This window comes from Streptomyces sp. NPDC054975 (assembly GCF_053609105.1).
On the sequence record NZ_JBSGWV010000032.1, the window covers coordinates 1 to 55,310 of the forward strand.

Below are 55,310 nucleotides of genomic sequence, written 5' to 3' on the forward strand. Positions count from 1 at the left end.
CCCCCCCCCCCCCCCCCCCCGGGCCGCCCCCCCCCCCGGGGGGCGGGCGCGGTGGGGCCTGGGGCCGGCGCCCCCCGCGCCCCCCCCCCCCACACCACCGGGCCCACGGCTCCGCTACCGCGGGACCGGCTCGGCCGGGCGCTCCTGCTGGCCCCGGTCCGCGACGGTCAGCTTGCAGCTGCCGTCCTCGCAGGTGCGCCGCAGGCGCCCCCGCGAGACGGTCTGTATCAGGCCGATGGTCCAGCACATCGGGCAGCCGCGCAGTGCCAGCACACCGACCGGCAGGAGCAGCAGGCTGATCGGGCCGACGGCCGGGATCAGCGCGAACGCGCCGACCAGGCCGCCGAAGCCGATGGCGCCCCGCGCCAGGTGGCGGGGCAGGGACGAACTCGCGAAGTCAGGGCCGCTGGCCCGGGTTGTCGTCATGGGTGTCTCCCGGCGCAGATGCGGAGTCGGATGCGGAGGTGGCATGGAGGGACCGCTGAACCGCGGTGCGGGCGCGGTGCAGACGCGACTTCATCGCGGAGGTGCTGAGGCCGAGCGCGTCGGCGACCATGCGCCCGCTGTAGCCCTGGATGTCCCGCATGATGAGCACGCGGCGCTGCTCGGCCGGGAGGGCGGCGACGGCCGCCGCCACCTTGCCCGCCTCGATGCGTTCCAGCACCACGTCCTCGGCCGAGCGCACGGCGGCGTCCGGCAGAGGGCCGCGAGGCCGCATGGTCCGCGCCCGCCGCAGACACTCGTTGCGGACGATGCGGAACATCCACGACGCCAGAGCACCGGACGTCCGGAGCATCCCGATCTTTCGATAGAGGATGATCAGGGCTTCCTGTGCCGCGTCCTCGGCGTCCTCCGGAGTGGCGCAGAGGGAACGGGCGAAGCGGCGCACGTTCGGGTGCGAACCCGACACCAACGCCGTGATCGAATCGACGTCGCCGCGCTGGGCGGCGACAATCAGCTGTTCGCCGGGCCAGGACGGGTCAGCCACGGGCGTACTTCCACTTGCGGACGGCGACGTAGGTGCACGTGCAGAGCAGTACGGCTCCGACGGCGATGGCGATACCTGTGATCATGAAGTCCTCCTCGTCACGTGCCGACGTCTGTCGGCACGTGTATAGGAGGTCCGGTCCCGCCGAAAGGATTCGGGCCGCGCCCCGAAAAGTTGATCCGGCCGTTCGTCAACGGCCGGCCGGTGAGAGCGCCTCAAGGACACCCACGTGACCGGCACCGTCCCCGCCATGGCCCCTCACCACTCCCGCGCGGCGACCAGCTCCTCCACGTCGGCGTCCACGAAGCCGTACGCCGTGGCGACGAACCAGAAGTTCTCGGCGATCTCCTCCCGGGCGACGGTCTCGATCTCGCTCCCGGCCTCGTCGAAGTCCGCCTCCAGCGCGTTGAACTCCTCGGTGGCCACCTCCGTGAGCGCGTACAGCGCGGTCAGATCGGCCGGCCGCTCCGCCTCGATCCGCTCGCAGAGCCTCAGCAGGATCGCCCGCCCCTTGTCGACCACATGGTCCGGGTAGTACCCGTCCTCGTACAGCGCCTTGAGAAACGCGTACCCCGTCACCTGCTCGTTCGTGATCGGCATGCTGGTCCCTTCCCCCTGATGATCACCGGACGTGTCCCATCGTGCACCACGCCACTGACAACGCCCCTCAGGCCGGTCGACGGAGCGGCTCGGCGCGTTGCGGAGCGCGCGACCGGGTACGAGTCTCACCCTGGAGGGACGGCCCGACGACGAGGGGTGGCTCTTGAGCACCGATCCGATCCACCGGGAACTGGACCGGCTCGCGGAGAAGACGGCCGATCAGGTCGTCGCCTGGCGGCGGCATCTGCACCAGCACCCCGAGTTGTCCAACCGTGAGGCCGGGACGGCCCGTCTGATCGCCGATCACCTCCGGACCCTCGGCCTGGACGAGGTCCGTACCGGGATCGCCGGGCACGGTGTGGTGGGGGTGCTGCGCGGCGGCGCGCCGGGTGCGCGCGTGATGGCGCTGCGGGCGGACATCGACGCGCTGCCCGTGGAGGACCGGTGCGGTGAGGACTTCGCCTCGCGGGTCGTGGACGCCGACTACCCAGGTGGCCCATTCCCGGTCTCGCACGCGTGCGGCCACGACTGCCACACCGCCATGCTCATGGGGGCCGCCACTGTGCTCGCCGGGGTGCGCGAAAGGCTGCCGGGGCACGTGCTGTTCGTCTTCCAGCCCGCGGAGGAGGGACCTCCGGTCACCGAGCGGGGCGGGGCGCTGGCGATGCTCGACGAGGGCGCGTGCGCCGATCCGGTGCCGACGATGACGTTCGGGATGCATGTCACGCCGTACCCCAAGGGGTACGTGGGCTACCGGGTGGGCAATCAGTACGGCGCGTCCACCCTGGTGCGGATCGTCGTCACCGGCAAGCAGACGCACGGCTCCACGCCGTGGCAGGGCGTCGACCCGATGCCCGCCGTCGGCGCGGTGCTGACCGGCGTCGGGCAGCTGTACCGCCAGGTCTCCGCGTTCGACCCGGTCACGGTCTCCATCGGCCACATCGAGGACGTCGGACGCTTCAACATCATCGGGCAGACCGTCACCCTGTGGGGCACGGTCCGCTGCGCGGTCGAGTCGGACATGACCGAGGTCCAGCGCCGCCTGACCACGCTCGTCGAGCACTCGGCTGCGGCGTACAACGCCTCGGCCACGGTGGAGTACCTCCAGGCGGTCCCGCCCGTGCACAACAGCGCCGAGTGGGTCGCGGCCGGCCTGCCGACGATCCGGCGGGTGGTCGGCGAGGAGCGGACGGTGGAGAGCGGGGCGACGCTGGGGTACGACGACGTGTCCGAGTTCATCGCCCGTTTCGGCGGCCTGTACGTGATGCTGGGCGTCCAGGACGCCTCACTGGACGCGGACGGCAAGCCGGTCCCCGTGCCGGGAGGCCGGGGCCTGGTCACCAACCACAATCCGCACTTCTACGCGGACGACGCCACCCTCGTCACCGGCGTCCGGCTGCACGCGCACGTGGCGTACGACCATCTGACGGGTGCCCTGACCGTCTAGGGGTGTCCGCGTACCGCGCCCCGAGTTGCGGGCCGCGCGACAGGCGCGAGGCTGGGACTCACACCCGCGTTCCCCGCAGGGAGAGACGATGAAGGACCTCGCAGCCCTCGCCGACGAGCATCTGGCCGCGGCGCGCACCGCTCCGCACGGCCGCAGTGCCCAGGTGGTGATCCACGACGGGGTGCTCCGGCAGAGCGTGATCGCCCTGCTGTCCGGCACGGCGCTCGACGAGCACAACGCGCCGCCGGCGGCGAGCCTGATGGTGCTCAGGGGACGCGTGAAGCTCACGGCCGCGGGGTGGTCCGAGGAGCTGGCGACGGGAGAGCTGAGGATGATCCCCAAGGAGCGGCACGGGCTCCTCGCCCTGGAGGACTCGGCCGTCCTGCTGACCGCCGTCAACGACTGAGCCACGGGCGCCCGAGGGTTCATACGGTCGCGTCGAGGTCCTCGGCGTAGTGCTCGATGGCGGGCCGGTACCGCCGTACGTACGGGTCGTCGCTCGTCGCCGCGAGCAGGCGCAGGAGCAGTCGTGCCGACTCGTGGTGGTCGCCGGTGTTGAACAGCGCCATCGCCAGGAAGGTGCGCAGCGCGCCGTCGTCCGGGAACTCCTCGACCGCGCCGCGCAGGGTGGCGACGGCCTCCTCGTACCGGCCGAGGGTGCGGAAGGTGCTGCCGAGGCCGAGGAGCGCGCCCCGGCGGTCCTCCTCGGACAGGCCGGTAGCGGTCCCGGACGGGCCGCCCCTGACGGTCTCCTTGAGCGCCCGCTCGTAGTAGGGCACCGCTTCGGCCTCCAGGCCGAGGACGTCGTGCGCCCACGCGGTCTGGTAGGCCACCTCGGCGTCGTCGGGCCGAAGGGCGGCGAGTTCCAGCAGGCGGTCGCGCGCCTCCTCCTGTCGGCCCTGCTCGCGGAGGGCGACCGCCGCCGCCAGCAGGCCGTCCCGCTCGTCGTCACTCATGGGGGTGGTGTCCATGGGCCCATCGTCGCAGGTCCCTGTGGAGGGCGGTCCGGTGACTGCCAGATGACGGAACGCCATACTCCTGCCGCCCAGTTGTGGCGGCCGGGCCCATAGGTGGTCGCGTCGGCCCGCGCCTAGTCTCCCGGCCATCAATCCCCCATGCCCCCTGGCATGACCGAGCCGCCGGGAGATCCCATGCGTCCACTCCGTCCCCTCCGCCCGCGCGGGCCACGAGGGCCCCGCAGACTGACCGCACTGCTGCTGGTCGCCACCGCGGCCCTCTTCCCCATGGCGACACCCTCGGCGGCCGCGCCCACGGCCCCCGCCCCGTCGGCCGCCGCACCGTCCGCGGCCGCACCCGCGCCCGTACCCGGCCAGCTGCGGCCGTACAACGTCGACGCCGTGTACAGCGCCGGCATCTCGTCGGGCGGGTACATGGCCACCCAGCTCCACGTGGCGTACTCGGGTACGTTCAGCGGTTCGGCGGTCTTCGCCTCGGGCCCGTACAACTGCGCCCAGAACACGCTCTCCACCGCTCTCAACGCCTGTATGAACACTGTCCAGGACCTCCAGCTCGCGCAGCTGGAGCAGACGACGCGGAACTGGTCGGCGCAGGGGCTCGTCGACCCGCTCGCGAACCTCGCGGGCGATCCGGTGTACGTCTTCAGCGGCTCGAACGACTCGACCGTCAAGCGGCCCGTGGCGGACGCGCTCGCCGACTACTACGGGCGGTTCGGCGCGCGCGTGACGTACAACCGCGGCACGGCAGCCGGCCATGCCTGGATCAGCCCGCTGGGCCCCAACTCCTGCACTGTCACCCAGAGTCCGTACATCAACAACTGTGGCGTCGACGCCGAGCGGGACCTCCTCGGCCATCTGCGGAGTTCCGTCGCAGCGCCGAGCGCGACGCCCGGCGGCACGCTGATCCGCTTCGACCAGAACGCCTACGCCCCGGGCGGCGCGGCCGCGCCGCTGTCGCTGGGCGCCGACGGATTCGTCTACGTGCCGAAGTCCTGCTCCGACGGAGCGACCTGCTCCTTGATGGTGGCGCTGCACGGCTGCAAGCAGGGGTACGGGTACCAGGGCTTCGGGACCCAGTTCGTCGACCGGGCGTATCTCAACGAGTACGCCGACACCAACGACATGATCGTGCTGTACCCGCAGGCGGCGGCGACCGGCACCCTGGAGAACCCCAACGGCTGCTGGAACTGGTGGGGTTATCTCGGCGACTCCGCGTACGCCCGGCACGGCGGCAAGCAGATCGAGGCGATCATGGGGATGGTGCGGGCGCTGCGCGGCTCCACTCCCCCGCCCGCGGCCGACCGGGTGACGCTGTCGAGCGTGGACGCGCAGGACGGCTATGTGAAGGCCGCGGCCGACGGTACGGGTGCGACGGTGGGCCCGCTGGAGGACACGTACGGCCTTGCGCTCGGCCGGGGCACGGACGGCAAGGTGAACCGGACGCTGCTCTCCTTCGACACGTCGAGGATTCCGGCGGGCAAGGAGATCACCCGTGCGTATCTGACGGTGGCGCGCAGCAGTGGTTCGGGCGATCCGTGGGCGTCCCCGGCGGGCAACCGGCTGCTGGTGGACGTGACGAGGGGTTGCTTCGGCGGGTGCGCGGTCGAGCCCTCGGACTGGTCGGCGGCGGCGACGGTGGCGGGCGGGGCGGCGATCGCCGCGTTCTCCGCGGGCTCGGCGGCCTCCACGGATCTGTCGGCGTCCGCCCTCGCGGCGCTCGACCGCAGCGGGACGACACAGGTACGGCTGCGCTTCGAGTCGGCCCCGTCCTCGACGGCGTACCTCTTCGTGAACAAGGACACCCCGGTGACGCTGACGGTGCAGTACCGACCGCTAACGCCCCACGCGCGTGGCCCCCTCACCCGATCGGCGGGGCCGACGCGGGGGACGTCTCGGTGGGCGGCGGTGGCTGAAGCCGTGCGCCGGGGCGGCGGGCCCCTGGCGGGGCCACGCTCCGTAGCCGGGGCCCGCCGGGTGGGGGCCGCCGGGTTCTGGTCCAGTGGAAGGAGTACTGCCCGGACGTCGACGCATCGGACGGCATCACATGACCATGTCCCCCTTCGGCTCCTTCGGTGGACCGGACCCGTTCAACGACCTGCTCAACCGTTTCTTCGGTATGTCGCCCGCCGCCTCTCCCCCGGCCGTGCAGCGCGTTCCGATCGGCCGGCTCCTGACGGACTCGGCACGGGAACTGATCGGCCGTGCCTCCGCTCGCGCCGTCGACGACGGCAGTGCCGACCTGGACACCGAGCATCTGCTCTGGGCCTGCACCCAGATCGAACCCTCCCGCACCCTGCTCGCCCAGGCGGGCGCCGATCCCGACAAGCTGGCCGCCTCGACCGCCGAGGCACTGCCTGGCGACAGCGGTGTCCCCTCGGCTCAGCCCGGGCTCACCCCGGCGGCCAAGCGCGTCCTGCTCCGGGCGTTCGAGCGCTCCCAGGAGTCGGGGGTCTCGTACATCGGACCCGAGCACATCCTGGGCGCCCTTCTCGACGACCCGAACTCGGCGGCGGCGAAGCTGCTGACGGCGTACGGGACGGACGTGGGCAGCCTGCGGTCCACCGCCGACCGGGCGGCGCGGGCGGACGGGACGCCGACGGCGAAGCCGGAGAGCAGGACGCCCACGCTCGACGAGTACGGCCGGGATCTGACCGAGGAGGCGAAGGCCGGGAAGCTCGACCCGGTGGTGGGACGGGCCGAGGAGATCGAGCAGACCGTCGAGATCCTCTCCCGCCGTGCGAAGAACAACCCGGTGCTCATCGGCGAGCCGGGCGTCGGCAAGACCGCGATCGTCGAGGGGCTCGCCCAGCGGATCGTGGCGGGCGACGTGCCCAAGACCCTGGAGGGCAAGCGGGTCATCGCCCTCGACCTGTCCGGGCTCGTCGCCGGGGCCCAGTACCGCGGCCAGTTCGAGGAGCGACTGAAGAACGTCATCGACGAGGTGAAGGCCGACGCGGAGTCGACCGTACTGTTCATCGACGAACTGCACACCGTGGTCGGTGCGGGCGCGACGGGCGAGGGCGCGATGGATGCCGGCAACATGCTCAAGCCCGCGCTCGCCCGTGGTGAGCTGCATGTGGTCGGCGCGACCACGATCGACGAGTACCGGCGGTACGTGGAGAAGGACGCCGCCCTGGAACGGCGCTTCCAGCCCGTGCTGATCCCCGAGCCCTCGGTGGCGGAGACCATCCAGATCCTGGAGGGGCTGCGGGACACCTACGAGGCCCACCACCAGGTCCGCTACAGCGACGCGGCACTCGTGGCCGCCGCCGAGCTCTCCGACCGCTACGTCTCCGACCGCTTCCTGCCCGACAAGGCGATCGACCTGATGGACCAGACGGGCGCCCGGGTACGGCTGCGCTCGCTGGGCAAGTCGACCGAGGTGGTCGATCGCGAGGACCGACTGGCGAAGCTGCACCGCGAGAAGGACGAGGCCGTCGCCGCCGAGGACTTCGAGAAGGCCAACGAGTTCAAGAAGGAGATCGCGCGGCTGGAGAGCGAGCTGGCGGGTGTGGTGGAAAGGCGCGAAGGCGTGATGGAGGTGACGGTCGACGACATCGCGGAGGTGCTGTCACGCCGTACCGGCATCCCCGTCGCGCAGATGACGCAGAGCGAGAAGGAGAAGCTCCTCAAACTGGAGGAGGCCCTGCACAGCCGGGTGGTCGGCCAGGACGAGGCGGTCACGGCCATCGCCCAGGCGGTGCGCCGTAACCGGGCCGGCATGGGCGACCCGAACCGTCCCGTGGGCTCCTTCCTCTTCCTCGGCCCGACGGGTGTCGGCAAGACCGAGCTGGCGAAGGCGCTGGCGGAGCTGCTGTTCGGCGACGAGTCACGGATGGTCCGCTTCGACATGGGCGAGTTCCAGGAGAAGCACACCGTCTCCCGGCTGGTGGGCGCCCCGCCCGGATACGTCGGTCACGAGGAGGCCGGGCAGCTCACCGAGAAGGTGCGCCGCCAGCCGTACAGCGTGTTGCTCTTCGACGAGGTGGAGAAGGCGCACCCGGACGTCTTCAACACCCTGCTCCAGGTCCTGGACGACGGCCGGCTGACGGACGCCCAGGGCCGGACGGTCGACTTCCGCCACTGCGTGGTGATCATGACGTCGAACATCGGCGCCCAGCGGATCCTGGAGCACCACGGTGACGTCTCGGCGATCCGCGACGACCTCAAGCAGGACCTGCGCGGCTACTTCACGCCGGAGTTCCTCAACCGCATCGACGAGACGATCATCTTCCACGGTCTCGGCGAGGACGACCTGGGCGACGTCCTCGATCTGCTGCTGCGACAGAGCGAACGCCGGGTCCATGCCCAGGGTCTGCACCTGGAGGTGACGGAAGCGGCGAAGAAGCTGCTCGTCGCCCACGGTCATCAGCCGGAGTTCGGTGCCCGGCCGCTGCGCCGTACGATCCAGACGGAGCTGGACAACCGGATCGCGGACCTGCTGCTGGGTGGTGAGGCCGATCCCGGCGACACGATCGTGGCGGACGTCCAGAACGACTCCCTGGTGTGCCGGGTGACGTCCCCACAGGCCGCTTCGGCATGACCGCAGGCGTCCCAGGTGACCACGGCACCTCCTTGGGCGCCTCCGTCCGACCGCAGGCCGTCTCGGTCTGCCCCTGAACGCCGCGGGGCCTGAAGGGTGGTGTCCTCCCCTTCAGGCCCCGCGGCCATGCCGGTGTCAGCTGGACTTGGTCCATTCGAGGGTGACCCGCAGGTTCGCCCGGCTGCTGCCCTTGACGATGAGCGCGGTCAGGCCGCCCGCGTCCAGGCCGAGTTCGCAGCCGAACTCCACGGTTGCCCGGTCGGGCGCCGCCTGGTGCAGCGCCTGGCCGAGCTGGCCGGCGAACGAGGACAGGGCGCGCGTGACCCCGGAGAGGTCCGGGACGCGGTCGCCCAGGCCCTCCAGGTCCGATTCGGGGCCGATCCGCTCCGCCTCCACGTAGAGAACGGCGTCTTCGACCTCGACCCTGGTGATGTCCCGCATCACGGATCCCTCCGGGAGTGGCTGGCGAGCAGAGCGCCAGTATCACCGAGGCGGGGTCGAGGGTCGGGCAGCGAGCCTCCCGGGGCGTGGCGGGCCCGACCCGCCCCCGCCCTGAGCGGGCCTCTCGGTCAGCGCGGGGTGTCGGCGGTGGGGGCGAAGGGCTCGCCCCGGTCCCTCTCGCTGCGGCTCCGGTCGGCTCAGCGCGGCGGTTCCGGCAGCTCCTCGCCGGTCTCCAGCAGCGACTTGAGGCTGGAGAGCAGGGACGGCCAGCCCTCGCCGATCATGCCGCGCATGGTGCCGTCGGGCTCCAGGTCGTCGTGCACGACGGTGAGCTTGACCGTGTCCCCGGCCGGTTCGATCTCGAAGGTCACCTTCGAGCGGCGCTCCTTGGCGAGCTTCGCGTACACCTCGTCACCGACGCCGACCGCCTCGGCCCACTCGGGCGTGAAGGTGTGCCAGGTGTAGGAGAGCCGACGGCCGGGCTCGGCCGCGAGGACGACCTGGTCGGGGTGGCTCGTCCGGCGGCCACCCTCGTTCCAGACCATCGGCGAGCCGGCGGTCCAGGTCGTCTCGAAGGCCACACCCCAGTAGCGCCGGGTGAAGGCGGGGTCGGTCAGGGCCTGCCAGAGCTCCTCGGGGGTGGTGCGGATGTACGTGGTGTAGACGAACGCGTTGCTGTCCATCGGGTTCTGCTCCAATGCTGACTTCAGGTCGGCGAGCGCGCTGACGCGCTCGCGGGCGTACCGACTGATCCAGCGGTCCCCGATGGCGTGGATCGGAGCGGCGTTCAGGTAGTGCAGCTTCTCCCGTCCCCGCCGCACCGTGACCACCAGCCCCGCCGCCTCCAGGAGCGCCAGGTGCTTGCTGACGGACTGCCGTGCCATGTCCAGCCCCGCGCAGAGTTCGCGCAGGGTCTGGCCGTTGCGGGCGTTCAGACTGTCGAGCAGCCGTCGCCGACTGGCATCGGCCAGCGCCTTGAACACCTCATCCATCGCCCCACCTCAACATGCAGCCTTTTAGCTGCATCTACGATAGGCAGCCGATCAGCTGCATGTCAACGACCTCCGTCTCGCCCGCACCCCGGGCGGGTCGCGGGGCCGCCACCACCAGGCCTTCCACCTCCTCCGCCGAGACACTCCCGCCCCGGGCCACCCGGTCGAGCACGAGCCCGTCGGAGGGCGTCCTCCAACCACGACATCCACAAGGCCCCCATCGTTGATTAGGTGCGAAACCACCTGATCAACGGTGCTGCTAGCGTGTCGGGATGTCCCTGAAGCACGCTGTCCTCGCGGCCCTCCTGGAGGGCGAGGCATCCGGATACGACCTGGCCAAGATCTTCGACGTGTCCGTGGCCAACTTCTGGGCCGCCACGCCGCAGCAGCTCTACCGCGAGCTCGACCGGCTCTCCGAGGCCGGTCTGATCTCCGCCCGCGTCGTGGAACAGGAACGGCGCCCCAACAAGCGGATGTTCTCCCTCACCGACGCGGGACGGCAGGACCTCACGGCGTACACCGCCCAGCCGCCGCGTCCGACCGCCATCCGCGACGAGCTGATGGTGCAGGTGCAGGCCTGCGACGAAGGCGACACCGAGGCGGTGCGGGGCTTCGTCCAGGAGCGGATGGAGTGGGCGCGGGGCAAGCTCGCACGGTGGGAGAGGCTCCGGGAGTGGATGCTCGCCGGGCGTGACGAGGACACGTACCTGCGCGAGGCGGAGCGGATCGGCCCGTATCTCACGCTGATGCGCGGGCGGTCCCTGGAGGAGGAGAACCTGCGTTGGGGCGAGCAGGTCCTCGCGATCCTGGACCGGCGACAGGCCGCGCGCCCACGCGTCTGAGGCGGGGCGCCCGCCCGTGACGGGCCTCCCTACCCTGCGGTAGCGTCACCCGTCGATGACCGGAGGAGCCGGTCGGAGACAAGGGGCGGGCCGGATGAACGTCGGTGACATCGTCGAGGACTTCACTCTTCCGGACGAAACGGGGACACCTCGTTCGCTGGGCGGTCTCCTCGCGGACGGGCCGGTCGTCCTCTTCTTCTACCCGGCGGCGATGACCGCCGGTTGCACCGCGGAGGCCTGCCACTTCCGTGACCTGGCCACCGAGTTCCGCGCTGCGGGAGCGCAACCCGTCGGCATCAGCTCCGACAGCGTCGCGCGGCAGCAGGAGTTCGCCGACCGCCACTCGCTCGGCTACCCGCTGCTCTCCGACCCGGAAGGCGCCATCCGCAACCGCTTCGGTGTCACGCGGGGCTTCTCGCTCGCGCCGACGAAGCGGGTCACGTTCGTCATCGACGAGGACCGCCGGATATTGGAGGTCGTCCGGAGCGAGCTGCGGATGAGCGTTCACGCGGACCGCGCCTTGGCGGCGCTGAAGGCACGCACCGCCTGAGCCGAGCCGCGATCGGATATTGGATCATGGAGATCGGATCCTGGATCCAATATCCATGATCCAGGATCCGATATCCGTGGTCCCGAGCGGCGCAGCCCCGCCCGGCTCGCCCGGCATGCGGGCGCACCAGGGCTGGGCGACACTCGCTCGTGTGCCCGGTCCCCCGGTGGCCGTGGCCGGAACGGAGTGCAGGCATGGACGACTACCCTCTCCTCAACCTCTTCTGGACCATGCTCTGGTTCTTCCTCTGGGTCATGTGGCTGTTCCTTCTGTTCAAGGTCATCACCGACATCTTCCGGGACCACGAACTGCACGGCTGGGCCAAGGCGGGCTGGCTCGTCCTGTGCATCCTGCTGCCGTACATCGGCGTGCTGGTCTACGTGATCGTGCGCGGCAAGAGCATGGGCCGCCGGGACATCCAGCAGGCGAAGGAGAGCGAGGCCGCGTTCCAGTCGTACATCCGCAAGGCCGCGGGCACGGCCGACGGCCACGGCAGCAGCGTCGACGAACTCGCTCGGCTGGCCGATCTCAAGGACAAGGGCGCCATCACGAACGAGGAGTTCGAGAGGGCGAAGGCAAAGGTCCTGTCCTGACGAACGGCGCACCGGACGAACCGGACCCGGCGGAACCGGCCCTCACCGAAGCGGCTCCTACGCTCTCCCGCTCGCTCCTGCGGGACGCGCGGGCCGAACCGGGCCGGTTCCCCGAGCTGCTCGCCGCCTTCGCGCTGCGGCACATGGGGCCGGCGGCCGGCCAGCGTGTGGAACGGTTGCGCGCCGAGCGCCCGCAGGCTGCGCAGGCCGAGCTCCGGGCCCTGGTCACGGAACGTGGACGGCGCGCGGTCACCGCCCAAGGGGCATTCGTGGGCGGACCGTTCATGCTGCTCATCCCCGTCGCGTTCTGCGGGGCGCTCCTGCTCCAGGCGCGGACGATCCTTGAACTGGCGGGCCTGGACGGCCGGGACACCACCGCACCCGAGCGCGCCGCGGAACTGCTGGTCCTGCAAGGGGTGTACGCGGACACGGAGACGGCGATGGCCCGCCTGCGCGCCCGGCCGGAGCCCACCGACGGACCCCTGCCCCGCCCCGGCCGGATCGCCGTCCTGTGGGACCTGGTCCTGCGGATGGCCCGCCTCCTCGGCATCCTGACGCCGGACGACGGCGGAAGCGGCCCGAGCCGTGTCGCCCGGCTCGGCCGGTGGGCCCTCCTCATCGTGGTCATCCTGACCGGTCTCGTGGCACCGCTGGTGTGGCTGCCGTACCTGGCGCTCTCGTACCACCGCTCCACCACCGTGCTGACGGACCGGGCGACCCTCTTCTACTTCGGCGTCCGCGACCGCAGGGCACCCCGCGCCGGCCGTCTCCAACCGGACATGGTCGTGGCCGGCCTGCGGGCCCTGGTGTCGCTCCTGATCCCTGCCGTCGGAGTGGCCCTGATCGTCCTCACGGACACGCGGATCGCCGGCGCGCACTGGCCCCTGCTGGCCCTTCTGCTGGTCACCACCCCCCTGATCGTGGGCAGCTGGTGGCTCTGGCGCCGCCGCCCGAAGCGGCGCTCCCGCCGGTGAGGTGTCGCCGCTCTGCACGGCGGTCCCGCACCCGACAGGGGTGCGGGACCGCGTCGCGAGCAGGGAACGGGTCAGCAGTTCATCGCCCACGTGTGGGAGTCGCCGCGGTCGTTGGCGGCTCCGTTGTACCCGACCTCCTGGCCGGGGGCCAGGCAGATGGTCATGGAGCCGCCCTGGTGAGCGCTCTCGTAGACGCGGACGTGGTCCTTGATGCCCGCTCCCGAGATGCCGTGGTTGGCCCAGGAGGAGTCGGTGTCGGCGATCCAGCTCTCCCACCAGCCGTCGTCGCCGCTCCAGTTCGCCCGCTGGCCACCGAAGTTGGCGTCCTGCCAGGTGCAGAAGTGGCCGCTCGGGCACTCGGCCGCCTGGGCGGGTGCCGTCAGGGCGAGGCCGCCGGTCAGGGTGAGCAGGGCGGCGGCGGTGATGGTGAGAATGCGCTTCATGAGGCGTGGGTGCCTTCCTGTGTGGTGACGGGTGCGGACAGTTCGACTGCCCGCCGCAGTGCGCGGGTGCGCAGCTGCTGGTACGTGGTGAGCTGGTCGTCCCGCAGGACACGTACCTTCGCCAGCTCGGCGGGCTCCAGCCGCGCCCGCACCTCGGCGAGTCCGCTCTCCTTGTCGCAGCGGGCGACGACGGCGGGCGCGGGGCGCTCGGATCGCGCGGGGCTCGGGGTGCCGGGCGGGGTCGCGCACCGGTTCCAGCGGGTGAGGGCGGCCCGGTGGGCGGGGTCGTCCTTCATCCGTTGCTGAGCCTCGGCACGCAGGTTGTCCACGGTCACCTGAGCGCGGAACCAGCGCGTCTGGTCGCCGTAGAGGGTCTGCCGGGCCGCGGCGAGGCAGCCGTCGGTGTGGGCGGTGACGGTGTGGCCGGTGGCGAGGGTGAGCGACAGCTCGCGGGGGCCGGTACCGAAGAGCGCCGCCTGAAGGCGTCGGTCCTCCTCGGTGGTGTCCGGCCGACGGGCGAGAGTGAGTCCGCGTGCGTCGAGACAGCGGTCGACGAGGGTGCGCTCGACGGTTCTGAGCAGTGCGTCCTGGGCCTGGGGTGTCGACGGGACGGTCCGCCCGGGGGCGGTGGTGACGCACCCCGTGAGCAGGAGTCCTCCCACCAGGGCTGCGGCGGCGCGCCGGATGTGCGCGGACGTGTCCTGCATGGCAACCCCCCCGTTAGGTCCCCGATCGGCGGGCCGCCGACGTGATCGTCACAGCCCGTGACGATCACTGCCCGGCAGGTGAGGAGGCATGCGCAAGATCACCCGAAGGGGTCCAACGCGCCGGAGCGCGCGCCGTCCGGGCGCGGCGCTCGCGACGGTACGGCTCCGGGAACGGCCCCGACGCTTGGCCCTGGGGAACGACAAAGCCCCGGTTGGACGGGGGATTCCAACCGGGGCCGATTGCCGCGACGACGAAGAGCGGTCACCTCAAGCGGGGGACCTGGGGACCGGACCCCTTCACCGTCACACATTGATGAACGATAAACCTTCAAGGCGGGTTCCGAGGCGTCCGAGGTGACCGATGTGAGACACCTCACCCCGTTTTCACCCCTCGTGCGTCTCACATCACGGACGGTAGACGGCCCCGGGTTGGGCCTCGCCGGGGGCGAGGAGCTGAGGAACGGTCACGAAGGTGAATCCCCGTTGCTTGAGTTCGTCGATGATGCCGGGCACCGCGGGAACGGTGCCGTCGTAGATGTCGTGCAGCAGGATGATCCCGTCGCCCTCGGCGCCGTCGAGCACCCGCTTCCGTATGAGCGCCGAATCGGTCGTGGCGTAGTCCTTGGCGGTGACGCTCCAGAGGACCTGCGCGAGGCCGAGGTCGCGGCTCACCTCGGAGACCGTGTCGTCGGTGCGCCCCTGCGGCGGGCGCATCAGGGTCGGCCGCTTCCCGGTGATCTTCTCTATCGCGTCCTGGGTCAGGGAGAGCTCCTCGCGCACCTCGTCCGCCTCCAGGTCGGTGAGGATGCGGTGGGTCCAGGTGTGGTTGGCGACCTCGTGCCCCTCGTCGGAGATGCGCTTGACGACCTCGGGGTAGCGATCGACGTGCTTCCTGCCGAGCAGGAAGAACGTGGCGGGGACCTTCTTCTCCTTGAGCACATCGAGGAGGCGGGGAGTGTCCTTGCCCGGGCCGGCGTCGAAGGTCAGCGCGATGCACTTCGCCTTCGCGCAGTCGACCGCGCCGGCCCCGCCTGCCTTGTCGTCCGACGTCGCGGCCTTGCCCCTGGCGTCGGCCGGGCTGATCGAGTCGACCCCGCAGCCGCTGAGTGCGAGCACGAGAGAGGCCGCCGCCAGAAGGGCGACGAACGATCCCCGGCGCTTCCCCGTTTCGGTTCGGAACATGGTGCTGCGGACCCGCTTTCCCCATAGATGGCTTCGGAACGCCACGCACGCCAGGTCAGGGGCGCGCTTTCGTGGCATGCCAAGCACTCTACACACGGTGTATACACGCGGTGCATAGGGGGCCTGGGCAGGGTCGGGGCAGACGTGTGCCCCGAGCGGTGCCCGTCCGCTCCGCCCGGGGCGTTCGTGTGCCGGCGGGAAGCCGGCAGGTCAGCGCGTCGGCATTCCGGCGCGGCGGCCGGTCAGCGGGAGGAAAGCAGCAGGCGCGCCTCGGTCTCCTGGTCTCCGGACACGGATTGCAGCGACTGGATGTCGAAGGCGGCGGCGAGGGTCTTCTCGACCTCGTCCACGGCGTGGTAGCCACCGGTCAGCAGCGCTCCGACCATGCCCGTCAGACGCACGGGCCCGGTCTCCTCCCGACGCCCCTCGGCCGTGTCGAACGTGGCCATCCAGACGGTGGGGGCGGGCGCGGTGGCCGCTCGCGGGCCGGGCGCGCTCATGTCCTCCAGCTTGTAGACGTGGTCGAGGACGTCGAAGACGGCCTGGGCGTCCTCGCGATCGCAGTCGCTCAGCTGCACGGTGACGTCGGTGTCGATGTGCGCGTCGTACACGTCGTTCATCTCCTCACTGCCGGGTGGCGTTCCTGTCGTCCCCGCCACGCTTCCAGCATCCCTCGCCCCGAGGTGTCACGCGACGTTCGGGATTGAAGTCCCCTCGCGCGGTTATCCGCGAAGGGGAGGGCGACCTTGGGAGGCTCCGTGTCCACTCGACCGACGCAGGACCAGACGGACAGCACCGGCCGCGCCCGAGGGCGTGACGAGACGCCGGAGGAACGCGCGGACCGCAAATGGAACGATCTGGTGCAGGAGATAAGGGTCGCCCAAACGGGCGTCCAGATCATGTTCGGCTTCCTGCTCACCGTCGTCTTCGCACCCCGCTTCGCCGATCTGTCGGACACCGACCTGACCATCTACGTGATCACGGTGTCGCTGGGCGCTACAGCCACCGGGGCCCTGATAGGGCCGGTCTCCTTCCACCGGCTGGTCGCGGGGCGCCGGATGAAACCCCAGACCGTGGTCTGGGCCTCCCGGATGACATTCATCGGACTCGTCCTGCTGCTCGCGACGCTGACCTGCGCGCTGCTCCTCGTTCTGCGGGTGGCGACGGACGACACCTTCGTGCCCTGGCTGGTGGCGGGTGTGGTCGCCTGGTACCTGCTCTGCTGGTACGCCCTGCCCCTCTGGGCCCGCCGCCGGTACGCCGACGAGGAGTCGGACTGAGCCCAGGGGCACGCTCCGGCTTACGCTCCCTCGACGACCCGCTCGACGGTGTCGGCCTCGGAGGCAGGCTTGTCCGGTCGGTGCCGTAGGACACGGGCGAAGCGGAGCGTCACACCGGCCGGGTACCGGGTGGAGCGCTGCAGACCGTCGTAGGCGATCTCGACGACGAGTTCGGGCCGTACCCGTACGGTGAAACCGTCGTCGCCCACGGCGAGTTCGCCGAGTTTCTCGGTCTGCCAGCGCAACATCTCGTCGGTGAGGCCCTTGAAGGTCTTGCCGAGCATCACGAAGGTGCCGTCCGCGGCCCGGGCGCCGAGGTGGAGGTTGGAGAGCAGCCCGGTTCGGCGGCCATGGCCCCATTCGGCGGCGAGGACGACGAGGTCGAGGGTGTGCACCGGCTTGACCTTGAGCCAGGTGCGGCCCCGGCGGCCCGCCACGTACGGCGCGTCCAGGGCCTTGACGAGGACTCCTTCATGGCCACGGGCCAGGGTGTCGGTGAAGAACCGCTCCGCCTCCTGAACCTGTTCGGGCGCCTCGGGGTCGTTCACCACGAGGCGGCGCACCCTGCGGTTCTCGGGGACCAGCCGGGCCAGCACCGCGTTGCGCTCCTGTCCCGTTCGGTCGATGAGGACCTCGCCGTCCGCCGCGAGCACGTCGAAGAAGACGGGTGAGAGCGGGAGTGCCGCGCTGGCGCCCTTGACGTCGAGGCGGGAGCCGACCCGCGAGGCGATGTCCTGGAACGCCACCGGCCGACCGGTGCGGGGATCGACCGCGATGACCTCACCGTCGAGGATGAACAGGTCGCCGGCCGTCTCCCGCGCCACGGCGACGACTTCGGGCAGCCGACCGGTGATGTCGTCCAGGGAGCGGGTGAACACCCTCACCTCCTCGCCTCGCCGGTGCACCTGGACACGGATGCCGTCGAGTTTCTCCTCGACGACACAAGGACCCAGCCCGGCGACGGCCTCGGTGACCGAGCCCGCCGTGTGGGCGAGCATGGGCAGGACGGGGCTGCCGACGCGCAGAGCGAACGTGCCGAGGGCGGCGGGGCCTTCGGCGAGCACGGCCCGTGCCACCCGGGGCAGGGACCCTTCAAGCATCACGGCGCGGCGCAGGTCCGCGGAGGGCACGGTGGCGGCCCGCGCGACGCCCTCGAGAGCGATGGCGTCCAGGGCGCCTTGGCGTACGTCGCCGGACAGCAACCGGATCAGGAACTCCTGCTCCTCCAAGGTGGCGGCGGCCATCAGTTCATGGACGAGCCGGGCGCGCTCGGCCTGCGACCCGGCCCCGGAGACGGCGGCGAGCTCGGTCATAACGGCGTCCGTGCCGGCAAGGGTGAGGGTGGGCTGCTCGGCAGGCGGCACGGCGGGCGGGATCGCGTTCTTGAGGACGCTCCAGCCGACGCCGATGCGTCCCTGCGGGAGCCGGCCGGAGAGGTAGGCGATGACCAGCGGGCTCTCCTCGGGCGCGGCTTCCGAGAAGAGCTCGGCCAGGACCGCGATCTTGCGTGAACGGGCGGAGGTGGCGGCGACCTGGAGGGACGCGTCCGCGAGTCGGGCCAGCAACATGCGCCCATCCTCCCCCTCCCAGGAGCGCAGCCGCACGTCGGGCACCCGTACGCGGTGACACCCGAACGCCGCGCCGGCCGACCGGGTCGCCGCCACGCAGACCCCGACCGCACTCTTCCCCGCGGCCCGGCCCACCCCCTTCCCTAGCCTCGGGAAGCCGTCGTCTCCGCGTCACCCCCGGTCGTCGTCCTGCGGCGCCGAAGGCGGTCGAGGAGGCCGCGGCGGGAGCGGGGCACAGGCGGGCGGACGAGCGTGGCCGCACGGGGCGGCCTCGCCACGACCGCAGCCGGTCCGTCGACCACCGGCGGCCCCTGGACCGACATCACCGGCCCGGCCACTTCCACCGGGGCGCCCTCCGGGCGGGGTGCCGGGCGGTCGGCACGCGCCTCGTCCAGAGCGAGAACGAGGCTCATGCGGTGCCAGAGGATCTCGTCCGGGTCGTCCGCCACCATCAGCCGTTCCGCGATCTCGCGGGAGGCCGCCGACTCCGGCAGCCCCGAGGGCGGCTCCGGGCGCAGCCGGTCGAGATGCGTCCGTTCGTACGGGTCGTCGACGACCTCGGCCAGCTGGACGGGGTCGAGGAGCGAGGCAATGGCCGCCGCCCGCACCCAGGGGTCCTCGGTCGCCCGGAGGAGCAACCCGAGACGCCGTGCCCGCCAGTTGCGGGGCCTGCGGTCCTCTCCCCCGTCGATGCGCTCCCTGATCTCCCCCGGCAGCCTGCCGGTCAGCAGCCCCGGGCGCGAGAGGGCGAACTCGCCCAACTCGGCCGCGAGATAGAGCCAGACCACCGTGCGGTAGCGGTTGAGGTAGAACCGCACCGGGCTCACGTGCCCCGTTCTGGCGAGCTTGGTGAAGCGCTCCGGAGCCACGGCGAGCAGCTCGGCCGCCTCTGCCGTGCCGACCGTCCGGACCCGGTCGCGCAGACCGGCCGGGAAGTCCGGCGCGGATGTGAGCCGGTCGATCTCGCCCTGCGCGACCCTGCGCCGCCCGCCTCGCGCTCCGGGAGCCGTCGGCGCTGCCCCCGGGGCCCGGGACGTGGCGGGCGGGGCGCCCGGCACGGTCCTCACCAGACCCAGCTGCACGGCGAGCTGGAATTCGTCCCGCCTCAGCTCCAGCTCCTGCGCCGCCCGCGTCGGTGCCAACGTGCGGGTGTCTTCTTCCCCTGCCATGACGGTCTCCCCGTGAGTGTTGATTACTCTCAGTGACGACCGTATGTCAGATGGGCTCGCCCCCGCTCGCCCTGTGGACAACTCAGAATTCGGCGGTGCCCGGCTGGCGTGCGGCCACCGCGAGGTGCTCGCCGACCCGGTTCACCAGCAGCGTCATCTCGTACGCCACCTGGCCGACATCGGCATCGGCTCCGCTGAGGACGCACAGGCAACTGCCCTCGCCCGCCGCCGTGACGAACAGGAGGGCGTCGTCGAACTCGACCATCGTCTGCCGCGCGCGCCCGGCCTGGAAGTGCCGGCCAGACCCGCGCGCCAGGCTGTGCAGTCCGGAGGAGACGGCGGCCAGGTGCTCCGCGTCCTCCCGGGCCAGTCCGCTGCTCGCTCCCGTGACCAGCCCGTCGTTGGACAGCACCAGCGCGTGCCGTATGTACTCGACCCGACGGGTCAAGTCGTCCAGGAGCCAGTCAAGTTCCGTGTCCAGCGCCATGCGTCGGTCCTTCCCCCTGTGTGTGGCGTCCCCGTCGACCCGAAGTCCCCGCGGTCCGCGTGTCGCGGGCAAGCCTTACGCACTGTCGTGGACAGGGCAAGCACCCCTGGGCGCGTGGTGCGCCCCGGCGTACCGTCGGTAACGAGGTGCCGGGGCAACTCCTCGCACACGTACGGGGCGAGAAGGCGGCCGCCGGACGGGTGCCGCCACGGAGCTCCCGTCACCCGACCGAGTCCAGCAGGCGGGCCGTGTGCATCCGGCCCGCGTACTCGACCAGCCTGATCAGCACCTCCTTGCCGGAGTCCCGGTCACGCGCGTCGCACAGCACCACCGGCGTTCCCCGGTCCAGGTCCAGGGCCCGGGAGACCTCGTGCGCCCCGAAGTTCCGTGCGCCCGCGAAGCAGTTGACCGCGACGACGAACGGGATCTTGCGGTGCTCGAAGTAGTCCACCGCGGGAAAGCAGTCCTCAAGGCGGCGTGTGTCGGCGAGGACGACGGCGCCGAGCGCCCCCTGGGACAGCTCGTCCCAGAGGAACCAGAACCGGTCCTGCCCCGGCGTGCCGAAGAGGTACAGGGAGAGCCCGGAACGGATCGTGATCCGGCCGAAGTCCATGGCGACCGTCGTGGTCGTCTTCTGGTCGACGCCACCGGTGTCGTCGACCGACTCCCCTGCCCGGCTGAGCTGCTCCTCCGTCCGCAGGGGACGGATCTCGCTGACCGCGCCCACCAAGGTGGTCTTGCCGACGCCGAACCCGCCGGCGACCAGGATCTTCAACGCGAGGGCCGTGGAGTCCACGCCGCCGCCCGCACCGGTGCTCTCAGAGCGCTCGTAGGCCATCGATGACTTCCCTCAGGATCCGTTCGTCGGGCAGCTGCGCGGGCGGTACGGGTCGGCTGACCTTGACGAAGCCCGCTTCGAGGAGGTCGCCGAGGAGGACCCGGACGACTCCGACGGGCAGGTCGGCGTCGGCGGCGAGTTCCGCCACCGACTGCGTCTCCGCCCGGCACAGGGTGAGCAGGGCCCGGTGTTCCGGGCCGAGGAGCGACTCCTCGGCCCGGCCGGGCGGGTCGTCGTCGACGACGACGAGGGCGATGAGGTCGAACCGTACGTTGCTGGGCCCCGGCTTCGTACGGCCACCGGTCATGGCGTACGGCCGGACGAGCGGCCCGGCGTCCGCGTCGTACCACTGACTGCCCGGCGGGGCCTGGCCGTCGCCGGTGCTGTCCATGTTCATGGGGTGTCTCCGGTCAGCCGGCGGCCGGCGGGGTCGCGGTGAGCCGCGGCGGGGTGTGCAGGTGCTCGCCGACCCGCTTCACCAGACGGGCCATCTCGTAGGCGATCAGGCCGATGTCGGCGCTCGCCGAGCTGAGGACGGCGAGGCACGATCCGTCCCCGGCGGCGGCGACGAACAGGAATCCGTCGTCCATCTCGACCATCGTCTGACGGACTCCGCCGGTGTGGAACTGGCGGCCCGCGCCCTTGGCGAGGCTGTTGAATCCCGAGGCGATGGCAGCCAGGTGCTCGGCGTCCTCCCGGCTGAGTCCGCTGGAGGAGCCGACGGCGAGGCCGTCGTTGGACAGCACGACCGTGTGCCGGACTTCGCGGACCCTCAGGACGAGGTCGTCGAGGAGCCAGTCGAGTTCACCGGAGCGGTGGTGGGACATCCTCTCGTGGTCGATCATGCGTGGTCTCCTTCACTGCCGGGGTCGCGGCCGTGGTCGGGGCCGAAGTCGCGTCCGTGGTCGGGTTCGTTGCCGTTGGTGCGGCCGGAGCCGGTTCCGAGGGGTCGTCGGGTGCCGGGGGCCGCGCCGCCGCCGCGCGTCCAGCCGTCGCGGTAGGCGGTCATCCGGTCCCTGACCTGTTCCGGGGTGCGTTCGCCCGCGCCCTGGACGGCCGGGGTGGGCGGCAGATCGGCCGGCGGAGCCTCGCGCAGCTGCGGTACGAGACTGGCCTGGCGGACCCGCCGGGGCAGGTCCCCGGAGTCGTCGGCGGGAACGCCCGGCTGGGCGGGGACGGGCGGCGTCCGGTGCTCCTGGGAAGTCTGCGGCGCAGGCTGACTCTGCGGGGAGGGGCGGCCGCGCCTGCGGAGGCTGGTCACCCCGGCCGGGGTCTCTTCGGGCAGCGCCTGGTCCGTCCCCTCCGGCTGCCCCGCGAGAGCGGGTATGCGGGACGGGCGCGACAGGGGCTGCGGCTCGGACGAGGGCGGGGGCGCGGACCGGGGATGGGGGTGGGACGGGGGCAGGGACTGCGGCGGTACGGCGCCTGCGGGGACGGACTGTCGGGGGTGCTGGTGGCGCGGAAGCGCCGCGTCCACGCCGGCCGGACGCTCCCGGTGCACCATGTGCCCGTAAGGGCCGTCCCCGAACGCCGGCGTGGACGCCCGGCCGTCCGGGGCGCCGTTCCCGGGCGGGAGGGCGCTCTGCAGCACGTCCATGGGGAGCAGGACGACCGCCGTCGTGCCGCCGTAGGGGGACGTCCGCAGGTGGACCTTGATGTCGTGGCGGGCCGAGAGCCGGCTGACGACGAACAGACCGAGCCGGTCGCTGTCGAACAGGTCCAGGGCCTCGGACTGCGCGATCCTCGTGTTGGCCTCGGCGAGGCTCTCCTTGCCCATGCCGAGGCCTCGGTCCTCGATCTCCAGGGCGTAGCCGTTGCCGACGGGTTCGCCGCTGATCCGCACCTTGGTGTGGGGTGGGGAGAACTGGGCGGCGTTCTCGATGAGTTCGGCCAGCAGGTGGGTGAGGTCGGCGACCGCGCCGCCGACGACGGACGTCTCGGGGAGCTGGCGCACCTCCACGCGCGCGTAGTCCTCGATCTCGGAGACGGCGGCCCGTACGACGTTGGTCAGCGGAACGGGCATCCGCCAGGCCCGGCCGGGTGCGGCGCCGGACAGGATGATCAGGCTCTCGGCGTGCCGTCGCATCCGGGTGGTGAGGTGGTCGAGCCGGAAGAGGTCGCCGAGCTCGGAGGGGTCGTCCGCGCGGCGCTCCATGCTGTCGAGCAGGTTGAGCTGACGGTGGACCAGGACCTGGCTGCGCCGGGCGAGGTTCACGAAGACGCCGGAGATGCCACTGGCCAGTTCGGCGCGTTCCACGGCGGCGGACAGGGCGGCCCGGTGGACGGTGGTCAGCGCCTCGCCGACCTGTCCGATCTCGTCCTGCGGGGCCGGCCCGGGCGGCGCCTCGGCCAGTACGTCGATCTCCTCGCCGGCCCGCAGACGCCGCATGGCGGCGGGAAGCTTGCGGCGGGCGATGCCCAGGGCGGTGTTGCGGAGGCTGATGAGTTCGATGACCAGACCACGGCCGATGCGGACGGAGATCACGAGGGAGGCGGCGACGGCGGCCAGGCCGAGCAGGACGGCTGCGCCGCCGGGGGTGAAGACACCGCCGCCGAAGGGTGCCGCGCGGTCGGCCGCCGCGCGGCGGGCGTCGGTCTCGATGCTCGTCAGGCCGCCGCGTACGACGGCCATCGCGTCGTCCCAGGTGGTGGCGGGCACGGCCTGGAGCGCCTTACGGCCAGGGGCGGCGGCGGCGATTCGGTCCTCGGCGGCGGTGAGCTGCTGGTAGCCGCGCTGGCCGGCGAGCTTCTCCCAGGCTGCCCGCTCGGGGCCGCGCAGGTCGGCGGTGGCGGACTCGGTGAGGGTGCGGCGGGTCTCGACGGCTCCGGTGAACAGCCGGAGCCGTTCCGCGTTCAGTTCGCCTCCGAGGTACGCGGAGCCGAGCAGGGCGTCCTCACGGGCGAGCATCTCGCCGACGCGGCCGAATTCGAGGAGCACGCGCGCGTGGGCACCGACCTCGGCGTCCTGGATACCGGCCAGGGCGCCGCCGACCGCGAAGGCCGCGGTGATCGTGGCCGTGTACTGCGTGTACACCTGGTCCCAGTCGGCCTTGCCGGCCGCGGCGGCGGTGCGCAGCGGGCCGAGGCCCTCGGCCTTGGTGACGAACCGGCCGACCCGGTCGGCGACGTCGCGGGGCAGGTCGCCCGTGGCGCCGACGGTGTTCCGGTCGTCGAGGCGGAGCCGGGCGACGGCCTGGTCGGTGCGCCGCGCCTGGTCCTTGAGCTCCGTGGCGCGACCGGTGCCGGGAGAGGCGACCTGCCGGACGGCGGCCCGGCGTTCGGCCTGCAGGGCGGTGACGGCGGCGGCGACGGGTTCACGGATCTCTGCGTCGACCTGCTGGAGCTGGCGCAGCCGGGCGATGTCCTGGGCGGTCGTGACGGTGGCGAACCCCCACAGCGCCAGCAGTGAGACGACGGGCACCATCAGCAGCGAGACGATCTTCGCGCGGACGGTACGGGGGCGCAGTCCGCGACGCCGGCGCGGCGCCGCGGAAGGGCCGGTGGGCGAAGTCCCCGAAGGGCTGGTGGGCGGGGTCGAGGAGGGGCCGTTGCGCGGGCTGGACGGGTCCGCCGTCCCGGGCGGGGCTTCGGGGGCGCGCACGGGTGGTTCCTCGGCGGGCGGCCCCGCGTGCGCGCGCCGTCCGCGCGCCGCCTGCTGCGGCGCCGTCGCCGTCCCGGCGTCCTGGGTCTTGCGGGGAGTTCGCATGGCCTCCTCGTTCCGGCTGCGTCAGTCCTGGTGCGATGTGCGTGGTCCACGCGCTCCCTCTGAGCGCTCCGTACACCCGTTGCGGGCGCGGTGGGCGCCGAGCGGGAGGGTCACGGGCTCGAGATCCCGCGCCCGCGCCCTACGGCCTACGGCCTGCGGCCGGCCGGGCCGGTGTCCACGGGCCCTGCTGGGTAGGCGTACGACGGAGGGGCGCCGGACGACGAGCCGTACGAGGTACCCGCGGTCGCCGTCTCCGGCTCCCCGGCGTCCGTGTCACGGCCGGGTGAACGGCCCGGCGCGCGGAAGCCGGGCGGCGCCACGTCCACCGCGCGCTCGTCCGGTTCGGTGAGCTGCTCGGCGGATGCGTACGCGGCGCGTTCCCCGGCGGTCGGGGAGAGCGCCACGAAGGCCGAGGTGATGAAGAGGTAGGAGCCGAGGCCCACGGCGAGCGGGAAGATGAACTGCATCGCGGTGGCGCCGGGGAGGTCCGCCGACGAAGGCACCACCTCCACCTCGACGGCGAACATGCCGGTGTAGTGCATGCTGCTGACGGCCACTCCCATGACCAGGGAGGCGAGCGCCACGGCGCGCGGCGCGTGGATGTTGAGCGCGGCCCACAGCGCGGCGGTCGCGGCGACGACGGCGATCGCGACGGAGAGCGCGACGAGCACCGGGTCGTACGTCACCTGGCCGTGCAGGCGCAGGGCGGCCATGCCCATGTAGTGCATGCTCGCCACGCCGACGCCGGTCGTCAGACCGCCGATCAGCAGGGAGCGGCCCCGGTCGCGACCGTATCCGACCGCGAAGACGCCGAGGCCGACGACGGCCATGGCGACGAGCAGGCTGAGGATGGTCAGCGGCACGTTGTAACGGATGTCCGTTCCGGTGACGCCGAAGCCGAGCATCGCGACGAAGTGCATCGTCCAGATGCCGGTGCCGATGGCGGAGGCCGCGGTCAGGAGCCAGTTGCGGCGCGAGCGGCCGGTCGCGTCGAGCGCTCGTACGGTGCAGCGCAGCCCCAGGGCGGCGCCTATGCAGGCCATCGCGTACGACAGCACAGGTGTCAGCCAGCCGAAGGCGGCGTGGTCCAGGTGTCCCATGACCCAGGGACGCTAGTCCGGACAAGGGGGCGCATCAGGGGCGCATTTCGAAACCTGATGGAATATGACGCAGAGATGTTCCAGAACGATCGTGCCGCGCTCGAACGTGCACACAGGGCGTTCACCCTGGAGGCTGAGGCATCATGCACGCATGAGCGATGACCCCACCCATGTCCAAGAGTTCTTCGGCCCCCGCGCCGCGGGCTGGGACGCCCGCTTTCCGGACGACGCCCCCGCCTATGCCGCTGCCGTCGCCGAACTTGGTCTGCGCCCCGGCGCCGCCGTGCTCGACGCGGGGTGCGGAACCGGCAGGGCGCTGCCCGCGCTGCGCGCGGCCGTCGGTCCGACGGGGACCGTCATCGGCGCGGACCTGACACCCGAGATGCTCGACGCGGCGGTGCGCGCCGGGCGCGACAAGGCCGGCGCCCTGCTCCTGACCGATGTCGCACGCCTGCCGTTGCGCACCGGGGCGCTCGACGCGGTCTTCGGCGCCGGACTCGTCTCCCATCTGGCGGATCCGGCCGCGAACCTGCGCGAACTGGCCCGGGTCGTACGTCCCGGCGGGCAGCTCGCCCTCTTCCACCCCATCGGCCGGGCCGCGCTCGCCGCTCGCCACGGCCGGCAGATCACCGAGGACGATCTGCGCGCCGAGCCCAATCTGCGCCCTCTTCTGTCCGGTTCCGGCTGGCGGATGGTCAGTTACGTGGACGAGGACGACCGTTATCTGGTGGTTGCCGTTCGTCAGGCTCCTTGAGCTTTTCGGCGCGGCAGCACGCGGAGCGATGACTCCGGCCGTGCTCCGCGCCCTTCTGTCCCGGCACTTCGCTGTCTACGGTGGAGGTACCGGGCAGCCGTTGTCCGGGAAAGGCGGCAGGCCATGGCCCGTGTGCGAGCGATATTGAACTCCCTCCTGCCCGTGACGCGCCGGGCACCGGGCGAGCCTCGGCAGCCCGTCGAGGCTCGCCGGCAGCACAACATCTTCGAGGCCGCGGCGACGTACGTCACGGGGTGCGTGGAGGACGACCAGGACCGGATCGACGAGGCCGTCACGTGGGTGTCGCCGGAGGCCCTCTCGTTCGGCATCAACGAGCTCGCCTGCCGCGCGGTGATCGCGCTCGCGCGCGAGCGGGACGAGCCGCCGGAGACCGTGGCCCGGCATCTGCTCGGGCTGCCACCCGTCTGACCTCGTACGGAACCGGCCGCGCCACTTTCCTTCAGAAGACCCTCGACGCGCGGGTTACCCACTGGTTAAGGTGCGCCGACGACCAGATGGGGAGGGTGCCGTGGCCACCGCCGACGACGACGCGCTGTATGTGCTGACCGCCGTGCTGCTGACGCCCGCGCAGTTCCCGAGCGTCCTGGGCGACGACTACCCGGCGGCCTGCGCGGCCCTCGGCCTCGAACCGTACGCCGAGGGGTACGGTCTCGTCCTCGGCCAGGACGGCGCGGGTGCCCGGTGGACGGTGATCATCGACGACGTGTCGCTGGTCGCCGTGGCCATCGCCTCCTGGGACTGCGGGATGGAGTACGACCTCTCCCCAGACGACCGTACGGTCGTGGCGGCGCTGCCCGGCTGGCCGCTCGCCGTCGCCTCGGCCGCGCCCGGCCTGCCGGCCCCGCACGACCCGGAGCCGGAGGAGGGCGACCGCGCTCCGCTGTCCCCTCCGGACGACGACGGCTGGGGCCCGGCGCAGCGAAGGCTCGGTGCCGACGAGGTCGCGCTGCAGTGGGCGGCCTGGCGGGCGCAGATGGACGAGGCCGGGGAAAGGGCGCGGGACGGCGACGGGGAAGCCGGCTCGGAGGGCGACGCCGACATCACTTCCGCTGCCGCACCCGCGTCGGCCTCCGACGCCGAGCCCGCCCCCGGCGAGGAGGCCTCCGGGCCGTCCCCGCATGGCCCGCACGACCCGTACGACGGTGTCCGGCGCGCACTCGCGGAGCTGCGCGGCTATCTGGAGGAAGCCCCGCCGGTGGGCCGGGTGCGGTCGAGTTTCGCTGCCGGTGAGGCGCGGATGCTGCGGGCCGACGGGCCCGGCTGGTCGCTGGTGGCCCGGACCGACGACATGGCCTTCGTGCTCCTGGACGACGAGCCACGCGAGGTCCTCCCGGTGGCCCGGGGCGCCAAGCTCCCCGCGCTCCTGGAGGCCCTGGACGCGATGGCGGTACGCCCGTCCTGACGCACCGCCTCGACCCCCGATCCCGCGGACCCGCGACCGCCGAGGTCGACCCAGGGCTCCGCAGGTCCGGCGAGGAAAGAGCAGGACAGGCGCTCAGACCTTCTCCAGGGGGCGGTGCGGCTCGGCGGGGAGTTCGACCCGGATCGGATCGCCGGGTCGCACCTCGCCGCCCGTCAGCACCACGCTCATGATCCCGGCCTTGCGGACGACCTGCCCGTCCTCGTCTCGGCCGAGGACGTGCTTGAGCAGACCGTGCCGGTAGTTGTCGATCTGGACGCAGGGGTTGCGCAGGCCGGTGACCTCGACGACGGCCTCGGCACCGAGGTGCAGCCGGGTGCCGGTCGGCAGGCCGAGGAGGTCGAGCCCCTGGGTGGTGATGTTCTCGCCGAGGGCGCCGGGGGCGACATCGAATCCGGCTCCGGCGACCTCGTCGAGGAGCTCCGCGTGGATCAGGTGCACCTGCCGCAGGTTCGGAGCGGTCGGGTCCTGGGCCACGCGCGAGCGGTGCTTGACCGTCACGCCGGCGTGCACGTCCCCCTCGACGCCGAGACCGGCGAGCAGGGTGATGCTGCCGCGGTTCGGTTTGGTGAACGAGTAGACACCGTTGCTGCTGACCGTCATGACGGTGGCGCTGCTCATGAGTGGAGCTCCCCTTCTCCGATGCGATGATCACATGTTCGTGATCATCAGTGAGCGTACGCCAGACGCTGTGGAGAACACCCTGGCGATCGCTGGTGATTTCTCCCTCGGTCGCCATCAATCGCCATCATCGGCGGTCATTCACGGTCAGCGGTTGAGTTCCTTGCGGGAGACCCGACGCAGTCGGCGTCGCTGGCTGGGGTCCAGGGCGAGGTAGGCGGCGGCGGGGACGCCGAGCACCACGAGCAGGGACAGCCAGAACCCGATGAGGGGCATCAGGAGCAGGCCGACCGCAACTCCCCCGATCACGATCTTCGTCCGTGTCGACATGTGCGACGCCTCCTTCTCACGCTGCCGAGCGCAGCGGCTCGCCGACCTCGTGCAGATGTCCGAGCGCCTGTCGGTAGGACTCGACGAAACCGGTCTCTGTGTACGGGATACCCACCGTACGGCAGTGCGCACGCACCGCGGGCTGGGCGAGTCGCAGATGCGGGCGCGGCATGCTCGGGAAGAGGTGGTGCTCGATCTGGTAGTTCAGCCCGCCGAGGAACCAGTCGGTCAGGAACCCGCCCCTGATGTTGCGCGAGGTGAGCACCTGGCGGCGCAGGTGGCCCCAGCTGTCGCCGTCGGGGTGGGCGTCGGGCGTCTCCATGCCCTTGTGGTTGGGCGCGAAGGCCATGCCGAGGTGCAGGCCGAGAAGCATCTGGTGGATGAGGGCGAAGAGGAGGGCCTGGCCGGGGGTGAGGGTGGTCAGGAGGAGCGCCACATAGCCGGCGACGTGGGCGAGAAGGAGGGCTCCTTCGACGAGCCGCTCGCGCCGGGTCCGGTAGGGCCCGTCCTTGGAGAACAGCGCCTGGAACCCGTACACCTTGAGCGCGATGCCCTCCAGGGTGGTCAGCGGGAAGAAGAGCCAGGCCTGGTGGCGGGTGAGCCAGCCGCGGAATCCGGCGCGCCCGGCGGTCTGGTGCTGGGCGAAGACGAGGATGTCGTCCGCGACGTCCGGGTCCTTGTCGAGGTGGTTGGGGTTCGCGTGGTGGCGGTTGTGCTTGTCGTTCCACCACTCCTGGCTCATGCCGAGCAGCAGGTTGGCGTGGACGAGCTGGATGATCCGGTTCCGGCGCCGGTCCGCGCTGATCTGCGCGTGGCCCGCGTCATGACCGACGAAGGCCACGCGGGCGGAGAGCAGGGCGAGCGGTACGGCGAGGAGGAGTGCCCACCAGGAGGGTCCGAGCAGGACCAGGCCGGCGACGACGGCGGCGAGTCCCAGGAAGTTGACCGCCATGCCGCGCGCGTACCAGCCGCTCCTGCGCTCCAGAAGTCCCTGTTCCTTGACGGTGCGCAGCAGCGGCGCGAACTCGCTTCCGCCGCCGCGCCCGGGAGCGGCCCTCCGGGTGTCGCCGCTCCCGGCGGCAGTGCTCCCCGGGGTGGCGCTTCGGGGGTCGGCGCTTGGGTCGGAGCCCCTCCGGTCGGGTGCCGTGAGCGTTGCGGTGGCCTGGGGCATGGCGGTCTCCGGGGTCCGTGGGCGAGGTCCCGGGCGCAGGCCGCCCGGACTCCCTCGAACCTACGGATCGGTGATCCTCCGCAACCATGGCGTCACCCCCCGAGATGCCGGGGGGATTCCCCGGCGGCAGGGGTAGGGCTGGCTCCACCCCGCAGGGTCGTCTCGGGGAAGGACAGTCACCCCCCTTCGGAGCGTGATCCACATCACGGCTGTTCCGTTTACGGTCCCGCCGGAGGTTCCTGTACCCTCGGCCGCTCGGCCCAGTAGTCAAATTTGAGGAATGCGTTGTCGCCGTCCCAGAGACTCGATGAACTCGCCCACTGTTCCGCCGTCTTCCTGCCTTCCGACCCGCCTCGCGCCGGCCGCATCGCCTTCTGGTCCCCCGACAGCCCTCCGGCGACGGACGACAGGCTGACCGTGGTGGCCGAGGACGTGCGCCCCCGGACGGTTCCGGCCGTACTTCTCTCCGTACGGGACGCCCTGCCGATCCTCACCCGCGCCCGGTTCGCCGACGGGGCCTCGCCCGCCGCCGCGTTCTGGGGCGCCGCTTCCCTCTTCGCCCTGCACCTGGCGGCGAGGGGGCTCCTGCTGCCCGGCCTCACGGCCACCGACCGCGACGCCTGGCGAGCGGGCCCGCTGGGCCACGAGGAGTTGGCCGACCTGCGGGCCCTCGCCGCGTCGATGCCGCCGGCCGCCCACGCCGTACCGCTGCCGGAGGCCGGAGGGGCGAGCGGTGACGAGCCGCTGCGCCTGCCCGAACCGGAGCGGCTGCTGCGCGACTTCGTGGACGCGGTCGTGGACGGGCTGCCGCGCACCCCGGCCGCCCCGCTGGCCGCGGGCGGGCCCGCCTTCGCGGCCGACGAGCCGCAGGAACTGCCCGCGCAGCGGGCTTGGGCTGCGGACGTCGCCGCGGGCCACGACGCGGGCGTACGACTCTCCCTGCGTCTGGAACTCCCCGGCCTCAGCGAGCGGGAGGCCCCCGCCTTCCGCGCCGTGCTCCAGATGCACAGCGTCGCCGACCCGACGGTGGTCGCGGACGCGGCGGACGTCTGGGCCGGCTCTGCGGCATCGGCGGCCTCGGCCGGATCGACGGGTCCGGGCGGCTCGGCGGGGTCGGCGGCGTCGGCGTTCGGACCCAAGGCCCGGATGGACGCGCTGCTCGCGCTGCGCCGCGCCGCGCGCGCCTGGGCGCCTCTGACGCCGTTGCTCTCGGCGGCCGTCCCCGACGCGGTCGAGCTGGCGGACGACGAGGTCACGGACCTGCTCGGCCCGGCGGCCCGGGCACTCGCCGCGACCGGCGTCCAGATCCACTGGCCGCGCGACCTGTCCCACCGCCTCACCGCCCACGCGGTGATCGGTCCACCGGGCGAGTCCCCCGAGCCCGCCGAGTGGCCACACGGCGCCGACGGGTCCTCAGGAACCGACACAAGCACCGGCCACACCTCCGGCCATGGTTCCGTCGCCGACACCGACGGCCGGCGCTCCTCCGCGCTCCCCTCCTTCCTCTCCGCCGACGCCCTCCTCGCCTTCAACTGGCGCTTCGCAATCGGCGACCAGGACCTCACCCGCGCCGAGCTGGACCAGCTCGCCGAGGCCGGTCGCCCGGTCGTCCGGCTGCGTGACCAGTGGGTCCTCGTCGATCCGGCCGAGGTGCGACGTGCCCGCGCGGCGCAGGACCGCAAGGTCACTCCGGTCGACGCGCTCGGCGCCGTACTCACCGGGACCGCCGACGTGGACGGCCGGCGGGTCGAGGTCCGGGCGACCGGCTGGCTGGAGCAGTTGCGCGCCCGCCTCGCCGACCCGGAAGGCGGCCCGCAGGAGGTACCCCAACCCGCCGCGCTGGCCGCGACGCTCCGCGACTACCAGCTGCGCGGCCTCAACTGGCTGCACAGGATGACGTCGCTCGGGCTGGGCGGCTGCCTCGCCGACGACATGGGTCTGGGCAAGACCATCACCCTCATCGCGCTCCACCTGCACCGGCAGAGCGATCCGGCGTCCGCCGGTCCCACCCTCGTCGTCTGCCCGACGTCGCTGATGGGCAACTGGCAGCGGGAGATCGAGAAGTTCGCCCCCGGCACGCCGGTGCGCCGCTTCCACGGCCCGTCGCGGACGTTGGAGGACCTCGCCGACGGCGAGTTCGTCCTCACGACGTACGGCACGATGCGGCTCGACACCGGCCCACTGGCCGCCCGGACCTGGGGCATGGTCGTCGCGGACGAGGCCCAGCACGTCAAGAACCCGTACTCGGCCACCGCCAAGCAGCTCCGCACCCTCGGCGCCAAGGCGCGCGTCGCCCTGTCCGGCACCCCGGTCGAGAACAACCTCTCCGAGCTGTGGGCCATCCTCGACTGGACGACCCCCGGCCTCCTCGGCCGGCTCGGCACCTTCCGGTCCCGCTACGCCTCGGCCGTCGAGGGCGGCGAGGATCCGGCGGCGGCCGAGCGCCTGGCCGCGTTGGTCCGCCCGTTCCTGCTGCGCCGCCGCAAGTCCGACCCGGGCATCGCACCCGAACTGCCGCCGAAGACCGAGACCGACCGGGCCGTCTCCCTGACCAAGGAGCAGGCCGGGCTCTACGAGGCGGTGGTACGCGAGACCCTGGCGGCGATCGCCGAGGCGGACGGGATGGAGCGACGCGGTCTGGTGGTGAAGCTGCTGACGGGGCTCAAACAGATCTGCAACCACCCGGCGCAGTACCTCAAGGAGGAGCGCCCGCGGATCGAGGGCCGTTCGGGGAAGCTGGAGCTGCTCGACGAGCTGCTCGACACGATCCTCGCCGAGGACGCGAGCGTGCTGGTCTTCACCCAGTACGTCCAGATGGCGCGGCTGCTGGAGAGCCATCTGGCGGCGCGGGGCGTCCGCACGCAGTTCCTGCACGGCGGCACTCCGGTCGCCGAGCGGGAGGCGATGGTCGCGCGCTTCCAGGACGGCGAGGTGCCGGTCTTCCTGTTGTCGCTGAAGGCGGCGGGTACGGGGCTCAACCTCACCCGGGCCGGACACGTCGTGCACTACGACCGCTGGTGGAACCCGGCCGTGGAGGCCCAGGCCACCGACCGTGCGTACCGCATCGGCCAGACCCAGCCGGTGCAGGTCCACCGGCTGATCGCCGAGGGCACGATCGAGGACCGGATCGCGGACATGCTCCTGCGGAAGCGGGCGCTGGCCGACGCCGTGCTCGGCTCGGGCGAGGCGGCGCTGACAGAACTGACCGACGCCGAGCTGGCGGACCTCGTCCGCCTGCGCGGGGACGGCAACGGCGACGGGGAGGACGGACGATGAGCGACTACGGACACGGATACGGAGACGGGCGCGGATCCGGAGACGGATACGGAGAGGTCCAGGGCTCCGCGGGCAGACACGGAGCGGTCGAGGAGCGAACGTTCACGGCGCTGCCGCCCGCCCGGGGCTCGGCCTTCGCCCGCACCTGGTGGGGGCGTGCCTGGCTCCAGGCCCTGGAGGACACGGCGCTCGACGGCCAGCAGGTGAAACAGGGTCGGCGGCAGGCGCGCGCGGGCGCGGTGGGCGCGGTGTCGGTACGACCGGGCAGGATCACGGCGGTCGTCAAGGACCGTGACGGCTCCTCGTACCGCAGCGACGTCCTCCTCCAGGAGCTGTCGGAGGACGAGTGGGACCGGCTGCTCGACCTGGCGGCCGAGAGCGCGGGACACATCGCGGCACTCCTGGACCACGAGATGCCGCCGCACCTGGTGGAGGACGCGGCGGCGGCCGGGCTCGAACTGCTGCCGGGTATCGGCGATCTGGAGCCCGAGTGCGGGTGCGAGGCGTGGGACCACTGCCCGCACACGACCGCGCTCTGCTACCAGGTGGCGCGCCTGCTGGACGAGGACCCGTTCGTGCTGCTGCTGATGCGGGGGCGTGGTGAGCGTGCCCTCGTGGAGGCGTTGCAGGAGCGCAGCGCGGCGAGGGCGGCGGCCGCGACCCGGGGCACGCGCGAGTCCCCCGAGGGACCGGGGGCCGAAGGGGCGGGGGCCGAGGGCGTATCGGCCGAGGAGGCGTTCGCCGCGCGCGACATCCTTCCGCCGCTGCCGGCTCCTCCGGAGCTCCCCTCCGCACCGGGCGAGCCGCCCTCGCTGGACACCGAGACCGAGCCGGCGCCCGGTCTCGACCCGGCGGCCCTGGAGTTCCTGGCGGCGGACGCGGCCGCCCGCGCCCACCGGATGCTGGCCGAGGCGCTCGCGCCGGGCCACGAGCGGCACGAACGCCCCTCTGGGGAACCGTCGTTGACGACTGCTCAGGACGCGGTGCGGATGGCGGCCACCGGCACTCCTCCGTCGTGGGTCGCGACACGGCTCGCGGAGGGTTCGGGGCGGCGCGAGGCGGACCTCGGCCGGGCCACGCGCGCGTGGCGCTTCGGAGGCGCTGCCGCCCTCTCCGTACTGGAGGAGGAGTGGACGCCGGGTCCCGAGGCGCTGGCCCGCGCTAAGGCAGGGCTCGCGGAGGCCTGGGAGGAGGTCGACCGGCCCGTTCTGCGGCAGTCCGGGGCGGCGCGTTGGACGGTGGTCGGCGCGGAGGCGCAGCTGCGACTCGGCGAGGACGGCCGCTGGTGGCCCTTCCGCAAGGAACGCGGCTCCTGGGCCCCGGCCGGTCCTGCCGACCAGGATCCCGCCGCCGCGCTCGCGGGCCTGGCGGCGCAGGAGGAATGACAGGGAAAGGCGTGGTCAGAGCAGGGGCGCGGTGAGTTGGCGCCCGGCCGTGCCGGGGACGGCGTACGCCGTGAGGCTGCAGGCCACGGTGTCGGAGCCGACGAGGTAGCCGGAGCGGTACGGGTACTGGACGAAGGTGGTCCAGCGCGTACCGTGCGGCTGCTCGGAGGCTTTGCGGCGGAGCGGCTCGCGGCACAGGGCCGCCGCCGCGTCCCGTATCTGCTGGTCGTTGCGGTGCTCGCCGGTCAGGCGGATCACGGCGACGAGCTGGCCGTCGTGCGGCCGGTCGCATCCGCGCCGTACGACGGTGCCGGGCGCGGCGCGGTCGATGTCGAAGCACTCCCCCGGCTTGAGGCGGTGGTACGCGACGGCATCGACGGCCCCGACCGTTCCGCCCTGCGCCGCGAGCCCTTCGTCGGCGGCCGGCGCGACGTCGACGCCCGCGCCGTCCTTCACCCGCGCGGTCGCGTCCCACCGGCTCTCGCCCTCGTGACGGCTCGCGATCGCGAGGGCGACGACGAGGGCGAGGAGCGGTACGAAGAGGTACCGGGCGAACGACGGCGAATTCTCGCCGGTGAACGGGGACATGGTGACAGGGTCACCCGCGAACCGCCGAGCAGGTTGCGTTGCTGCCGAGTTGCAGCACGGCCCGTACAGAACTGTGACAGTTCCCTTGCCCGTACAGGCCGTTCAGCGTCCCTCGCCGTGCTAAGGGGCTACAGGCCAAGCTGGCGCTCCGCCCCTTCCACGGTCTGCGCGAGGAGTACGGCGATCGTCATCGGGCCGACACCACCCGGTACGGGGGTGATGAGGGAGGCACGCTCGGCGGCGGTGTCGAAGTCGACGTCACCGACGTTGCCGGGGTTGTAACCGGCGTCGATCACGACTGCGCCCGGCTTGATGTCCTCGCCCTTGATGAACTGGGGCTTGCCCACGGCCGCGACGAGGATGTCCGCCTCACGGACGACCGACGACAGCTCGGCGGTGCGCGAGTGGCAGTACGTGACGGTGGCGTCGCGACCGAGCAGCAGCAGGCCGGCCGGCTTGCCGAGGATCGCGGAGCGGCCGACGACGACGGCGCGCTTGCCGCGCGGATCGACGTCGTACGCGTCGAGCAGCCGCATGATGCCCCCGGGCGTGCAGGAGACGAAGCCGGGCAGTCCGAAACCCATGGCGGCGAACGAGGCCATCGTGACGCCGTCGACGTCCTTCTCGGGGGCGATCGCCTCGAAGGCGGCCCGCTCGTCGATGTGCGGGCCCACCGGGTGCTGGAGCAGGATGCCGTGGACCTCGGGGTCGTGGGAGAGCGCGGTGATCGCGGCGACGAGTTCCTCGGTGGTCGTCTCGGCGGGCAGTTCGACGTGCTTGGAGCGGATTCCGGCCTTCGCGCAGCGGTTCTGCTTCATCTTCACGTACGTCACGGAGGCGGGGTCCGCGCCGACGAGCACCGTCGCGAGGCAGGGCGTGACGCCGGTGCGGCGGGTGATCTCGGCGGCGCGGGCGGCGGTCTCCTCGACCGTGCGGCGGGCGAGGGCGGTGCCGTCCATGAGGGAGGCGGAGCTGGTGGACATGGGCCACTCCTGGGCGTCGTCGATGACAGGGTGATCGCCCAGGCGCACGGCAGCGTCGGATTCGCGCGGGTGCGCGGGGTCCGCGGGCCGCTCCCCGGTGGTGATCCACCTCAAGCGCCAGTCACGGCCCGAGCCCTACTCTACGTGAGCCCTGGGCGGACCCCAGGGGCGGTCTCCGGACACGGCGCGCATGCCCGCGGGTCCGCAGGCTTGTCGGCGACCTCCCCGCACACCACGATGACGACCGACGGGGCAGGCGAAGGGGCCTGCCGACAGACGGAGCCGTACGAACAGGGAAGCCGCGGGATCAGCAGCCGCACAAGCAGCGGGACCTCGACGGGAGGCCGAGTTGAGCGAGGCGTGGGCGGCGGCGGGACTGGACGCCGGTGCGCTGCGGCGGGCGCACGAGGTGTTCACGAGCGGCGGCCAGGTCCACCTCCCCGCGGTGCGGCCCCTCGTCGCCGAGTCGTGGCGGCGCTCGGCGCGGGCCCGGGTGAGCCCGGACGGCGCGGCCCGTGTGGAGCTGGCGGACGACGAGCTCGCCGACCAGCGCGCGGGGCATCCGCTGGCCCTCGCGATGCCGGTGATCCGGGAGCTGATGGGCACGTACGCGACGGACGGCGAACATCTCCTGGCGGTCTGCGACGTGGCGGGCCGGATGCTGTGGATGGAGGGCCATCCCGGGACGCTGCGGCGGGCGCGGGCGATGAACTTCGTCGCCGGGGCTTGCTGGTCGGAATCGGCGGCCGGGACGAACGCGCCCGGGACCGCGCTCGCCGTGGGCCGCCCGGTGCAGGTGTTCGGCGCCGAGCACTTCCAGCGGCCGGCGCAGGCCTGGACCTGTGCCGCGGCTCCTGTACACGATCCGCGCAGCGGGCGGCTGCTCGGCGCCGTCGACATCACCGGCGGGGACCGGTTGGCGCATCCGCACAGCCTGGCGTTCGTGCAGGCCGTGGCACGGGCGGCGGAGTCGCAGTTGGCCCTGCTCGCGCCGCAGCCGGCCGCGGACCGGGTACGGCTGGCGGCGCTCGGCCGGGACGAGGCGCTGCTCACCGTGGCAGGGCGGCGGGTCCGGCTGAGCCGCCGCCACAGCGAGATCCTGGTGGTCCTGGCACATCGTCCGGAGGGTGTGGCCGGCGACGAACTCCTCACGCTCCTGTACGAGGACGAGGGCTGCTCGGATCTGGACGAGGCCGAGGCCGTCTGCCGGGCGGTGTGCGGTTTCTCGGAGATCGAGCGGGAGCGCCTCCCTGCCGCGCACACCCCCACGACGCCGGCTTCGTCCGCCCACCCGCACCGGCGGTTCCGCCCGCACCGCCCGCACCGCCTGCACTGCGGGTGCCCCGGGAAGCCGACCTCGTCCTCGCGCGGTACACCGCCTGGGAACGCGCGATGCTCGCCGACGGGCTCGCGTACGTCACCACCCGCCGCATGGTCGAGGATCTCGACCTCACCGCGCCGGAAGCACACGCCCTCTTGGCCACCCTGCGCGCGACGGAGCCCGCACGGCGGGGTGCCGGCCTTGTGGCGGCTGGCGCCGGCGCCCGCGACAACGGCGTGAATCGCGCCGGGCACACCCCCGGTGAAGTGCACCGACGCAGTCGGCCACGTTTCGAAAGCGCGTTCGCGGATACCTGGCGTTCCGTCAGGAACATCGCCTCACGGAGAGGACAGCCGCGGTACTGACCCGCAGACCGGCGTGACGCGGCCCCGAGCCGTTGCCGGGGCGGGGCGGCGGTGCGTTGACGGCGCGTGGGGCATCGAGAAGGGAGGGAGGCCCTGGTGAAGGCGATCGGGGGAGACCGTGGTGCGGCCCGGCGCGGTCCTGTGGCCATCGGGCGTGATCTGCTGCTGGCGGTGGGGCTCATGGGGATATGCGGCGGCGGCCTTGCCCTCTTCCTGAGGACTGCCGGAACGGCGGGGAGTCGCGGGGCCGGCATCTCGGTCGCCGTCCTCGCCACGCTCGCCGTCCTCGGGCTGGTCGTGGGGCGCGGGATGGCCAGGCGGAGTTCGCACGCCGTCCGGAACCGCGAGGACGTCCGGCCCCCGGGCGAGCTGTACGCGTCGCCGCCGGCCGCGGAGGTGGCGGAGTTGGACACCGGAGCCTTGGACCACGGCGCGGTCGACGCCGACGGCTTCGAGCACACGGTCGCCGCGCTGTGCGCCCGGGACGGCTGCGCCACCGTGGAAGTGGTGGGCGGGGCGGGCGACCTGGGCGCCGATGTGCTGGCGGTGACCGAGGACGGCCTGCGTGTCGTGCTGCAGTGCAAGCACTACGCGGAGGACAACCGCGTGGGGTCCCAGGATCTGCAGAGGTTCGGCGGCACCTGCTTCACCATCCACGAGGCGGATGTGGCGGTCGTCGTGACCACCAGCTCCTTCACCGCACCGGCCGCCGCGTACGCCGCCACATGCGGAATCGTCTGCGTGGACGGCGACGCGCTGGCCGCGTGGACCGATCAACTCGCGCCGCCCCCGTGGGAGACGCCCGGCCCGGATCCGGCGACGCCGGTCGCGGTGGCCGGCCCGGCGTGAACCTCCGTGCGACGGCCTGCCGGGCGGGCGGCGCCTGGCCGCGGCAGGGAGCACCCCTGGAGAGGAAGGGGCGGCGGGTGGAGAGCACCGGTTACCTGTGCGTACCGCATGGGCGAGACGTGACAGCGGCGACTGTCCCGGTCCTTCCTGCGCGTGACAACGTCATTCCATCACCGACCCAGGGAGTGCGTTGTGAACAAGGGGTACGCGGTCTTCTGCGACGCCGACCGTCAGTTCTACGACGCGCCCCACCGCCTCGTCTTCGCCGACGGAGCGGGCGACTCCCTCTACCCGGCCGCCACGCTTCCCGTCCCCGAGGGATGGACCAGCCACCGCACCGGTGACTGGCTCGCCCTGCGCCCGGTGGGCGGCACGCTTCCGTCGCAGGGCTGGAAGATCCACGTCTCGGCCTGTCTCGACAACGCGGAGCGGGTCCTGGACACGGTCCGGGAGTACTGCCTGCGCCACGAGGTGGCGTTCAAGTTCGTGCCGAGCCGGTACCTGCTGCACCAGCGCAACGCGAAGTACGCGGACCGCGCCGCCAGCGGCAAGTTCATCACGGTCTACCCGGCCGACGACGGGCAGTGCGAGCGCCTGGCGACCGACCTGGCGCACCTGCTCGACGGGGAGCCCGGCCCGTACATCCTCAGCGATCTGCGGTGGGGGCAGGGCCCCGTGCACCTGCGGTACGGCAGCTTCACGCGCCGCCACTGCTACGACGAGCGGGGTGAGCTGCGGCCGGCCATGGAGGACGGCTCCGGCACCCTCGTACCCGATCCGCGCGGGCCGGTCTTCCGCGTGCCCGACTGGGTCACTCCCCCGCCGTTCCTACGCCCGCACCTCGACGCGCGGGCCGCCGTGACGGTCCAGGAGATGCCGTACGAGATCGAGAAGGCCCTGCACTTCTCCAACGGCGGGGGCGTGTACGAGGCGCGGCACCGCGAGACGGGGCGGCGTGTCGTCCTGAAGGAGGCGCGCCCGTACGCCGGGCTGGCGGCCGACGGCGCCGACGCCGTGACCCGCCTGCACCGCGAACGTACCGCGCTGGAGCGGCTCTCCGGACTCGGCGGCACGCCGGAAGTCCTCGACAGCTTCACGATCGGCGACCATCACTTCCTGGTCCTCGAGTTCGTGGAGGGCAGACCGCTCAACACCTTCTTCGCCCGCCGGCATCCGCTGATGGAGGCCGAGCCTCCGGCGGAGCGGCTCGCCGAGTACACGGACTGGGCGCTGCGGATCCACGGCCTCGTCGAGCAGGCGGTGTCCGAGGTGCACGCGCGGGGCATCGTCTTCAACGACCTGCACCTGTTCAACATCATGGTCTCCGAGGACGAGACCTCCGTGGTGCTCCTGGACTTCGAGGCGGCGCAGCCGGCGGCGGCGGGCGGCCGCCAGACCGTCGCCAACCCGGCGTTCGTCGCGCCCGCCGACCGCCGCGGCTTCGACGTGGACCGCTACGCGCTCGCCTGTCTGCGGATCGCGCTGTTCGTCCCGCTCACCAGTCTGCTCGCCGTGGACCGGGGGAAGGCGGCGCACCTCGCGGAGGTCGCGGCGGCTCAATTCCCCGTGCCCGGCGCGTTCCTGGACGCGGCGGTACGGGAGATCCTGCGGGAGCCGGCCGGTGTCCCGCCGCGCGCCGGCGCGTCCGGCGGCCGTGCGCCGTTCCTGCCGGTCGAGCCCGGCGCGTGGCCGGACAGCCGTGACGCGATGGTGCGGGCGATCCTGGCGTCGGCGACGCCCGACCGGGAGGACCGGTTCTTCCCCGGTGACATCGCCCAGTTCGCCACGGCCGGGGGCGGCATGTCCGTCGGCTACGGCACGGCGGGCGTCCTGCACGCCCTGGACGAGAGCGGGGCCGCGCGGATCCCGGCGGCGGAGGAACGGCTCCTGCGGTACGCCAAGCAGCCCGAGTCCGGCACGCCGCTCGGCTTCTACGACGGGCTGACCGGCATCGCCTGGACCCTTCAGCGACTCGGCCACACCGCCTCCGCCCTCAAACTGGCCGAGCTGGTCCTCGCGCAGGACCACGAAGCGCTCGCGCCGGATCTGCACGGCGGGACGGCCGGAATGGGCCTCGCCCTGGACGCGCTCGCCGCCGCGACGGGCGAGTCCGGCCTGCACGCGGCGGCGCTGAGATGCGCCGAACTGGCGGCCCGCCCGGCCGTCACGCTGTCGCGGCCCGCAGGGCCGGGGGCCGGGGGGCGGGTACGGACCGGGCTGCTGCACGGTGCGGCCGGTCGGGCCCTGCTCTTCCTGCGGCTCTACGAACGCACCGGCGACTCCGCGCTCCTCGACCTCGCCGCCGAGGCGCTCCACGACGATCTCACCCGCTGCGTGCGCGGTGCCTCCGGCACCCTCCAGGTCGACGAGGGCTGGCGCACGATGCCGTACCTCGGTGCCGGGAGCGTCGGCATCGGCATGGTGATCGACGACTATCTCCTCCACCGCCACGACGAGGCCCTCGACCGGGCCCGGCACGAGATCGTGCAGGCGGCGCAGGCCACCTTCTACGCCCAGCCGGGCCTCTTCCGCGGTGTCGCGGGCATGGTGCTGCACCTCGCCCGCACGAACGCCGGCGGGCCCGGCACCGGGCCCGAGGACGTACGCCGTCAGGTCGGCTGTCTGACCTGGCACGCGATGTCCTTCGAGGGCCATCTCGCCTTCCCCGGCGAGCAGATGATGCGGCTCTCGATGGACCTCGCCACCGGCACGGCGGGCGTCCTGCTGGCCCTCTCGGCAGCTCTGGGCGACCGCCCGGCGCACCTGCCGTTCCTTCCGCCGCTCCGGCGGCCCCACGAACCGGCCCCGCTCCGGGGTCGTACCGCACCACCGTCCCCACACGAAAGGAAACGATCATGAACCTGTTCGACCTGCAGTCGCTGGAGACCCCCAAGGACGAGGCCATCGGCGACGTCGAGACCGGCAGCCGCGCGAGCCTGCTCCTCTGTGGCGACAGCAGCCTCAGCGTGACCACCTGCAACTGAGCCAATCCGGCTCCGCGCACGGTCCGTAGAGGCGCCGGCGCGTAGTCACGGTGCCCCGGGACCTCAGCTCCCGGGGCACCGATGATCGGGGCGGGCGTCGGGACCACGCGCCGAGCCCCGTGAGGAAGAGAAGCGTCGGGCGGCTCCTCGGGGAAAGGGCATCGGATGGCTTCTCGGATCTCTCGGACCGGGTCCGACGGGCTGCTGCGCGGCGCCGTACGGCACACTGTCGGACCGACGGCGGCGCTGCTCGTCTGCTCGGTCGCCGCGGCCGGCTGCGCACTCGCCGTCCCCTCGGTCGCCGGGCGCACGCTGGATCTCCTGTTGCACCGGGATCCGGCCGCGGGAGCGTGGTTGGCCTGGGCCGCCGTACTGCTCGTCGCCGAGGTCCTGTTGGAGACCGCCTGCGTCCTTCTGACGCAGCTGACCACCGCACGCGCCGCGGCCTGGATCCGCCTCCGCGCGTTGACCGGGCTGTCGGCCACCGCCCCCCACCGAGCCGAGCCGTACTCGGGCGGCGACGTCGCCTCCCGGCTGTGCGTGAACGCCACGGACAGCGGCGGCGCACCGGCGGCCCTTGCCACCTCGGTGTCCTCCGTCCTCGTCCCGACCGGCGCGCTTGTCGCGCTGGCCCTCATCGACCCCTGGACCGCGGCCGCCTTCGCGGCCGGCCTGCCGCTGCTCCTCATGGTCCTGCGGTCCTTCGCGCACCAGTCGTCCGACTCCGTCGGCCGCTACCAGCAGGCGCAGGGCGCCGTCGCCGCCCGGCTGGCCGAGGCGCTGAGCGGTGCGCGGACCATCGCCGCCGCGCACACGACACGTCGCGAGGAGGAACGCGTCCTCGCCCCGCTGGAGGACATGACGCGGTACGGCACCCGGATGTGGCTCGTCCACGGCCGCGCCGTGGCCCGCAGCGGCGTACTCCTTCCCCTGCTCACCACCGCCGTCGTCGCGGTGGCGGGGGCGAGGCTGGCCGCCGGGCAGCTCAGCATCGGCGACCTGCTCGCCGCTTCGCGGTACGCCGCGCTCGCCGCAGGCATCGGATCGATCGCGGCGCCGCTCGGCGCACTGGTCCGGGCCCGTGCGGCGGGCCGCCGCACCGCCGCACTCGCCGATCTCCCGCCCCTGACCCACGGCTCCGCGGCCCTGCCGCCCGACGGGCTCGGCACCCTGGAACTCAGGGACGTACGGGTGGTGCGCGACGGCGTCCCGCTGCTCACGGACGTGACGCTCACGATCGACGGCGGCTCGACGGTCGCGGTCGTCGGCCGCTCCGGCGCCGGCAAGTCCACCCTGTCCGCCGTCGCGGGCCGGCTGACCGACCCTGATCGGGGGCGCGTCCTCCTCGACGGGGTCGACCTGGCCGAACTGACCGGCGCGGAGCTGCGTTCGGCGACGTCCTACGCCTTCGCCCGCCCCTCCTTCGACAGCGTCGCCACGCCCACGGTCGGCAGCGCGATCGCCTCGGGGCTCGGGGATGCCGGGGAGCCGACGGAGGGGGCGGGTACGGGTGGTTCCCTGGGGAAGGTCCGCGACGCCGCGAGGGCCGCGAGCGCCGACGGTTTCATCCGCCTCCTCCCGCAGGGGTACGACACACCTCTGGACGAGGTGCCTCTCTCCGGTGGGGAGAGCCAGCGCCTCGGCCTGGCGCGGGCGTTCATCGGGAGCGGACGGCTGATGATCCTCGACGACGCGACGTCGAGCCTGGACACGGCGACGGAACGGCAGGTGGAACTCGCCCTTTCCACGTCACTGAGGCCGTGCACCAAACTCGTCGTGGCCCACCGGGTCTCCACGGCGGCCAGCGCGGACAAGGTGGTCTGGCTGGAGGCGGGACAGGTACGAGGGTGCGGGCCGCACCGGCTCCTGTGGAAGGACCCGCACTACCGCGCGGTGTTCCTGGCCGAGCCGGCGGGTGCGACGGCGGCCGTCGCTCCGGTGGATCCCCTCGCGGACGAACTCCGGAGCGACGCGTGACGTCGGAGGCGTACGGGGACCGGACGACGGACTCGAAGCGACCGTCGCCGCGCATCGGCCCTGCCCCTGCCGCCGAGCGCACGTCGCGGCGTGTTCTGGCGTCGGGACGGAGGTTTCTCGGGCAGCGCAAGGGGGTGCTGGTCCGGCTGGCGGCCTGGTCGGCGGCCGAGTCGGCCCAGACGTTCCTCGGCGGCTACTGCGTGGCCCGATCGCTGGACGACGGATTTTTGCGGGGGAGCATCACGGCGGGACTGCTCTGGCTCGCGGGGGCCTCCGTGGTCATCCTCCTCGGCACGCCGGTCGTCCAGGGCGTCTTCGCCCAACTTCCTCATCTCACCGAACCGTTGCGCGATCGACTGGTACGGCGGGCGGTGGCGGGGGCGCTGCGCGCGGCCACGGCCGGGCACGGAGTCGTGGGCACGACCGCCATCTCCCGGCTGACGAGTCAGGCGGAGATCGCACGGGACAGCTTCGCCGGACTGGTGCTCGCGGCCCGCTCCCTCGTCTTCGTCGCCATCGGGGCCCTGATCGGCCTGATGTCCCTGGCACCGCAGTTCCTCCTCGTCGTATGCCCGCCGCTGGTCCTGGGCATCGCCCTGTTCGCCGCCTCGCTGCGGCCCATGGCACGGGCCCAGCACCGCTACCTCGACGCGGACGAGGCCGTGGGTCGGCGTGCGGAGGTCACACGGACCGCCCTGCGCGACATCGTCGCCTGCGGCTCCCACGAAACGACCGCCGCCCGCAACCGCGCGGCGATCGAGGAGGCTGCCGCCGCGCAGCGCGCCCTCGCACGCTGGGCGGCGGTCCGGGCGCTGTCTGTGGCGACGGCGGGCCAGCTGCCCGCGTTCCTGCTCCTGGCGGCAACCCCGTGGCTGCTCGACCAAGGAGTGACGGCGGGCGCCCTCGTCGGTGCGCTCACCTATATCCTCCAGGCGCTGCTGCCGGCCCTGCACACGCTCATGACCGTCCTGGGCGCCGCGGGGGCGCGCCTGTTCGTCATCCTCGACCGGCTCACCGGGCCGGTATCCGGCTCCGCCGCCGCCTCGGACAGGCAGCCCGCCTCCGACGCGACTTCCGCCACCGGGCCCGGCCCGCCTTCCGCAGCCGCACCCGCAACCGGCGGGTACGCGCGCCCATCGGCAGCCGGGCCGACGACGGCCGCGCTCGAACTGCGCCACGTCCGGGTGGCGTACGGACCCGGTGCCCGTGCCGTACTCGACGAGCTGGACCTGACCGTCGAGGCCGGCGAGCACATCGCGGTCGTCGGCCCGAGCGGCATAGGCAAGTCGACCCTCCTTCAGGTGGCGGCGGGCATGCTGACGCCCGACCGGGGCGAGGCGCTCCTCTCCGGCCGCCCCGTCGGCGACCACCCGTCGCCCGAACTCGTCGCCCTCCGCGCCCTGATCCCTCAGGAGGCGTACGTCTTCAGCGGCACCCTACGGGACAACCTCCGCTATCTGAGCCCCGACGCCTGCCAGTCCGACGTCGACGACTCCGTACGGGCCCTCTCGCTCGAACCGCTGGTCGAGCGCGTCGGCGGGCTCGACCGTCCGGTGCGGCCGGACGCGCTCTCGCACGGCGAGCGCCAGTTGATCGCCCTCGCGCGCGTCCACCTCTCCCCCGCCCCCCTGCTCCTGCTCGACGAGGCCACCTGTCACCTCGACCCGGTGGCCGAGGCCCGGGCCGAACACGCCCTGCGTGCCCGGCCAGGGACTCTGGTCGTCGTCGCCCACCGGTTGTCGTCCGCGTTGCGAGCGGACCGGGTCCTCGTCCTCGACGGCACCCGCGCCCGATGCGGCACGCACGAGGAGCTGCTCGTGCGGTCGGCGCTCTATCGCGATCTGGTGGGGCACTGGAACGACATCCAGCCCTGAAGCAGGGGCCGTGCCCCGGAGAACTCACGGGGCGACGCCGCGGATACGTCACGCGGCGGTGGTCAGCCCCGCCGGCGGCGATCAGGTCCACCCGGCTCCTTGGGCGATCCGGATGGCGTCCACCCGGTTGCGGGCGCCGACCTTGCGGATGACGCTCGCCATGTAGTTCCTTACGGTCCCTTTGGAGAGGTACAGCGTCGCGGCGATCTCCCCGACGGGGGCTCCGTCGGCCGCGAGCGTGAGCACGCTCAACTCACGACGGGTGAGGGGCATCTCAGCGGCTTGGAGGAAGCCGAGGGCGAGCGTTTCGTCGATGAAACGTTCCCCGGCGGCGACCCGGTGGACGGCCTGGAGTAATCGATTCTTCGAGGCGTTCTTGTCGACGAAACCGGTCGCCCCCGCCGCGTGCGCCCGGCGCAGCACTCCGGGCCGTTGGGCGGGCGTCAGCGCGAGCAGCGCCGATCCGCCCGGTTCCAGTAACGCCGCCACCGACGTGGCCGGCATGTCGGGCTCCGCCCCCGCGGGCGGCAGACACTCGGCGTCGGCGACGTACACGTCCGGTGCCGGCGTGCTCGCCGGCTCCTGCGGCCAGTGGGAGACCGCGGAGACGACCGCGACCTCGTCGTCCGACTGCAGCAGGTCCACCAGCGCGGCACGCAGCAGCTGCGCCTCGTACACGACCGTGACTCTTATCATTCCCACCCCTTCAGTCTGCGTCACGCACCTGGGGCGCGACGCGATCAGCCCTCACCCCTCTGCCCGGCTCTCCCGCGCGGGAACACGGCATCGGGCGCACAGGGGGCGCACTTCGGGGCGCCCGGGCCGGATCCGATCCCTGCGTACGAAGGGTGCGCAAGCCACCGGGTGGGGGTTCACACAGCGCCGGTCGGAAATGTCCAGATCCGGTCGGTGCACTCACCGGCGTGGAGGGGCACGGACGCGCCGTGGAGCACGGAGCCGTTACAGCACCGGGGCGCGCGCCTCCGGCCGCTCCTGCTGTCCACGGCCTGGGGGGACAGGCGCGGGCAGCCTAGATACAGGCGGGCTCGCAGCGCCCCCCTCCTCTCCAAGGTTCGGCGGAACCCGGGGCGCTGACTCCCGCGTATGGCCGCTGCTCGGGGTATGCCGTGAACCAAGCACAGAAGCATCGGGCCAGCTTGACCTAGGGCGGCGGTAGGCAAACAGCCGCGACAGGCCCAGGCCCAGGCCTGGCGACCTTCTCTCTCGTGGCACGTTGGATCAAGGCATGCTCGGTGGCGGCCCGTCGGCCCGCCCCGCGCTTGTGTGCCAACTCGCCGCCGCCACGGGCCATCGGTCAGGGACCCACTCCGTGGACCAAGATCCGGGCCATACGCGGACCAGCCGCCTGCAACTTGGGCGAATCGTGGCCGTTTCCGCTGGTCAGAGGCTATGTGAGGCGTGTACCACCAGCACTCGAAGAATCTGCTGGTGAGCTACTCCCCGAAGAAGCAGGGCTTCTTCTAACGGAACGAAAGAAGGCGCCTGGCCTGGAGATTCACCGGGCCGGGCGCCCTCTGAGAGCACCCGCCCCTCCAAACGGGGGAGGCATCGGAGCGCGCCTGTTCTCCCAGTTCGTGCGCCATGCGTATCCCAGTCCTGACCAGCGGTTCCGGGCCGTACACGGGCCGCATCGCGGCTCAGCCGCGATGTCTCGGCGACGTGACCGGGATCTGCGCCGACTCGTTCTCCACCGCCGCGCACGCCGCCTGTTCGCCGTGACCAACACCCTGTCGCCACCCGACCCGGTCGAGTACACGAGTCTCGAGCCCGGTCGTGCACATGCGCCCCTTCCGTTTGGTCCAGCCGTAGTGTCTGCGCGAGTGCGTCCATGGCGTTGGCCGATGGCGGGCCGGCCACGACGGGGCTGGTGGCGGCCACGGGCGTGATCGTCATGGAAGGGCGCGGACGGCACGGTGGCGCGGGCGGGGGGACCGGCGTCCGTCAGGCGATGGCGTCGGCGAGCCACAGGCCGTGGCCGAAGACCTCGTAGCGGATGTTGCGGGCGGGGATCCCGCCGCGCAGCAGCTGGCTACTGAGTTCGCGCATGAAGGGAAGCGGGCCGCACAGATAGACGCCTGCGTCGGCGGGCAATTCCAGCGCATCGAGGTTCATCAGCCCCGTCTCGTCCGCAGGCTCTTCCAGGCGGGGCCGTGAAGGCGAGGCCGCCCGTCGCAAGGACGCGCCGGACTCCCTGTGCCGTCGAGCACGGTGTGGTCTTGCGGCCGGACCAAGCCGGCCACACCCCGCGCCGGCGGTCACCGGGGATGACGACGAAGCGGTGGGCCAACTCGGCGCCGTCCTGGAACGGGCGATCCGCGGCGGGCCTTCTCGGCCCGACCGCTACGCCCCGCTCGGCGGTACGGAGGAGGTGTCTCGCCGGTCCGCTGTCAGCCGGTCGACCACGCCGACGACGCCGTCGACCCGCCATGCCGCCCGGACCAGCGCCGTCGGGTTGATCTCAGGTCCGGCAGCGCCCTCGATGGTGACGATCCCGTCCCGGACATCGACACGAAGTTCGTCGGCGTCTCGAGCGGGGCTGTGGAGGCAGACAGCGTCGGCCACGTCCTCGTAGATCTCCTCGTCGGTGCGCAGGAAGACGCGCAGGAGGTCGCGACGTGTGGTGATGCCGATGAGACGGTCTTCCTCGTCCACGACGGGCAGCCGGTCGATGTGGCGGCGTTCCATGATGCGCGCGGCGTCGACGACGCGCTGTTCGGGATGCACGGTGACGGCAGGGCTCGACATCAGCCCGTCGGCGGTCAGGGCGGTGGGGCGAACATGGCGCGTCAGGGCCCGCAGCACACGTCCCCGGCCGGACCCGGACCGGCCGCGCGCCGCCTGTCGCCGGGTCAGGTCGGTCCGGGAGACCACGCCCATGACCTTGTCGTCGTCGTCCACCACCGGCAGACCGCTTATGTGGTGGGAGGTGAGCAGGCGAGCCAGCTCCTTGAAGGAGGTGTCCGGGTGTGCCTGGACCACTTCGCTGGTCATCACCTCGCCCACGGTCCGGTGCTTCACCACGGTTCTCATCTCCGTTCGCTCGGGTGGTTCCTGGCCGCCTCCCAAGGCAGCGCCCTTCGTTCCCTGCGCGCCTTCGGACCTCGTTTCTCAACCGTCGGGGCATCGATGCGGCTGCCGCGGGAGGCTGAACGCGGGCCCGGGGAGAGGATCGGGGCGCTCCTCAATCACCAACGGCTCCCCCAGGGGCTTCACCACCGCTGCCTTCGTGGCTCGCTCCTCCTGTTTGCCATCGCTTCCCAGAGTGGTGCGAGGCGGAAGGAGGGGACAGAACCGGTCAGGACCCGTTCTGCGGGCCGTTCGACCCGTGTTCCGGCCACTCGGCGGGTTGGAGAGGAGGGCCCAACGGCACGGGGACAGCCCCGTTCGACCCCTGCCGCGGGTGGGTGGGAGCCCTCACGGGCCGACCTCACCCTCGTCCCGGAGCAGCCGGTGTCCGCGGAGGACCTCAACTACGCCTTCCTCGACGCCGCGGACGGACCGCTGAAGGGCATCCTGCGGGTCGGTGACGCTCCGATCGTCTCGCGCGACATCGTCGGCGACCCCGCCTCGTGCATCGTGGACGCCCCCTGACCCAGGCGCACGGAAATCTGGTCAAGGTGCTCGCCGTCCACCAGCTCGTGCGAGGGCGCCGCGCTGCACAGTGGGCCCGGAATGGACGCGGGTCGCCCCGGAGTGGGGCCGCAAGAACGCCTGACGAGGAGGCTTCGGCGCCCGCCTCCACCCCCGGCGAGGGCGTCACCTCCTACGCCGGTCCCCGGCCACTGCCCTCGATCTGATCCACCGGCCTTTGCCCCCGTACGGCCGATAGGCTGGCCACGGTAGGGGCGGGTGGTTGACGGAGGAGGCCCGGTGGGCGTGGAGGAGCCGCTGTCGCGGATGCCTCAGATGCGGCTCGACGAGCTGCTGGAGGAACTGCAGGCGCGCATCAACGCCGCCCGCGGCACCCGGGACCGGGTGCACAGCCTGTTGGAGGCCGTCGTCTCGGTCGGCCGCGAACTGGACCTCTCACAGGTGTTGCGGCGCATCGTGGAAGCCGCCGCGCTCCTGGTCGACGCCCAGTACGCGGCGCTCGGGGTGATTGGGCCCGACGGCCGGACCCTGTCGCAGTTCCTCACCGTCGGCCTGACCGATCAGGAGATCGCCCGGATCGGCCCCCTGCCGGCCGGGCACGGCATCCTCGGCGAGCTCATCCGCAACCCCGAGCCGCTGCGTCTGACCGACCTGGGAGCCCATGAGGCGTCGTACGGATTCCCCGCCCACCACCCGCCCATGCGGACGTTCCTGGGCGTGCCCATCCGCGTCCGGGACGAGGTGTTCGGCAACCTCTACCTGACCGACAAGCACGGTGGAGTGGACTTCGACGCCGAGGACGAGTCGGTGATCTCCACCCTCTCCGTCGCCGCCGGCGTCGCCATCGACAACGCGCGGCTGTACGAGGCTTCGCAGCGCCAGCAGCGCTGGCTCCAGGCGAACGCGGAGATCACCAGCAGCCTCCTCTCCGGCAGCCCGCGACTGGCGGTCCTGGAGCTCATCGCCCGCCGCGCGCAGGAGATCACCGGGGCAGCGCTCGCCGATGTCTCCGTTCCCGTCGCCGGGACGGACGACCTCGTCGTCGAGCTGGCCATCGGCGCCGACGGAGAGACCCGCCGCGGCCTGGTGGTACCGGTCGAAGGCACCCTTTCCGGCGCCGCTTACAAGGCCGGCGCGCCCGTGACCACCGCCGGCCTCGCGGAGGACGAGCGGTACACCGCCGGGCCCCGCCGCTTCGACGGCCTGGGCCCGGCGGTCGCCGTCCCGCTGGGCACCGCCGCCAAGGACACCCGAGGCGTGCTGCTGCTGGCCCGCCACCAAGGTGAGCCGGTCTTCACCGAAGCGGAACTGGAGCCGCTGCTGGCCTTCGCCGGGCAGGCCGCGCTCGCTCTGGAGCTTTCCGAACGCCGCAGCGACGCCGAACAGCTGGCCATCCTTGAAGACCGTGACCGCATCGCCCGGGACCTGCACGACCTCGCCATCCAGCGCCTGTTCGCGACTGGTATGACCCTGCAGAGCGCTGCACGCCTCGTGCAGCACGAGGGCGCCGCCGAACGGGTTTCGCGCGCCGTCGGGGACCTCGACGAGACCATCAAGATCATTCGCTCCACGATCTTCGGCCTGCGTGCCCGCGAGGAGGACACCGGGCCGAGCCTCCGCGCACGCGTAGCACGCGCCGTGGGCGAAACCGCGACCACGCTCGGTTTCCCGCCCCGCCTGAGCATGGAGGGCCTGCTGGACACCGATGTCCCCCCGCAGGTGGCCGATCACGTCACGGCGGCCCTGACCGAGATGCTCAGCAACGCCGCCCGCCACGCGCACGCCACGCGGGTCGAGGTCACCCTGCAGGCCACCGCCGACGAAGTCGCCCTCACCGTGACGGACAACGGCCGTGGAATCCCCGCCGACGGCAGGCGCAGCGGCCTGAGCAATCTCGAAGAGCGGGCCCGCAGCGTGGGCGGCACCCTGGAGATCGGGCGCCCGGACGAGGGCGGCAGCCGGCTGGTGTGGCGCGCGCCCCTCACTCCCGGCGTCCGTGAGTGACTTCGGCGTTGCCGCCGGCGGACATCCGATCCGGTGAAGGGCGGCTACCGTGGCATGTCTACGTCCCCGCCGGAGTTCCGGGCGGCCGCCGCTCGGCAGGTGCGCGGTCGCGGCGAGACATCCGTCGTCGCACGTCAAGGTCCCGCGCGACGGGCAGTGCCTACACGGTGAGCTGCAAGCCTGTCACCAGGTCCGGCCGGATTCGCAACGCGGCGTTCATCGTGGGGTGTTGCACCCACGGGCGCAGCCGGGCGGCGGAGCGCGCGAGTTCCCTCTCGTCGGTGATCCGGTGAGCGTATCCGGTGACCACCACGCTCCAGCCGATGTGCGTCTCGGGGTCGATGACGTCCGCCTCGTAGGCCACCACGACACCGGCGGCCTGGGTGGGCGTCACGATGGAGGCGAGGGTGGCGCCGTCGTGCAGCTGGACGATGATGTCCTCGCCGTCCATGAGGTGGTTGACCGGGCGGATGGCCGGCAGGGCCTGATGCGTGAAGACGATGCGCCCGAGCGACACGCTGCCGAGCAGCCGCAGGGCCTCGGCGCGGTCCAGCCGTCCCACCCGCCGGGGCGCCACCGCCTCACGGTGGTCGTCCACCGAAGTGTGCGTGGCTTCGTCCTTCATCGTGCCCACCTTCTGCTCCAGCTCGGTCCCAGGGCGAATGCGATGCCTCCCGCCAGCCTCTCCTGTCACACGCTGCCCCCATAGGGCCGAAGGGACCTTTCAGCGTGCCGGTCCGCCATCGCCGCGCGTCGGGACCTTCCGATGGGTCAGGCGAAGGAGCAGGGCACGGCGCGGTCCACGCCCAGAGCCCGGATGACGCGAGCGGGAAGCCGCTGGATGCGGCACAGACTCAGGCGCACGCCGACCGCCACGCACCGGCGGTGGATGCGCAGGAACAGGGCGACGCCGGAACTGTCGCAGAAGGTGACGCCCGCCAGGTCGAGCAGCAGTTCGCGGTCGGTCTCCCGTGTGAGGTGGGTCAACATCTCCTCGATGCGGGCGACGGTGTACACGTCGAGTTCTCCAGCCAGGGCGACGGCCGTCGCGCTGTGGTCCAGCGGGTTCATGGTCAAGCTGATCGGGGGCGTCGTCATGGCGGCAGCCCTACTTTCTTGATCCAGGCGGGGTCCCGGGGCCCTGATTGCCCCGGTCGTGCCGACGCAAGGAAGTCCACCAGAACGCGAGTGAAGGCATCAGGTCCGGCGGGTCCCTCCTGGGGGCCAAAGGTCCCTCTCCGTCATGCCTCGCCGTCTCAGGGGGAACATCGCTGCCGAAACGCGACGATGGCGCCGACGGGCGCCCGCCGTCCACCCGGCCCGTGATCGTCGGCGACAGGGGTTGCGTGGGGCTTTGCGGCGTGGGGTACGGCATCTGCGGGGCCTCGCCCAGCGGTATGAGGGCCATCCGGCCCTGGTCGGTGGTCCCGCCCGCGCGGCACGATGCGTAGTAGCCCCTTCGGGGACGGGCAATTCGGCGGAGACGGAGTGGGCCATGACAGACAGCAGCGGCAGCCTCACCGGGAAGGAACCTGTCAGGGTCTTCCTTCTCGACGACCATGAGGTGGTGCGCCGCGGTGTGCACGATCTGCTGGACGCCGAGCCCGACCTGACCGTGGTCGGTGAGGCCGGTACGGCCGAACAGGCACTGGTGCGGGTGCCCGCACTGCGCCCGCAGGTCGCCGTCCTCGACGTGCGTCTGCCCGACGGAGACGGGGTGAGTGTCTGCCGCGAGCTGCGCTCCCGCATGCCGGACCTGGCATGCCTGATGCTGACGTCGTTCGACGACGAGGAGGCGCTGCTCGACGCGATCATGGCCGGCGCATCCGGCTACGTCCTCAAGCAGATCACCGGCACCGACCTGGTCACCGCCGTCCGCACCGTCGCCTCGGGCCAGTCCATGCTCGACCCCGGTGCCACGGCCCGGGTGATGGCCCGGCTGCGCGGGGAGTCCCCCCGGGAGAAGCAGCCGCAGGGGCTTCCCGGGCTGACGGACCGGGAACGGGAGATCCTCGCGCTGGTAGGAGAGGGGCTGACGAACCGGGAGATCGGCAAGCGCCTCTACCTGGCGGAGAAGACGGTCAAGAACAACATCTCCCGGCTGCTGGCCAAGCTGGGCGTGGAACGCCGCGTGCAGGCCGCCGTCATCGCCACCCAGGCCCTGGCCTCCCACGACGACCAGGGTGGCTCGGCCGGGCGCGAGGGCCGACCGCGGGGCTGACGCCGACCGCCTCCGCATGGCTACGACTCGACGACGCAGCCCCTGCTCAGCGCCCCTCGGGGCGTCGAACAGGGGCTGATGCGTGCGTCCCCTGCGTACGTGCGTCCCCTGCGTACGGAGAGCATCACCGGCCCGGCAGCCCGCCGGGCCTGTTCACGTTTCGGTCGGCCGGCGGCGTCACCACGCACCGGTCCGGCCGGGGGGCGTTCGTGGCGGGGTACGGCCGCGCGGCCGTACCCCGCACGGACTGGGGCCTGGGTCGTCAGTCGTGCGGTACGACAGCGACAGGGCAGGGGGCGTGGTGCAGGGCGGCGTGGGCGACCGACCCGATGCGGGTGCCGACGGGCGCGCGACGCGTCCGGCGGCCGACCACGAGCAGTTGCGCGTTCGGCACGGCCGACAGCAGTACCTGTCCCGCGCTGCCGATCTCGACGTGCTCGATCACCGGGACAGCGGGGAACCGCTGCCGCCACGGGGCGAGCGCCTCGGCCAGCGCCTTCCTCTCGAACGGTTCCAGTGCTCCGGCCTCGTCCGCCAGAAGCATCGAGCCGGGGCTGTAGGCGAGGACCGGCGGCAGGCTCCAGGCCCGTACCGCGCGCACGGCCGTGCCGCGTGCGGCCGCCTCCTCGAAGGCGAAGCCGAGCACCGCGTCGCTGTCCTCCGGCGTGCCCTGCTGGCCCACGACGATCTCACCGCCCTCCTCCGACGTCCGACCGTCACGGGCGCGCACGGAGATGACGGGGCGTTTCGCGGCGGCGATCACCTGCTGGCCGTAGGAGCCGAGGAGGAAGCCGACGAGCGCGCCGTGCCCACGGGAGCCCAGCACCAGCATCTCCGCCGCTTCCGCCTCCCTCAGCAGAGCGGCGACCGGGGTGTCCTGGACCACGTGCGAGGTGACCGTGAGAGCCGGGTGGCTGTCGGCGACGTGTGTCTCGGCTTCACGGAGCACCGCGTGGGCGGACTTGGCCTGCGTCTCCCTGTCCTGGACGACGGGGACGTCCAGCGGCTGCCAGAGCCAGGCGTGCACGATACGCAGCATCATGCCGCGCAGAGCGGCTTCGCGTGCCGCCCAGTCAGCCGCTGCCAGGCTTTCCGCGGAACCGTCCACTCCTACGGTGATGACGCTGGTCATGGGGATTCCTCCATACGGATCGACGGGTGTGGCCGCCTCGGCCGCCCCTTTGCTGGTCTCAGCATCCGTGGGGAGGCGCGATCCGCCGAGGGCCCATCGGCCCTGACTCCCGGCCGTTCGGCCACGGCGCCCCGGCCGACCGGCAGGCGATGCGCGGCCGCGAGGTCCACCGGCCCACGACAGGGACCTCCGGCCCCCTGCGCGAGACACCCCAGCCGATCACCGTGAAGGGGCAGCGCCCGACAGGGCGCCCCCGAGTGCCGGACGGCCGACTCCCCTTGGAGCCCCCGAACCGGCCCACGTATGCCGCGCCCGGCCCTTGCGGTCGCCAGACTTACGGAGTCCCCATGTATCGCACCGTCACCGTCGGCCTCGACGGATCGCAGGAAAGCCTCGCCGCCACGCAGTGGGCCGCCCAGGAGGCACTGCGTCGCGCAGTGCCCCTGCGACTGCTCAGGGCATGGAGCATCGACGAGGATCCCCGTACCCGTCTGGTCGATCCGGCGACCGCACGCGGTTGGGGCGAGCGCACGCTCGCCACCGCCGAAAGGCGGCTGCGGCGCCGCCACCCTGGTCTGGACATCGAGACGAAGTGGGTGGCCGGCGACCCGGTGGAGGTGCTGTGCGCCGCTGCCGAGGAAGCGGACGTGCTGGTGCTCGGCTCCCGCGGTCTGGGCGGCCTGGGCGGCTTCCTCGCAGGGTCGGTCTCCTTGGCCGTGCTCGCCCGCACGCGGCGGCCTGTGGTCCTCGTCCGCCCGCACGACCCCTTGGAGCCCGAGCAGGACCGTACGGGGGAGGTGGTCATCGGTCTGGACGTGTCCGCCCCCAGCGACGAGGTGCTCTCCTTCGGCTTCGCCGCGGCCGACCGGTACGGCTGTGACGTGCGGGTGGTGCACAGCTGGGCCGTCCCGGCGCTCTACGGGCCCGACATGGGCGGCGTACTGCCGCTGCTCATGACGGAGGTCGCCGAAGACGCGCGGCGGGCGCTCGACGAG

At 72.5% G+C, this 55,310-nt stretch carries 53 protein-coding genes, 1 pseudogene and 1 riboswitch (1 of these 55 running past the window's edge); of the genes and pseudogenes, 24 read left to right on the forward strand and 30 right to left on the reverse strand.

Going from position 1 to position 55,310, the window contains the following annotated elements:
- Positions 1–114: 114 nt before the first annotated feature.
- From ACWF79_RS24475 to ACWF79_RS24485, 3 genes are all read right to left on the reverse strand, one after another.
- Positions 115–426 (reverse strand): hypothetical protein, encoded by a 312-nt coding sequence (locus tag ACWF79_RS24475; RefSeq protein ID WP_453730272.1) that lies wholly within the window; start codon positions 424–426, stop codon positions 115–117.
- Positions 398–988: an RNA polymerase sigma factor gene (locus tag ACWF79_RS24480; protein WP_453730273.1), complete on the reverse strand. Its 591-nt coding sequence runs from the start codon at positions 986–988 to the stop codon at positions 398–400. The genes ACWF79_RS24475 and ACWF79_RS24480 overlap by 29 nt, the downstream gene beginning before the upstream one ends.
- A 258-nt stretch (positions 989–1,246) precedes the next feature.
- The gene (locus ACWF79_RS24485; protein WP_453730274.1) at positions 1,247–1,588 is read right to left on the reverse strand and encodes a DUF5713 family protein; all 342 of its coding nucleotides are present in this window, start codon (positions 1,586–1,588) and stop codon (positions 1,247–1,249) included.
- Positions 1,589–1,751: 163 nt separating this feature from the next.
- Here ACWF79_RS24485 and ACWF79_RS24490 point away from each other — a divergent pair, with 163 nt between their 5' ends.
- Positions 1,752–3,035, forward strand: coding sequence for a M20 metallopeptidase family protein (locus ACWF79_RS24490; protein ID WP_453730275.1), 1,284 nt, complete (start codon positions 1,752–1,754; stop codon positions 3,033–3,035).
- A gap of 25 nt (positions 3,036–3,060) precedes the next feature.
- Positions 3,061–3,441 (forward strand): histidine phosphatase family protein, encoded by a 381-nt coding sequence (locus tag ACWF79_RS24495; protein WP_453730276.1) that lies wholly within the window; start codon positions 3,061–3,063, stop codon positions 3,439–3,441.
- 19 nt (positions 3,442–3,460) lie between these two features.
- On the opposite strand, the gene ACWF79_RS24500 is transcribed toward ACWF79_RS24495, so the two are convergent.
- Complete coding sequence (locus tag ACWF79_RS24500; RefSeq protein ID WP_453730333.1) at positions 3,461–3,991, reverse strand: tetratricopeptide repeat protein; 531 nt, start codon at positions 3,989–3,991, stop codon at positions 3,461–3,463.
- Between the two features lie 435 nt (positions 3,992–4,426).
- On the opposite strand from ACWF79_RS24500, the pseudogene ACWF79_RS24505 reads away from it, so the two are divergent.
- A pseudogene (locus tag ACWF79_RS24505) lies at positions 4,427–5,224 on the forward strand (extracellular catalytic domain type 2 short-chain-length polyhydroxyalkanoate depolymerase); the annotation flags it as partial.
- Between the two features lie 125 nt (positions 5,225–5,349).
- On the opposite strand, the gene ACWF79_RS24510 reads toward ACWF79_RS24505, so the two are convergent.
- On the reverse strand, positions 5,350–5,814 hold the full coding sequence (locus tag ACWF79_RS24510) for a hypothetical protein (RefSeq protein WP_453730277.1): 465 nt from the start codon (positions 5,812–5,814) through the stop codon (positions 5,350–5,352).
- Positions 5,815–6,056: 242 nt separating this feature from the next.
- On the opposite strand from ACWF79_RS24510, the gene ACWF79_RS24515 reads away from it, so the two are divergent.
- Complete coding sequence (locus tag ACWF79_RS24515; RefSeq protein ID WP_453730278.1) at positions 6,057–8,555, forward strand: ATP-dependent Clp protease ATP-binding subunit; 2,499 nt, start codon at positions 6,057–6,059, stop codon at positions 8,553–8,555.
- A 135-nt stretch (positions 8,556–8,690) separates the two neighbouring features.
- On the opposite strand, the gene ACWF79_RS24520 is transcribed toward ACWF79_RS24515, so the two are convergent.
- The gene (locus ACWF79_RS24520; RefSeq protein ID WP_453730279.1) at positions 8,691–8,996 is read right to left on the reverse strand and encodes a CU044_2847 family protein; all 306 of its coding nucleotides are present in this window, start codon (positions 8,994–8,996) and stop codon (positions 8,691–8,693) included.
- 197 nt (positions 8,997–9,193) lie between these two features.
- Positions 9,194–9,988 (reverse strand): ArsR/SmtB family transcription factor, encoded by a 795-nt coding sequence (locus tag ACWF79_RS24525; RefSeq protein ID WP_453730280.1) that lies wholly within the window; start codon positions 9,986–9,988, stop codon positions 9,194–9,196.
- 272 nt (positions 9,989–10,260) lie between these two features.
- Between ACWF79_RS24525 and ACWF79_RS24530 the strand changes: the two genes are divergently transcribed.
- The 4 genes from ACWF79_RS24530 (at position 10,261) to ACWF79_RS24545 (ending at position 12,947) form a co-directional block, all read left to right on the forward strand.
- A complete protein-coding gene (locus tag ACWF79_RS24530) occupies positions 10,261–10,830 on the forward strand; it encodes a PadR family transcriptional regulator (protein ID WP_453730281.1) in 570 nt (189 codons plus the stop codon).
- 94 nt (positions 10,831–10,924) lie between these two features.
- Positions 10,925–11,380, forward strand: coding sequence for a peroxiredoxin (locus ACWF79_RS24535; RefSeq protein ID WP_453730282.1), 456 nt, complete (start codon positions 10,925–10,927; stop codon positions 11,378–11,380).
- A 194-nt stretch (positions 11,381–11,574) separates the two neighbouring features.
- Entirely contained in the window at positions 11,575–11,973 is a 399-nt protein-coding gene (locus ACWF79_RS24540; protein ID WP_453730283.1) for an SHOCT domain-containing protein, read from the forward strand.
- Between the two features lie 269 nt (positions 11,974–12,242).
- Positions 12,243–12,947, forward strand: coding sequence for a hypothetical protein (locus tag ACWF79_RS24545; RefSeq protein ID WP_453730284.1), 705 nt, complete (start codon positions 12,243–12,245; stop codon positions 12,945–12,947).
- 71 nt (positions 12,948–13,018) lie between these two features.
- On the opposite strand, the gene ACWF79_RS24550 is transcribed toward ACWF79_RS24545, so the two are convergent.
- The 4 genes from ACWF79_RS24550 to ACWF79_RS24565 form a co-directional block, all read right to left on the reverse strand.
- Complete coding sequence (locus tag ACWF79_RS24550) at positions 13,019–13,390, reverse strand: peptidase inhibitor family I36 protein (RefSeq protein WP_453730285.1); 372 nt, start codon at positions 13,388–13,390, stop codon at positions 13,019–13,021.
- Positions 13,387–14,097: a hypothetical protein gene (locus tag ACWF79_RS24555; RefSeq protein WP_453730286.1), complete on the reverse strand. Its 711-nt coding sequence runs from the start codon at positions 14,095–14,097 to the stop codon at positions 13,387–13,389. The genes ACWF79_RS24550 and ACWF79_RS24555 overlap by 4 nt, the downstream gene beginning before the upstream one ends.
- A gap of 405 nt (positions 14,098–14,502) precedes the next feature.
- Positions 14,503–15,279: a polysaccharide deacetylase family protein gene (locus ACWF79_RS24560; RefSeq protein WP_453730287.1), complete on the reverse strand. Its 777-nt coding sequence runs from the start codon at positions 15,277–15,279 to the stop codon at positions 14,503–14,505.
- A gap of 242 nt (positions 15,280–15,521) precedes the next feature.
- Complete coding sequence (locus ACWF79_RS24565) at positions 15,522–15,899, reverse strand: hypothetical protein (RefSeq protein WP_453730288.1); 378 nt, start codon at positions 15,897–15,899, stop codon at positions 15,522–15,524.
- A 138-nt stretch (positions 15,900–16,037) separates the two neighbouring features.
- Between ACWF79_RS24565 and ACWF79_RS24570 the strand changes: the two genes are divergently transcribed.
- The gene (locus ACWF79_RS24570; RefSeq protein ID WP_453730289.1) at positions 16,038–16,559 is read left to right on the forward strand and encodes a DUF6328 family protein; all 522 of its coding nucleotides are present in this window, start codon (positions 16,038–16,040) and stop codon (positions 16,557–16,559) included.
- 20 nt (positions 16,560–16,579) lie between these two features.
- Here ACWF79_RS24570 and ACWF79_RS24575 read toward each other — a convergent pair whose 3' ends face one another.
- The 8 genes from ACWF79_RS24575 to ACWF79_RS24610 all read right to left on the reverse strand — a co-directional run bounded on the left by ACWF79_RS24575 (position 16,580) and on the right by ACWF79_RS24610 (position 25,427).
- Positions 16,580–18,127, reverse strand: coding sequence for an ATP-dependent DNA ligase (locus ACWF79_RS24575; RefSeq protein ID WP_453730290.1), 1,548 nt, complete (start codon positions 18,125–18,127; stop codon positions 16,580–16,582).
- Positions 18,128–18,270: 143 nt separating this feature from the next.
- Entirely contained in the window at positions 18,271–19,296 is a 1,026-nt protein-coding gene (locus ACWF79_RS24580) for a DUF6397 family protein (RefSeq protein ID WP_453730291.1), read from the reverse strand.
- 82 nt (positions 19,297–19,378) lie between these two features.
- Positions 19,379–19,783, reverse strand: a complete 405-nt coding sequence (locus ACWF79_RS24585) for a roadblock/LC7 domain-containing protein (protein WP_453730292.1) — start codon at positions 19,781–19,783, stop codon at positions 19,379–19,381.
- Between the two features lie 220 nt (positions 19,784–20,003).
- Positions 20,004–20,621 (reverse strand): GTP-binding protein, encoded by a 618-nt coding sequence (locus ACWF79_RS24590; RefSeq protein ID WP_453730293.1) that lies wholly within the window; start codon positions 20,619–20,621, stop codon positions 20,004–20,006.
- Positions 20,602–21,018 (reverse strand): DUF742 domain-containing protein, encoded by a 417-nt coding sequence (locus ACWF79_RS24595; RefSeq protein WP_453730294.1) that lies wholly within the window; start codon positions 21,016–21,018, stop codon positions 20,602–20,604. Before ACWF79_RS24595 ends, ACWF79_RS24590 begins: the two co-directional genes overlap by 20 nt.
- Before the next feature lie 13 nt (positions 21,019–21,031).
- Positions 21,032–21,466: a roadblock/LC7 domain-containing protein gene (locus ACWF79_RS24600; RefSeq protein ID WP_361955914.1), complete on the reverse strand. Its 435-nt coding sequence runs from the start codon at positions 21,464–21,466 to the stop codon at positions 21,032–21,034.
- Positions 21,463–24,327, reverse strand: coding sequence for a nitrate- and nitrite sensing domain-containing protein (locus ACWF79_RS24605; RefSeq protein ID WP_453730295.1), 2,865 nt, complete (start codon positions 24,325–24,327; stop codon positions 21,463–21,465). The genes ACWF79_RS24600 and ACWF79_RS24605 overlap by 4 nt, the downstream gene beginning before the upstream one ends.
- A 146-nt stretch (positions 24,328–24,473) precedes the next feature.
- Positions 24,474–25,427 (reverse strand): MHYT domain-containing protein, encoded by a 954-nt coding sequence (locus tag ACWF79_RS24610; RefSeq protein WP_453730296.1) that lies wholly within the window; start codon positions 25,425–25,427, stop codon positions 24,474–24,476.
- A gap of 151 nt (positions 25,428–25,578) precedes the next feature.
- On the opposite strand from ACWF79_RS24610, the gene ACWF79_RS24615 reads away from it, so the two are divergent.
- The 3 genes from ACWF79_RS24615 (at position 25,579) to ACWF79_RS24625 (ending at position 27,604) form a co-directional block, all read left to right on the forward strand.
- Complete coding sequence (locus ACWF79_RS24615; protein WP_453730297.1) at positions 25,579–26,181, forward strand: class I SAM-dependent methyltransferase; 603 nt, start codon at positions 25,579–25,581, stop codon at positions 26,179–26,181.
- 123 nt (positions 26,182–26,304) lie between these two features.
- Positions 26,305–26,610: a hypothetical protein gene (locus ACWF79_RS24620; protein WP_453730298.1), complete on the forward strand. Its 306-nt coding sequence runs from the start codon at positions 26,305–26,307 to the stop codon at positions 26,608–26,610.
- 100 nt (positions 26,611–26,710) lie between these two features.
- Entirely contained in the window at positions 26,711–27,604 is an 894-nt protein-coding gene (locus ACWF79_RS24625; RefSeq protein ID WP_453730299.1) for a hypothetical protein, read from the forward strand.
- 93 nt (positions 27,605–27,697) lie between these two features.
- Here ACWF79_RS24625 and ACWF79_RS24630 read toward each other — a convergent pair whose 3' ends face one another.
- The 3 genes from ACWF79_RS24630 to ACWF79_RS24640 all read right to left on the reverse strand — a co-directional run bounded on the left by ACWF79_RS24630 (position 27,698) and on the right by ACWF79_RS24640 (position 29,744).
- Positions 27,698–28,243: an MOSC domain-containing protein gene (locus ACWF79_RS24630; protein WP_453730300.1), complete on the reverse strand. Its 546-nt coding sequence runs from the start codon at positions 28,241–28,243 to the stop codon at positions 27,698–27,700.
- Positions 28,244–28,390: 147 nt separating this feature from the next.
- Positions 28,391–28,573 carry a hypothetical protein gene (locus tag ACWF79_RS24635; protein WP_453730301.1) on the reverse strand — a complete coding sequence of 61 codons (183 nt, stop codon included), beginning with the start codon at positions 28,571–28,573 and terminating at the stop codon, positions 28,391–28,393.
- Positions 28,574–28,589: 16 nt separating this feature from the next.
- Complete coding sequence (locus ACWF79_RS24640; protein ID WP_453730302.1) at positions 28,590–29,744, reverse strand: fatty acid desaturase family protein; 1,155 nt, start codon at positions 29,742–29,744, stop codon at positions 28,590–28,592.
- A 273-nt stretch (positions 29,745–30,017) separates the two neighbouring features.
- On the opposite strand from ACWF79_RS24640, the gene ACWF79_RS24645 reads away from it, so the two are divergent.
- On the forward strand, positions 30,018–33,020 hold the full coding sequence (locus ACWF79_RS24645) for a DEAD/DEAH box helicase (RefSeq protein ID WP_453730303.1): 3,003 nt from the start codon (positions 30,018–30,020) through the stop codon (positions 33,018–33,020).
- Positions 33,017–34,405, forward strand: a complete 1,389-nt coding sequence (locus ACWF79_RS24650) for an SWIM zinc finger family protein (protein ID WP_453730304.1) — start codon at positions 33,017–33,019, stop codon at positions 34,403–34,405. Before ACWF79_RS24645 ends, ACWF79_RS24650 begins: the two co-directional genes overlap by 4 nt.
- 15 nt (positions 34,406–34,420) lie before the next feature.
- Here the strand turns inward: ACWF79_RS24650 and ACWF79_RS24655 are convergent, their stop codons facing one another.
- Both ACWF79_RS24655 and ACWF79_RS24660 read right to left on the reverse strand, forming a co-directional pair.
- Positions 34,421–34,993 (reverse strand): hypothetical protein, encoded by a 573-nt coding sequence (locus ACWF79_RS24655; protein WP_453730305.1) that lies wholly within the window; start codon positions 34,991–34,993, stop codon positions 34,421–34,423.
- A 128-nt stretch (positions 34,994–35,121) separates the two neighbouring features.
- Positions 35,122–35,976, reverse strand: coding sequence for a bifunctional 5,10-methylenetetrahydrofolate dehydrogenase/5,10-methenyltetrahydrofolate cyclohydrolase (locus ACWF79_RS24660; protein ID WP_453730306.1), 855 nt, complete (start codon positions 35,974–35,976; stop codon positions 35,122–35,124).
- Positions 35,977–36,005: 29 nt separating this feature from the next.
- A riboswitch (ZMP/ZTP riboswitch) is annotated at positions 36,006–36,111 on the reverse strand.
- Between the two features lie 214 nt (positions 36,112–36,325).
- Here ACWF79_RS24660 and ACWF79_RS24665 point away from each other — a divergent pair.
- The 6 genes from ACWF79_RS24665 to ACWF79_RS24690 all read left to right on the forward strand — a co-directional run bounded on the left by ACWF79_RS24665 (position 36,326) and on the right by ACWF79_RS24690 (position 45,346).
- Entirely contained in the window at positions 36,326–37,537 is a 1,212-nt protein-coding gene (locus ACWF79_RS24665; RefSeq protein ID WP_453730307.1) for a GAF domain-containing protein, read from the forward strand.
- Between the two features lie 221 nt (positions 37,538–37,758).
- The gene (locus tag ACWF79_RS24670) at positions 37,759–38,511 is read left to right on the forward strand and encodes a restriction endonuclease (RefSeq protein WP_453730308.1); all 753 of its coding nucleotides are present in this window, start codon (positions 37,759–37,761) and stop codon (positions 38,509–38,511) included.
- A 192-nt stretch (positions 38,512–38,703) separates the two neighbouring features.
- A complete protein-coding gene (lanKC, locus tag ACWF79_RS24675; RefSeq protein ID WP_453730309.1) occupies positions 38,704–41,370 on the forward strand; it encodes a class III lanthionine synthetase LanKC in 2,667 nt (888 codons plus the stop codon).
- Positions 41,367–41,495 (forward strand): mycelium formation morphogenetic lantipeptide SapB, encoded by a 129-nt coding sequence (gene ramS, locus ACWF79_RS24680; protein WP_015037662.1) that lies wholly within the window; start codon positions 41,367–41,369, stop codon positions 41,493–41,495. The genes lanKC and ramS overlap by 4 nt, the downstream gene beginning before the upstream one ends.
- 165 nt (positions 41,496–41,660) lie before the next feature.
- A complete protein-coding gene (locus ACWF79_RS24685) occupies positions 41,661–43,472 on the forward strand; it encodes an ATP-binding cassette domain-containing protein (RefSeq protein ID WP_453730310.1) in 1,812 nt (603 codons plus the stop codon).
- Between the two features lie 134 nt (positions 43,473–43,606).
- Positions 43,607–45,346 (forward strand): ATP-binding cassette domain-containing protein, encoded by a 1,740-nt coding sequence (locus ACWF79_RS24690; protein ID WP_453730311.1) that lies wholly within the window; start codon positions 43,607–43,609, stop codon positions 45,344–45,346.
- An 81-nt stretch (positions 45,347–45,427) separates the two neighbouring features.
- On the opposite strand, the gene ACWF79_RS24695 is transcribed toward ACWF79_RS24690, so the two are convergent.
- The 3 genes from ACWF79_RS24695 to ACWF79_RS24705 form a co-directional block, all read right to left on the reverse strand.
- A complete protein-coding gene (locus tag ACWF79_RS24695) occupies positions 45,428–46,042 on the reverse strand; it encodes a LuxR C-terminal-related transcriptional regulator (RefSeq protein WP_453730312.1) in 615 nt (204 codons plus the stop codon).
- Between the two features lie 1,266 nt (positions 46,043–47,308).
- Positions 47,309–47,479 (reverse strand): hypothetical protein, encoded by a 171-nt coding sequence (locus ACWF79_RS24700; protein WP_453730313.1) that lies wholly within the window; start codon positions 47,477–47,479, stop codon positions 47,309–47,311.
- Positions 47,480–47,707: 228 nt separating this feature from the next.
- Positions 47,708–48,397 (reverse strand): CBS domain-containing protein, encoded by a 690-nt coding sequence (locus ACWF79_RS24705; RefSeq protein WP_453730314.1) that lies wholly within the window; start codon positions 48,395–48,397, stop codon positions 47,708–47,710.
- 420 nt (positions 48,398–48,817) lie between these two features.
- On the opposite strand from ACWF79_RS24705, the gene ACWF79_RS24710 reads away from it, so the two are divergent.
- Complete coding sequence (locus ACWF79_RS24710; protein WP_453730315.1) at positions 48,818–48,958, forward strand: hypothetical protein; 141 nt, start codon at positions 48,818–48,820, stop codon at positions 48,956–48,958.
- Between the two features lie 279 nt (positions 48,959–49,237).
- Positions 49,238–50,962, forward strand: a complete 1,725-nt coding sequence (locus tag ACWF79_RS24715) for a GAF domain-containing protein (RefSeq protein WP_453730316.1) — start codon at positions 49,238–49,240, stop codon at positions 50,960–50,962.
- A 160-nt stretch (positions 50,963–51,122) separates the two neighbouring features.
- Here ACWF79_RS24715 and ACWF79_RS24720 read toward each other — a convergent pair whose 3' ends face one another.
- Both ACWF79_RS24720 and ACWF79_RS24725 read right to left on the reverse strand, forming a co-directional pair.
- A complete protein-coding gene (locus tag ACWF79_RS24720) occupies positions 51,123–51,587 on the reverse strand; it encodes a pyridoxamine 5'-phosphate oxidase family protein (RefSeq protein ID WP_453730317.1) in 465 nt (154 codons plus the stop codon).
- 146 nt (positions 51,588–51,733) lie between these two features.
- Positions 51,734–52,060 carry an STAS domain-containing protein gene (locus ACWF79_RS24725; protein ID WP_453730318.1) on the reverse strand — a complete coding sequence of 109 codons (327 nt, stop codon included), beginning with the start codon at positions 52,058–52,060 and terminating at the stop codon, positions 51,734–51,736.
- Between the two features lie 397 nt (positions 52,061–52,457).
- Here ACWF79_RS24725 and ACWF79_RS24730 point away from each other — a divergent pair, with 397 nt between their 5' ends.
- The gene (locus ACWF79_RS24730; RefSeq protein ID WP_453730319.1) at positions 52,458–53,183 is read left to right on the forward strand and encodes a response regulator; all 726 of its coding nucleotides are present in this window, start codon (positions 52,458–52,460) and stop codon (positions 53,181–53,183) included.
- Between the two features lie 262 nt (positions 53,184–53,445).
- On the opposite strand, the gene ACWF79_RS24735 is transcribed toward ACWF79_RS24730, so the two are convergent.
- Positions 53,446–54,315, reverse strand: a complete 870-nt coding sequence (locus ACWF79_RS24735; RefSeq protein ID WP_453730320.1) for a universal stress protein — start codon at positions 54,313–54,315, stop codon at positions 53,446–53,448.
- Between the two features lie 347 nt (positions 54,316–54,662).
- Here ACWF79_RS24735 and ACWF79_RS24740 point away from each other — a divergent pair, with 347 nt between their 5' ends.
- Positions 54,663–55,310, forward strand: the 5' portion of a protein-coding gene (locus ACWF79_RS24740) for a universal stress protein (protein WP_453730321.1). 222 nt of this gene lie beyond the right edge of the window; the window shows 648 of its 870 coding nt (coding positions 1–648); its start codon is at positions 54,663–54,665; the stop codon falls past the right edge of the window.

What these genes read in the sequence shown, in the direction of transcription:
- ACWF79_RS24540 (WP_453730283.1), top strand. Translation starts at nt 11,575, where the DNA reads ATGGACGACTACCCTCTCCTCAACCTCTTCTGGACCATGCTCTGGTTC.
- ACWF79_RS24575 (WP_453730290.1), bottom strand. Translation starts at nt 18,127, where the DNA reads ATGTTGCTGGCCCGACTCGCGGACGCGTCCCTCCAGGTCGCCGCCACC.
- ACWF79_RS24700 (WP_453730313.1), bottom strand. Translation starts at nt 47,479, where the DNA reads ATGAACCTCGATGCGCTGGAATTGCCCGCCGACGCAGGCGTCTATCTG.
- ACWF79_RS24580 (WP_453730291.1), bottom strand. Translation starts at nt 19,296, where the DNA reads ATGGCAGGGGAAGAAGACACCCGCACGTTGGCACCGACGCGGGCGGCG.
- ACWF79_RS24555 (WP_453730286.1), bottom strand. Translation starts at nt 14,097, where the DNA reads ATGCAGGACACGTCCGCGCACATCCGGCGCGCCGCCGCAGCCCTGGTG.
- ACWF79_RS24600 (WP_361955914.1), bottom strand. Translation starts at nt 21,466, where the DNA reads ATGATCGACCACGAGAGGATGTCCCACCACCGCTCCGGTGAACTCGAC.
- ACWF79_RS24590 (WP_453730293.1), bottom strand. Translation starts at nt 20,621, where the DNA reads ATGGCCTACGAGCGCTCTGAGAGCACCGGTGCGGGCGGCGGCGTGGAC.
- ACWF79_RS24525 (WP_453730280.1), bottom strand. Translation starts at nt 9,988, where the DNA reads ATGGATGAGGTGTTCAAGGCGCTGGCCGATGCCAGTCGGCGACGGCTG.
- ACWF79_RS24620 (WP_453730298.1), top strand. Translation starts at nt 26,305, where the DNA reads ATGGCCCGTGTGCGAGCGATATTGAACTCCCTCCTGCCCGTGACGCGC.
- ACWF79_RS24515 (WP_453730278.1), top strand. Translation starts at nt 6,057, where the DNA reads ATGACCATGTCCCCCTTCGGCTCCTTCGGTGGACCGGACCCGTTCAAC.
- ACWF79_RS24520 (WP_453730279.1), bottom strand. Translation starts at nt 8,996, where the DNA reads ATGCGGGACATCACCAGGGTCGAGGTCGAAGACGCCGTTCTCTACGTG.
- ACWF79_RS24640 (WP_453730302.1), bottom strand. Translation starts at nt 29,744, where the DNA reads ATGCCCCAGGCCACCGCAACGCTCACGGCACCCGACCGGAGGGGCTCC.
- ACWF79_RS24550 (WP_453730285.1), bottom strand. Translation starts at nt 13,390, where the DNA reads ATGAAGCGCATTCTCACCATCACCGCCGCCGCCCTGCTCACCCTGACC.
- ACWF79_RS24595 (WP_453730294.1), bottom strand. Translation starts at nt 21,018, where the DNA reads ATGAACATGGACAGCACCGGCGACGGCCAGGCCCCGCCGGGCAGTCAG.
- ACWF79_RS24685 (WP_453730310.1), top strand. Translation starts at nt 41,661, where the DNA reads ATGGCTTCTCGGATCTCTCGGACCGGGTCCGACGGGCTGCTGCGCGGC.
- ACWF79_RS24565 (WP_453730288.1), bottom strand. Translation starts at nt 15,899, where the DNA reads ATGAACGACGTGTACGACGCGCACATCGACACCGACGTCACCGTGCAG.
- ACWF79_RS24585 (WP_453730292.1), bottom strand. Translation starts at nt 19,783, where the DNA reads ATGGCGCTGGACACGGAACTTGACTGGCTCCTGGACGACTTGACCCGT.
- ACWF79_RS24720 (WP_453730317.1), bottom strand. Translation starts at nt 51,587, where the DNA reads ATGAAGGACGAAGCCACGCACACTTCGGTGGACGACCACCGTGAGGCG.
- ACWF79_RS24725 (WP_453730318.1), bottom strand. Translation starts at nt 52,060, where the DNA reads ATGACGACGCCCCCGATCAGCTTGACCATGAACCCGCTGGACCACAGC.
- ACWF79_RS24605 (WP_453730295.1), bottom strand. Translation starts at nt 24,327, where the DNA reads ATGCGAACTCCCCGCAAGACCCAGGACGCCGGGACGGCGACGGCGCCG.
- ACWF79_RS24730 (WP_453730319.1), top strand. Translation starts at nt 52,458, where the DNA reads ATGACAGACAGCAGCGGCAGCCTCACCGGGAAGGAACCTGTCAGGGTC.
- ACWF79_RS24635 (WP_453730301.1), bottom strand. Translation starts at nt 28,573, where the DNA reads ATGTCGACACGGACGAAGATCGTGATCGGGGGAGTTGCGGTCGGCCTG.
- ACWF79_RS24695 (WP_453730312.1), bottom strand. Translation starts at nt 46,042, where the DNA reads ATGATAAGAGTCACGGTCGTGTACGAGGCGCAGCTGCTGCGTGCCGCG.
- ACWF79_RS24485 (WP_453730274.1), bottom strand. Translation starts at nt 1,588, where the DNA reads ATGCCGATCACGAACGAGCAGGTGACGGGGTACGCGTTTCTCAAGGCG.
- ramS (WP_015037662.1), top strand. Translation starts at nt 41,367, where the DNA reads ATGAACCTGTTCGACCTGCAGTCGCTGGAGACCCCCAAGGACGAGGCC.
- ACWF79_RS24560 (WP_453730287.1), bottom strand. Translation starts at nt 15,279, where the DNA reads ATGTTCCGAACCGAAACGGGGAAGCGCCGGGGATCGTTCGTCGCCCTT.
- ACWF79_RS24655 (WP_453730305.1), bottom strand. Translation starts at nt 34,993, where the DNA reads ATGTCCCCGTTCACCGGCGAGAATTCGCCGTCGTTCGCCCGGTACCTC.
- ACWF79_RS24500 (WP_453730333.1), bottom strand. Translation starts at nt 3,991, where the DNA reads ATGAGTGACGACGAGCGGGACGGCCTGCTGGCGGCGGCGGTCGCCCTC.
- ACWF79_RS24650 (WP_453730304.1), top strand. Translation starts at nt 33,017, where the DNA reads ATGAGCGACTACGGACACGGATACGGAGACGGGCGCGGATCCGGAGAC.
- ACWF79_RS24530 (WP_453730281.1), top strand. Translation starts at nt 10,261, where the DNA reads ATGTCCCTGAAGCACGCTGTCCTCGCGGCCCTCCTGGAGGGCGAGGCA.
- ACWF79_RS24735 (WP_453730320.1), bottom strand. Translation starts at nt 54,315, where the DNA reads ATGACCAGCGTCATCACCGTAGGAGTGGACGGTTCCGCGGAAAGCCTG.
- ACWF79_RS24535 (WP_453730282.1), top strand. Translation starts at nt 10,925, where the DNA reads ATGAACGTCGGTGACATCGTCGAGGACTTCACTCTTCCGGACGAAACG.
- ACWF79_RS24705 (WP_453730314.1), bottom strand. Translation starts at nt 48,397, where the DNA reads ATGAGAACCGTGGTGAAGCACCGGACCGTGGGCGAGGTGATGACCAGC.
- ACWF79_RS24630 (WP_453730300.1), bottom strand. Translation starts at nt 28,243, where the DNA reads ATGAGCAGCGCCACCGTCATGACGGTCAGCAGCAACGGTGTCTACTCG.
- ACWF79_RS24475 (WP_453730272.1), bottom strand. Translation starts at nt 426, where the DNA reads ATGACGACAACCCGGGCCAGCGGCCCTGACTTCGCGAGTTCGTCCCTG.
- ACWF79_RS24660 (WP_453730306.1), bottom strand. Translation starts at nt 35,976, where the DNA reads ATGTCCACCAGCTCCGCCTCCCTCATGGACGGCACCGCCCTCGCCCGC.
- ACWF79_RS24610 (WP_453730296.1), bottom strand. Translation starts at nt 25,427, where the DNA reads ATGGGACACCTGGACCACGCCGCCTTCGGCTGGCTGACACCTGTGCTG.
- ACWF79_RS24615 (WP_453730297.1), top strand. Translation starts at nt 25,579, where the DNA reads ATGAGCGATGACCCCACCCATGTCCAAGAGTTCTTCGGCCCCCGCGCC.